The organism is Sporocytophaga sp., assembly GCF_017745095.1.
Taxonomy (GTDB): Bacteria; Bacteroidota; Bacteroidia; order Cytophagales; family Cytophagaceae; genus Sporocytophaga.
In genome coordinates, this window is record NZ_JAGHZZ010000009.1 from 115343 (window position 1) to 173013 (window position 57671).

At 36.6% G+C, this 57671-nt stretch carries 48 protein-coding genes and 1 tRNA gene (2 of these 49 running past the window's edge); 17 read left to right on the forward strand and 32 right to left on the reverse strand.

What is annotated here, in order from left to right; translation table 11 throughout:
- On the reverse strand, positions 1-1360 hold the 5' portion of the coding sequence (locus tag J7604_RS15310; protein ID WP_293897215.1) for a hypothetical protein. It extends 1241 nt beyond the left edge of the window; only the first 1360 of its 2601 coding nucleotides appear in the window; the start codon lies at positions 1358-1360; the stop codon falls past the left edge of the window.
- A gap of 85 nt (positions 1361-1445) precedes the next feature.
- Between J7604_RS15310 and J7604_RS15315 the strand changes: the two genes are divergently transcribed.
- The 10 genes from J7604_RS15315 to J7604_RS15355 all read left to right on the forward strand — a co-directional run bounded on the left by J7604_RS15315 (position 1446) and on the right by J7604_RS15355 (position 9166).
- Positions 1446-2297, forward strand: coding sequence for a murein hydrolase activator EnvC (locus J7604_RS15315; RefSeq protein WP_293897217.1), 852 nt, complete (start codon positions 1446-1448; stop codon positions 2295-2297).
- Between the two features lie 10 nt (positions 2298-2307).
- Positions 2308-2733, forward strand: a complete 426-nt coding sequence (locus J7604_RS15320) for a polymer-forming cytoskeletal protein (RefSeq protein WP_293897219.1) — start codon at positions 2308-2310, stop codon at positions 2731-2733.
- Positions 2684-2914: an AtpZ/AtpI family protein gene (locus J7604_RS27060; RefSeq protein ID WP_367113571.1), complete on the forward strand. Its 231-nt coding sequence runs from the start codon at positions 2684-2686 to the stop codon at positions 2912-2914. Before J7604_RS15320 ends, J7604_RS27060 begins: the two co-directional genes overlap by 50 nt.
- A 377-nt stretch (positions 2915-3291) precedes the next feature.
- Complete coding sequence (gene atpB / locus J7604_RS15325; protein ID WP_293897221.1) at positions 3292-4317, forward strand: F0F1 ATP synthase subunit A; 1026 nt, start codon at positions 3292-3294, stop codon at positions 4315-4317.
- Between the two features lie 67 nt (positions 4318-4384).
- Positions 4385-4636 (forward strand): ATP synthase F0 subunit C, encoded by a 252-nt coding sequence (gene atpE, locus J7604_RS15330; protein WP_028981168.1) that lies wholly within the window; start codon positions 4385-4387, stop codon positions 4634-4636.
- 92 nt (positions 4637-4728) lie between these two features.
- Complete coding sequence (locus J7604_RS15335) at positions 4729-5220, forward strand: F0F1 ATP synthase subunit B (RefSeq protein ID WP_293897224.1); 492 nt, start codon at positions 4729-4731, stop codon at positions 5218-5220.
- A gap of 1 nt (position 5221) precedes the next feature.
- A complete protein-coding gene (gene atpH / locus J7604_RS15340; RefSeq protein WP_293897226.1) occupies positions 5222-5782 on the forward strand; it encodes an ATP synthase F1 subunit delta in 561 nt (186 codons plus the stop codon).
- The gene (atpA, locus tag J7604_RS15345) at positions 5782-7362 is read left to right on the forward strand and encodes a F0F1 ATP synthase subunit alpha (protein ID WP_293897494.1); all 1581 of its coding nucleotides are present in this window, start codon (positions 5782-5784) and stop codon (positions 7360-7362) included. The genes atpH and atpA overlap by 1 nt, the downstream gene beginning before the upstream one ends.
- A 2-nt stretch (positions 7363-7364) precedes the next feature.
- The gene (gene atpG, locus J7604_RS15350; RefSeq protein WP_293897228.1) at positions 7365-8255 is read left to right on the forward strand and encodes an ATP synthase F1 subunit gamma; all 891 of its coding nucleotides are present in this window, start codon (positions 7365-7367) and stop codon (positions 8253-8255) included.
- 35 nt (positions 8256-8290) lie between these two features.
- Entirely contained in the window at positions 8291-9166 is an 876-nt protein-coding gene (locus tag J7604_RS15355) for a UbiA family prenyltransferase (protein ID WP_293897230.1), read from the forward strand.
- Here J7604_RS15355 and J7604_RS15360 read toward each other — a convergent pair.
- The 5 genes from J7604_RS15360 to J7604_RS15380 all read right to left on the reverse strand — a co-directional run bounded on the left by J7604_RS15360 (position 9150) and on the right by J7604_RS15380 (position 15249).
- Positions 9150-10322, reverse strand: coding sequence for an AIR synthase related protein (locus J7604_RS15360; RefSeq protein ID WP_293897232.1), 1173 nt, complete (start codon positions 10320-10322; stop codon positions 9150-9152). The genes J7604_RS15355 and J7604_RS15360 overlap by 17 nt on opposite strands.
- Before the next feature lie 78 nt (positions 10323-10400).
- Positions 10401-12461, reverse strand: a complete 2061-nt coding sequence (locus J7604_RS15365) for an OmpA family protein (RefSeq protein ID WP_293897234.1) — start codon at positions 12459-12461, stop codon at positions 10401-10403.
- 141 nt (positions 12462-12602) lie between these two features.
- The gene (locus J7604_RS15370) at positions 12603-13106 is read right to left on the reverse strand and encodes a hypothetical protein (protein ID WP_293897236.1); all 504 of its coding nucleotides are present in this window, start codon (positions 13104-13106) and stop codon (positions 12603-12605) included.
- 1 nt (position 13107) lies between these two features.
- On the reverse strand, positions 13108-13905 hold the full coding sequence (locus J7604_RS15375; protein ID WP_293897238.1) for a (Fe-S)-binding protein: 798 nt from the start codon (positions 13903-13905) through the stop codon (positions 13108-13110).
- 21 nt (positions 13906-13926) lie between these two features.
- Positions 13927-15249: a (Fe-S)-binding protein gene (locus J7604_RS15380; protein ID WP_293897240.1), complete on the reverse strand. Its 1323-nt coding sequence runs from the start codon at positions 15247-15249 to the stop codon at positions 13927-13929.
- A gap of 77 nt (positions 15250-15326) precedes the next feature.
- On the opposite strand from J7604_RS15380, the gene J7604_RS15385 reads away from it, so the two are divergent.
- From J7604_RS15385 to J7604_RS15395, 3 genes are all read left to right on the forward strand, one after another.
- Positions 15327-15399, forward strand: a tRNA-Phe gene (locus tag J7604_RS15385).
- Between the two features lie 279 nt (positions 15400-15678).
- A complete protein-coding gene (locus tag J7604_RS15390; protein ID WP_293897242.1) occupies positions 15679-16584 on the forward strand; it encodes a UbiA prenyltransferase family protein in 906 nt (301 codons plus the stop codon).
- A 13-nt stretch (positions 16585-16597) separates the two neighbouring features.
- Complete coding sequence (locus tag J7604_RS15395; protein WP_293897244.1) at positions 16598-17194, forward strand: HAD-IB family hydrolase; 597 nt, start codon at positions 16598-16600, stop codon at positions 17192-17194.
- On the opposite strand, the gene J7604_RS15400 is transcribed toward J7604_RS15395, so the two are convergent.
- The 6 genes from J7604_RS15400 to J7604_RS15425 all read right to left on the reverse strand — a co-directional run bounded on the left by J7604_RS15400 (position 17184) and on the right by J7604_RS15425 (position 24492).
- Positions 17184-18698: a hypothetical protein gene (locus J7604_RS15400; RefSeq protein ID WP_293897246.1), complete on the reverse strand. Its 1515-nt coding sequence runs from the start codon at positions 18696-18698 to the stop codon at positions 17184-17186. The genes J7604_RS15395 and J7604_RS15400 overlap by 11 nt on opposite strands.
- 3 nt (positions 18699-18701) lie before the next feature.
- Positions 18702-20318, reverse strand: a complete 1617-nt coding sequence (locus J7604_RS15405; RefSeq protein WP_293897248.1) for a pseudouridine synthase — start codon at positions 20316-20318, stop codon at positions 18702-18704.
- 100 nt (positions 20319-20418) lie between these two features.
- Positions 20419-21168, reverse strand: a complete 750-nt coding sequence (gene scpB / locus J7604_RS15410; protein WP_367113573.1) for an SMC-Scp complex subunit ScpB — start codon at positions 21166-21168, stop codon at positions 20419-20421.
- A gap of 1 nt (position 21169) precedes the next feature.
- Positions 21170-21553 carry a TraR/DksA C4-type zinc finger protein gene (locus J7604_RS15415; protein WP_028981181.1) on the reverse strand — a complete coding sequence of 128 codons (384 nt, stop codon included), beginning with the start codon at positions 21551-21553 and terminating at the stop codon, positions 21170-21172.
- Between the two features lie 205 nt (positions 21554-21758).
- Positions 21759-21920 carry a hypothetical protein gene (locus tag J7604_RS15420; RefSeq protein ID WP_293897254.1) on the reverse strand — a complete coding sequence of 54 codons (162 nt, stop codon included), beginning with the start codon at positions 21918-21920 and terminating at the stop codon, positions 21759-21761.
- A 31-nt stretch (positions 21921-21951) separates the two neighbouring features.
- Entirely contained in the window at positions 21952-24492 is a 2541-nt protein-coding gene (locus J7604_RS15425) for a lamin tail domain-containing protein (RefSeq protein ID WP_293897256.1), read from the reverse strand.
- A 69-nt stretch (positions 24493-24561) separates the two neighbouring features.
- Between J7604_RS15425 and J7604_RS15430 the strand changes: the two genes are divergently transcribed.
- Positions 24562-25557 (forward strand): aspartate-semialdehyde dehydrogenase, encoded by a 996-nt coding sequence (locus J7604_RS15430; RefSeq protein ID WP_293897258.1) that lies wholly within the window; start codon positions 24562-24564, stop codon positions 25555-25557.
- Between the two features lie 325 nt (positions 25558-25882).
- Entirely contained in the window at positions 25883-26761 is an 879-nt protein-coding gene (locus J7604_RS15435; RefSeq protein WP_293897260.1) for a YicC/YloC family endoribonuclease, read from the forward strand.
- Positions 26762-26768: 7 nt separating this feature from the next.
- On the opposite strand, the gene J7604_RS15440 is transcribed toward J7604_RS15435, so the two are convergent.
- From J7604_RS15440 to mutL, 20 genes are all read right to left on the reverse strand, one after another.
- Positions 26769-27137 carry a hypothetical protein gene (locus J7604_RS15440; RefSeq protein ID WP_293897262.1) on the reverse strand — a complete coding sequence of 123 codons (369 nt, stop codon included), beginning with the start codon at positions 27135-27137 and terminating at the stop codon, positions 26769-26771.
- On the reverse strand, positions 27138-28403 hold the full coding sequence (locus tag J7604_RS15445) for a M20/M25/M40 family metallo-hydrolase (RefSeq protein ID WP_293897264.1): 1266 nt from the start codon (positions 28401-28403) through the stop codon (positions 27138-27140). It abuts the gene before it with no gap.
- A gap of 61 nt (positions 28404-28464) precedes the next feature.
- Complete coding sequence (locus tag J7604_RS15450; protein ID WP_293897266.1) at positions 28465-28848, reverse strand: VanZ family protein; 384 nt, start codon at positions 28846-28848, stop codon at positions 28465-28467.
- A 6-nt stretch (positions 28849-28854) separates the two neighbouring features.
- Positions 28855-29235 (reverse strand): glycine cleavage system protein GcvH, encoded by a 381-nt coding sequence (gene gcvH / locus J7604_RS15455; protein ID WP_028981187.1) that lies wholly within the window; start codon positions 29233-29235, stop codon positions 28855-28857.
- Positions 29236-29292: 57 nt separating this feature from the next.
- Positions 29293-36420, reverse strand: coding sequence for a cell surface protein SprA (gene sprA, locus J7604_RS15460; RefSeq protein ID WP_293897269.1), 7128 nt, complete (start codon positions 36418-36420; stop codon positions 29293-29295).
- Positions 36421-36431: 11 nt separating this feature from the next.
- Positions 36432-37028 (reverse strand): Holliday junction branch migration protein RuvA, encoded by a 597-nt coding sequence (ruvA, locus tag J7604_RS15465; RefSeq protein ID WP_293897271.1) that lies wholly within the window; start codon positions 37026-37028, stop codon positions 36432-36434.
- Positions 37025-39304 carry an NADP-dependent malic enzyme gene (locus tag J7604_RS15470; protein ID WP_293897272.1) on the reverse strand — a complete coding sequence of 760 codons (2280 nt, stop codon included), beginning with the start codon at positions 39302-39304 and terminating at the stop codon, positions 37025-37027. Before J7604_RS15470 ends, ruvA begins: the two co-directional genes overlap by 4 nt.
- A 351-nt stretch (positions 39305-39655) precedes the next feature.
- Entirely contained in the window at positions 39656-41110 is a 1455-nt protein-coding gene (locus J7604_RS15475) for a lytic transglycosylase domain-containing protein (RefSeq protein ID WP_293897273.1), read from the reverse strand.
- Position 41111: 1 nt separating this feature from the next.
- Positions 41112-42536, reverse strand: coding sequence for an Asp-tRNA(Asn)/Glu-tRNA(Gln) amidotransferase subunit GatA (gatA, locus tag J7604_RS15480; RefSeq protein ID WP_293897274.1), 1425 nt, complete (start codon positions 42534-42536; stop codon positions 41112-41114).
- A 19-nt stretch (positions 42537-42555) separates the two neighbouring features.
- Positions 42556-42759 carry a twin-arginine translocase TatA/TatE family subunit gene (locus J7604_RS15485; protein WP_293897276.1) on the reverse strand — a complete coding sequence of 68 codons (204 nt, stop codon included), beginning with the start codon at positions 42757-42759 and terminating at the stop codon, positions 42556-42558.
- Positions 42760-42953: 194 nt separating this feature from the next.
- Positions 42954-44219 (reverse strand): peptidoglycan DD-metalloendopeptidase family protein, encoded by a 1266-nt coding sequence (locus J7604_RS15490; protein WP_293897278.1) that lies wholly within the window; start codon positions 44217-44219, stop codon positions 42954-42956.
- Positions 44206-44973: a DUF4292 domain-containing protein gene (locus J7604_RS15495; RefSeq protein ID WP_293897280.1), complete on the reverse strand. Its 768-nt coding sequence runs from the start codon at positions 44971-44973 to the stop codon at positions 44206-44208. The genes J7604_RS15490 and J7604_RS15495 overlap by 14 nt, the downstream gene beginning before the upstream one ends.
- Positions 44966-46681, reverse strand: coding sequence for a tetratricopeptide repeat protein (locus J7604_RS15500; RefSeq protein ID WP_293897282.1), 1716 nt, complete (start codon positions 46679-46681; stop codon positions 44966-44968). Before J7604_RS15500 ends, J7604_RS15495 begins: the two co-directional genes overlap by 8 nt.
- Before the next feature lie 8 nt (positions 46682-46689).
- Complete coding sequence (locus J7604_RS15505) at positions 46690-47694, reverse strand: sugar nucleotidyltransferase (RefSeq protein WP_293897284.1); 1005 nt, start codon at positions 47692-47694, stop codon at positions 46690-46692.
- A 59-nt stretch (positions 47695-47753) separates the two neighbouring features.
- Complete coding sequence (gene dut / locus J7604_RS15510; RefSeq protein WP_293897286.1) at positions 47754-48188, reverse strand: dUTP diphosphatase; 435 nt, start codon at positions 48186-48188, stop codon at positions 47754-47756.
- Between the two features lie 35 nt (positions 48189-48223).
- Positions 48224-49726, reverse strand: coding sequence for an oligosaccharide flippase family protein (locus tag J7604_RS15515; protein WP_293897288.1), 1503 nt, complete (start codon positions 49724-49726; stop codon positions 48224-48226).
- A 76-nt stretch (positions 49727-49802) separates the two neighbouring features.
- On the reverse strand, positions 49803-50585 hold the full coding sequence (locus J7604_RS15520; protein ID WP_293897290.1) for an enoyl-CoA hydratase-related protein: 783 nt from the start codon (positions 50583-50585) through the stop codon (positions 49803-49805).
- 41 nt (positions 50586-50626) lie between these two features.
- A complete protein-coding gene (locus J7604_RS15525; protein ID WP_293897292.1) occupies positions 50627-51514 on the reverse strand; it encodes a rhomboid family intramembrane serine protease in 888 nt (295 codons plus the stop codon).
- Position 51515: 1 nt separating this feature from the next.
- On the reverse strand, positions 51516-52313 hold the full coding sequence (locus tag J7604_RS15530; protein ID WP_293897294.1) for a rhomboid family intramembrane serine protease: 798 nt from the start codon (positions 52311-52313) through the stop codon (positions 51516-51518).
- Between the two features lie 2 nt (positions 52314-52315).
- On the reverse strand, positions 52316-54199 hold the full coding sequence (gene mutL, locus J7604_RS15535; RefSeq protein ID WP_293897296.1) for a DNA mismatch repair endonuclease MutL: 1884 nt from the start codon (positions 54197-54199) through the stop codon (positions 52316-52318).
- A 262-nt stretch (positions 54200-54461) separates the two neighbouring features.
- Here mutL and J7604_RS15540 point away from each other — a divergent pair, with 262 nt between their 5' ends.
- Together J7604_RS15540 and bshA are read left to right on the forward strand one after the other, a co-directional pair.
- Positions 54462-57464, forward strand: a complete 3003-nt coding sequence (locus J7604_RS15540) for a glycoside hydrolase family 3 N-terminal domain-containing protein (RefSeq protein WP_293897298.1) — start codon at positions 54462-54464, stop codon at positions 57462-57464.
- 70 nt (positions 57465-57534) lie between these two features.
- Positions 57535-57671: the 5' end (the start) of an N-acetyl-alpha-D-glucosaminyl L-malate synthase BshA gene (gene bshA / locus J7604_RS15545; protein ID WP_293897300.1), read on the forward strand. 1006 nt of this gene lie beyond the right edge of the window; only the first 137 of its 1143 coding nucleotides appear in the window; its start codon is at positions 57535-57537; its stop codon lies beyond the right edge, outside the window.

Here is a 57671-nt window from a genome sequence, read left to right on the forward strand (position 1 = left end):
CGCCTCCAGTGGTTGAGCCAGCTCCATTGTTATTATTGTTGGATGCATTTTTTGCCGCAAGAGCCTTTTCTCTTGCCTCTGCTTTCTTCAAATCTTCTTTCTCTTTATCGATTACTTTATCTATATGCTTGGCAAGGGTAATGCTGTCCATTGAAGCAAGTCTAAGGAGACTGTCTTCTTTTTGGATAATTCTTAATTGGGTAACAAACTCCTGAAGAACTTCCTGACGAGCAGCAATAAGTCTATAGCGTTTGTCCTTTTTATCCATTAAAGCTATAGTGCTGTCATAATATAATTTGGATGTCTCAAAATCTTGTAATTTTTCGTAGTGAATTTCGGCAAGCATCAGATAGGAAGAAGCCTTTTGATAATTATTCCCAGTACTTGCAGCTACTGATTTTTGCAGGTATTCGATGGTGCCAGGAAGATGCCCCTGTTTAAACTCAAACTTGGCCATCTCATAATAGATTTTGTCTTTATATTCCTGATTTTTTAGATCCTTAAGTAGCTTTTTGAAATATTTTTCAATTCTTTTTTTGTCACTGGATTTTGAAAGATTTGTTACCTGTGCCATATAAAGCCTTGTATAGAAGGAAAGCTCATATGGAGGGTTGTGTTTTAGAACTGCCTTATAGTTTTTATAAGACTCTTTATCGTTATTCTGTAATTGATGTATTTGTCCTATTATAAAATGTACTCTGGATTTAACATCTTTTTTCTTTATGAGGGGTCTGGCAGTTTCAAGGTCTTTAAGGGCTTCTTTATACCTTTCCTGCATTATAAAATACTGAGCTCTTGTGAGGAGATATTCCCTTTGATTTGAAGAGTTCATTTTTTCCTTTTTAAGGAAGTAATTTACACTATTTACATAATCAAAATTTGGAGCAGTCAGAAACAGTCTCATAAGGTGAATAATGGCCTCATGTCTTGCATCGATATCTTTACTCTTTGAATTGACATATTTGTAAGTCTCTATTGCCTGTGGCCATTCTCCTTTATAAAATTTTACCTTTCCTACCAGAATATAGCTGTCATCAACCCATTTGCTGTTTTTGTGTTTTTGAATAGGCAAAGAAGCCTTTTTAAAAATATCTTCAAGAAGTTGATGTTGAGCTTTCAGTTTGTTGGTATCCGGCAATGCAAGAACATGAATAACTTTGTTATAGTCATCAAGCCTTGCCTCTTCGATTTTTTTATCTACCTGCTTCATCCGCTCTCTGGCAAGAAAATAAGCATTGTCGCGAGCAGTAAGGTTATGATAGCCTTTGCTCACAAAGGAATTACTTTCAGGAGAGCAAGAAAAGGCTATAAAACCGGCAAGCAGGCAAAATATTTTGATATGAATTGAATTCGTTTCCAAAAAAATCAAATTGTTTAATTTATATAAATTCGAATAAAATAATTATAATGTAAGCTCGTAATAATAATAATTCTGTATTATAATTTTGAAACATAGAAAAACACTTTCTCACTGGTTAACGAACAGATTTCTGCTAATTATCAGAAATGAAGAAAATTTTGCAGAAAAACGAACAATTAGTTTCACTTATGCGAAATTAATTGTTTTCTGCTCAATTTTTTTAATTCTGGTTTTTTCCCTGTGCTTTTATTTAAGTACAACATTATTAGCTGCTTTTTTTGACCCTACCCATAAGCAAATTGTATTAAATAAAAAGATAATTGCACTTTCTGCTAAAGTTGATAGCCTGACAACTGAGATGGAGCAAAAAGCTGCTTTTACCGCCCTTGTTCAAAGGGTAATTTCAGGAAAGGATGAAGAATTAAAATCCGAATCATCCACGCAAGTAAAAGCTGTCAAAGTCAATGAAGTTACCCAGCTGTCAACGGTAGATTCACTTTTCAGGAAAGAATTTGAGAAAAAAGAATCGAATGTTTTTTCTGTAAAAAATGTTTCTTTGGGAAAATTATCCAACTTAATTCTTTTTAATCCCGTTTCGGGATTAGTAAAGTCTAAGTATAATGCTGGAAAACAGTCGTATGAAGTCGGCTTACTTGTTAAGCAAGGGGAATCTGTCAAGGCTGTGGCAGACGGAACAGTCATTTTTGCCGGGTGGACGGATAAGAATGAAAATGTGGTGATCTTGCAACATGAAGATAATCTCATGACTGTTTATAAAAAAAATTCAGTAGTTTTAAAGAAAGACGGAGATACGGTAAAAGCTGGAGAGGTTTTGGGGGTAGTGAGTGATCCTCAGGATGGTGGAAATCCTAATTTCTATTTTGAGCTTTGGTATAAGGGAAAGCCGGTAAATCCGGAAAATTTCATAATATTTTAACTAATTTGCTATGTTTCAGAATAAAAAAGAAAAAAAAGAATTGGAAGAGCTGACCAATTCAAGCACGATTGTCGCAAAAGGGACAGTTCTTGAGGGAAATATTGAAACCTTCGGGAACATAAGGATAGAAGGTAAGGTAATTGGAAATATCAAGAGTAAATCCAAGGTAGTATTGAGCGAATCTTGTGTTGTGGAAGGAAATATACTTGCACATACAGCGGAAGTTTCAGGAGAGGTGAAAGGTACGATTGAAATTTCGGATGTGGTTGTGATGAAAGCTACAGCACTGATTAATGGTGATCTTATTACTAATAAAATGGTAATGGAATCCGGAGCTACTTTTAACGGACAGTGTAAAATGGGTGCTACTATAAAAGAAATTCAAATTGGAGAAGGAGAACGAATCAAACCAATCAAACAAGAAAAAACCGCTTGAGGGTTATGCTAAATATTCCAGCCTGGTGATCCAGATGATTGCAACAATGTGTCTTGGAGCCTGGGCCGGAATAAAACTAGATGAGCATTTTCATGTTAAAAGTCAGTTATTTACGATTTTTTTAACTATATTTTCAGTAATTGCAGCAATTTACTTGGTAATACGGGGGCTTATGAAATAACTTTGCCCCTGTGAAAAAATTCCTAATTTGTTTTATTACCATTTCTTTAATAATAGTTTGCTTAACTAAAATTAAAGACCCTTTATTGGTGCATCCATTTATCTGGTATAACCAGGTATTTTTCTTTTCTATTTTTTTTATATCCAATAGGATTTTTTCAATAGGAGCGTTAAACGGCGATAATAAAATTCATATTTTCTATCTTGTTTCCCTTACCGTAAGATTCCTTTTATCAGTGGCTTATGTGGCCGTTGGTCTACTCAATACCGATTTTCATCCAGTCGTTTTCGCTTTAAACTTTTTTGTTTTGTATTTGTGTTATACGTGGTTTGAAATTTATTCCTTATTAAGTAACTTGCGGGCCGATTTTAAAAACAATGAAAAATCTGAGTAAAATATTCCTTATTGCATTTCTCTTCATCACTTTGATAAAGGGTGCTGCATATGCTAACGGACACGCAGAATCCGGTGAAGAAAAGAAATTTAGCCCTGGCGACCTGATTATGCACCATATCCTAGATGCGCATGAATGGGAATTTGCTCATGGGCTTGTTCTACCCCTTCCCGTTATTATTTATTCTGAAAAAGGTTTAGACGTATTTTCATCTTCTCATTTATACCATAGTCCTGACAGAACTTATAACGGATATCGCCTAAATGAGAATGATAAAATTGAGGCAGTAGATAAAAGCAGAACAATCTATGATATTTCTATTACGAAGAATGTTGCTTCAATGTTTATTAGTGTTGCAATACTTGTATTAATTTTCATAGGAATAGCGAAGTCTTATGGTAAAACGAAAGGTAAGGCCCCTAAAGGTATTCAGTCTTTCTTTGAGCCAATAATAATGTATATCAGAGATGATATAGGTAAAGGAACTATCGGTCCAAAATACGAGCGCTTTATGCCATATCTTTTAACTGTATTTTTCTTTATATGGTTCAACAACCTTTTGGGTCTGTTTCCTGGAGGAGCTAACCTTACAGGTAATATAGCAGTTACATTTATTCTTGCATTGCTTACCTTTTTGGTAACTACATTAAGTGCAAATGGCAATTATTGGAAACACATATTGTGGACTCCAGGCGTGCCACTTCCATTAAGAATTATTATTCTTCCTATAGAGATCGTTGGTATGTTTACAAAGCCATTCTCTCTTATGGTCCGACTTTTCGCAAACATCACAGCAGGTCACATCATTATATTGAGCTTTTTAAGCTTGATCTTTATGTTTGAGAGCTTTGCTGTTGGATTTGCAAGTACAGCATTTGCAGTATTCATGTCTTTGCTTGAGTTATTTGTAGCTTTGCTACAAGCATATGTATTTACTCTTCTTTCAGCTATGTACTTTGCTTCTGCTGTAGAAGAGCACCATGATCACGATTATGATCACGGTCATTAAGATTCAAGCCTAGTCTTTAATAGAGGAGTTTTTTAGAGAGTATTTGTTTAACTATAATTATATAATCATGCTTAACACTATTTTAATGGAAGTTAGCCTTTCTCTTTTCGGTGCTGGTATCGGTGCTGGTCTTGCTGCAATAGGTGCTGCATACGGTATCGGTCGTATCGGTGGTAGCGCTGTTGAGTCTATCGCTAGACAACCACAAGAGGCTGGTAAAATTCAAACTGCTATGCTTATCGCAGCTGCTCTTATCGAGGGTGTTGCTCTTTTCGCAGTGGTAGTTTGTCTATTGATCTATCTAAAAGGTCTTGCTTAAAAACTAAACTCCTGAATACAGACATTAGGTCTGATTCAGGAGTTTGAATTTTATAGTTAAACAAAAGAGGGAAATTTCTTAAAACAACATATATGTTAGTCCAACCTGATTTCGGTTTGTTATTTTGGCAAACAGTAACATTCCTAATATTATTATTTATCCTGGGAAAATTTGCGTGGAAGCCAATTCTTGGTGCCCTTAAAGAGCGTGAGGCAGATATTGAAGAAGCTTTATCAGCTGCTGAAAACGCTAAGGAGGAAATGAAAAGATTGCATGCTGCAAATGAGAAATTGCTTCAGGATGCAAGAATTGAAAGAGAAAAAATATTAAAAGAGGCAAGTGCTGTAGCTAATTCAATTATCACAGAGGCGAAAGATAAAGCGACTGCAGAAAGTAACAGAATTGTTGAGAATGCAAGAATCGCTATCAATAATGAGAAGCTTTCGGCATTAACAGAAGTTAAAAACCAAGCAGCTACACTTGCTATTGACATTGCAGAGAAACTTCTTAGAAAAGAGCTTTCTGATTCTAAAGCACAAAAGGAACTAGTTTCAGAATATTTGAAAGAAGCTAAATTTAACTAAGATGCACGAGTCAAGAATAGCGGCGCCATATGCAAAATCTCTTCTTGAGCTCGCTCAGGAAAAGGGAGTGCTGGAAGAGGTGCAAAAAGATATGGCAGGTTTTGCAAAAATCTGTAATGAGAATAAGCAACTGGTAAGGGTTTTAAAAAATCCGGTTTTAAAACATGAAAAGAAATTGTCAATTCTGACAACGCTTTTCAAAGGAAAAGTTAATCCTGTTACTTTTTCTATATTTCAAATATTGACAAGAAAGAATAGAGAGGCATATTTATATGATATCGCTGTTGAATTCGGAAATCAATACAGAAGATTCAAAGGGATAGAAAAGGCCGTTCTTACTACTGCAGCACCAATTACAGAAGAGCAAAGAGCTGCTTTTGTTAAGATGGTAGAAACTGCCAAAACTAAAAAAGTTGAGCTTGAAGAGCATATTGACGAATCAATTATGGGAGGATTTGTGCTGAATATAGGAGGAGATAAACAAGTTGATCAGTCTATCAAAACCAAGCTAATACAGTTAAAAAGTAAATTCAAAGATAATCCATTTATTTCTAAATATTAATCATGGAAGTAAGACCAGACGAGGTTTCTGCGATATTAAGAGAGCAGTTATCAAACTTCAGAACTGAAGCTGAGTTAGAAGAAGTAGGCACCGTTCTTCAGGTAGGTGACGGGGTAGCACGTATATACGGGCTGTCAAAAGCTCAATCCGGAGAGCTTCTTGAGTTTCAAAACGGATTAAGAGCATTGGTATTGAACCTTGAAGAAGACAATGTAGGAGCTGTATTATTAGGTGACTATAGTGATATTAAAGAAGGTGATACTGTAAAACGTACAAAGCAGATTGCTTACGTTAAAGTAGGTAATGGTCTTGTTGGCCGTGTTATTGATACACTTGGAAATCCAATAGATGGTAAAGGACCTGTAACTGGCGATTTGTATGATATGCCATTGGAAAGAAAAGCTCCAGGGGTTATTTTCAGACAGCCTGTAAATGAGCCTTTACAAACTGGTATCAAAGCGATCGACTCTATGATACCTATTGGTAGAGGGCAAAGAGAACTTATCATTGGTGACAGACAAACTGGAAAAACAGCTGTTGCAATCGATACTATCCTAAACCAAAAAGAATACTATGACAAAGGTCAGCCTGTATTCTGTATATATGTTGCAGTTGGTCAAAAAGCAAGTACTGTTGCCCAGGTTGTTGCTGCTCTTGAAAAAGGCGGAGCTATGGCTTACACAGTAGTTGTATCGGCATCTGCTGCTGATCCTGCTCCAATGCAATTCTTTGCCCCATTTACTGGCGCTGCAGTTGGTGAATTCTTCAGAGATACAGGAAGACCTGCTCTTGTTGTTTATGATGATCTTTCTAAGCAAGCAGTTGCTTATAGAGAAGTATCTCTACTTCTAAGAAGACCTCCAGGACGTGAAGCTTATCCAGGTGACGTATTCTATCTACATAGCCGTTTGTTGGAAAGAGCTGCTAAAATCATTGCATCGGATGATATAGCTAAAAATATGAACGACCTTCCAGATTCACTTAAAGGAATCGTTAAAGGAGGAGGATCATTGACTGCATTGCCTATCATCGAAACTCAAGCTGGCGACGTTTCTGCTTATATCCCTACAAACGTAATTTCTATTACAGATGGTCAGATATTCCTTGAAACTAACTTGTTCAACTCAGGTGTGCGTCCTGCGATCAACGTTGGTATTTCTGTATCAAGGGTAGGAGGTTCTGCTCAGATTAAATCAATGAAAAAAGTAGCTGGTACTTTAAAACTTGACCAGGCGCAATTCAGAGAACTTGAAGCATTTGCTAAATTCGGTTCTGATCTTGATGCAGCTACTAAATTGATTATCGAGAGAGGTAGAAGAAACCTTGAAATTTTAAAGCAAGCTCAATATTCTCCTGTGGCTGTTGAATTGCAGGTTGCGATTATCTATGTTTCTTCTAACGGTTACATTGATAACGTTCCTGTAAAAGAAGTTAAGGCTTTTGAAAATGAGTTTTCTAAATTCCTGAAAGTTTCTCATAAAGATACTCTTGACGCTATCCGCTCAGGTAAAATTGATGATTCAGTAACTGAAGTTTTAAAGAAGGTCGCAAAAGATCTTGCGAAGCAATATAATAATTAATTATGCCAAGTCTTAAAGAGGTCAGAGGAAGGATCGTTTCCATTAATTCTACCCAGCAGATTACCAAAGCCATGAAAATGGTTGCTGCTGCTAAGCTTAGAAGAGCTCAGGACAATATTATCAAAATTCGTCCTTATGCTGAAAAGTTAAATGGAATACTTAATAATATTACTGCAAGTCTTGAAGGATCTGTAGAAAATCCATACTCTGAGGTAAGAGAAGTAAAAAATGTATTGATTGTTGTCGTGACTTCTGACAGAGGGCTAGCGGGAGCTTTTAATACTAACTCAATAAAAGCTGCTTCTGCTCTTGTTAATGGAAGATATAAAGCTCAGTACGAGCAGGGGAATGTTAAATTCCTTTGTATTGGAAAAAAAGGATTAGATGCTTTTGTAAAAAAAGACGCTAATGTAATTTCTGATTATGCTGGAATGTTTCATGAGCTAAATTTTGGTTCTGCAAGAAAGGCAGCCGAGTTTGCAATGGAAGGATTTCTTAATAAGGAATACGATGAAGTTGTTATAGTTTATAACGAGTTCAAAAACGTTGCAACTCAGGTTGTGAAAGCGGAGCAGTTTCTTCCTTTAGTTCAAGAAAGTACTGAAGAGCAAAAGTCTTCTAAAGATCAGGAAATTGATTATATCTTTGAACCTTCCAAAGAGGAGATTGTAAAAGGCTTAATTCCCAAATCTTTGAAAATTCAATTTTACAAAGCTTTATTAGAGTCTTTTGCATCTGAACATGGCGCTCGTATGACAGCGATGGATAAAGCTACTGAAAATGCAAAGGAGCTATTGAAGGAGCTCCGTCTGATGTACAACAGAACAAGACAGGCTGCTATTACTAAAGAGATCCTGGAGATTGTTGCCGGAGCTGAGGCACTCTCTAAATAAGTTATAATTTACATTAAAAAAGCTCATCAATTTAGATGAGCTTTTTTGTTTTACCGGAAAATTATTTGATACAGAGATTTTTCCATTTTATCCTTTTTTCAAATTTATTTATTAGTGTAAGTTCAATTACACTTACGCTATCTACTTTTCTTATTCTCAATACTAAACTTGAATCGTATGATATTCCTTTCTTACTTTTTATTTTTGCATCAACTTTCCTGACCTATAATGTGCATATCTGGTATGAAAAAGAAGGTGATGATCCGCAATTACTAAGAAACATATGGAGACAGCGAAATTCTTATCTTACTAAGAGTATGTTTGTCTTCTTTCTTCTTGTTCTTTTTACTTCTTTATTTTTCATTTCGGGGAAAGTAATCTGGTTTACTTTGCACCTCGCAGTATTTAGCCTTTTTTATTCTGCACCATTAATAAATTTTAAAAGAATACCTTTTCTGAAGATTTTTCTCATTTCTTATGTCTGGTCTGTAAGCACTGTAATTCTTCCTTCGCTCAATAAAGGTTATAGTGCGCTTGACAAAGAAGTGATTGAAATTTTTGTGCAGAGAATCATTTTTATCCTGGCCCTGGCCATCCCTTTTGATATTAGAGATATAGAGTTGGATAGAAAGAATAACATAGATACATTACCTATATTGATGGGCTTTGGAAGAGCAAAGTTACTTTCTGTAATATTGCTTATTCTATTTATAGTGTTGGGTTGTTTTTTTTATGGTTTGGATTACACCTTTTTCTCCCGTTTGGCGATTGGTATTTTGGCAATTATTTTAATAATAAAAATAAAGAGATCCAGGTCGGATCTCTATTATATGGTGGGGATAGATGGAATAATGATTCTATCTTATATTTTTTTATCTGTTTTTAAGATGCTTTTTACCCCTGGTAATTAAAGGTTCCTTTATCGGATTTAATTGTTAGGGTCTTGCCTTCTCCTTTTTCAACTCGACCGACTACCTGTGCTTCAATATTGAATGATTTGGCTATTTTAATTATGTCGTGGGCATATTTTTCTTCAAGGTATAGCTCCATTCTATGGCCCATATTGAATACTTTATACATCTCTTTCCAGTCCGTCCCACTTTCGCTTTGTATTACCTCAAACAGGGGAGGAACAGGAAACAGATTATCTTTTACAATGTGTAAATTTTCGATGAAGTGAAGAATCTTAGTCTGGCCCCCTCCGCTGCAGTGAACAGCACCATGAATATTTGATCTGTGTTGATTCAAAATTTCCTTCATAACCGGGGCGTAAGTTCTTGTAGGCGATAATACTAACTTGCCAAGATCAACAGGAACATCTTTTATTTTCTCAGTTAGATTTCTTGAACCGGAATATACAAGATCAGAAGAAATGGCCTGATCAAAGCTTTCTGGGTATTTTGCACCTAATACTTTTGAAAAGACATCATGTCTTGCCGAGGTTAAGCCATTGCTGCCCATTCCCCCATTGTAAAATTTTTCATAGGAAGCCTGTCCGTATGAAGCCATACCCACAATGACATCACCATCTTTTATTCTGTCATTACTGATCACTTCACTTCTTTTCATCCTTGAAATAACAGTGCTGTCTACAATCACTGTCCTTACAAGATCACCAACATCAGCAGTTTCTCCCCCTGTACTGTATATTTCAATACCGTTATCTCTTAGCATTTGAAGAACTTCTTCGGTACCATTGATAATTTCGGCTATTACTTCTCCTGGAATCAAGTTTTTGTTTCTTCCTATTGTAGATGAAAGCAAGATTGTATCCAAGGCTCCAACGCACAAGAGGTCGTCTATATTCATGATAATGGCATCTTGAGCAATTCCTTTCCAGACAGATATATCTCCAGTTTCTTTCCAGTAAATATATGCTAGAGACGATTTTGTACCGGCACCATCGGCATGCATAACATTACAATAGTCCTTGTCTCCTCCTAAAAAATCGGGTACAATTTTGCAGAATGCCTTTGGAAACAACCCTTTATCAAGTGTTTTGATAGCATTATGTACGTCTTCTTTGGAAGAGGAAACCCCTCTCTGCATGTATCTGTCGTTACTCATTTCATTGAATTTTGGAATTACAAAAATAAAAAAAGTCCCGGTTTCTGACCGGGACTTTGTAGGATTTATCTTTGGCGATTATTCTGGCTTAATTTCTTCGCTAGTTCCTGAACTATCTTCACCTTCACCTTTCATCTTTATCTTTATTGTTTGATCTCCTTCAGCCTCGTCCTTTTTCTTAATCGTTATGTTAGGATTGGTAACATTGGTAATTGTAAACTCTGTACGGCGGTTTCTCTGATGATCTTCTTCTGTCTGAGCGTTTTTCACAAGAGGTTTGTCCTCTCCATAACCTTTTGGAGTAATTCTGTCTTTTGCTATGCCCTTAGAAATAATATAATCAACTGCTGATTGAGCACGTTTTTGAGATAGTTTTCTGTTGTAATCAGCAGAACCCCTTTCATCTGTATGTGAGCTTAGTTCGATTTTGATTTCGGGATTGTCCACAAGTAATTGTACGATTTTCAGCAATTCCAGGGCTGCATCCGGCCTGATATCCCACTTATTGAAGTCATAGTAAATATTATCAATTACGATAGTTACACCAACTTCGATTTTAGGTAATACCATTTTGTAAGGAATTTTAATAAAGGATTCTCCCGGACCTAGTTTTTCAAATGGCACTTTTGTACCAATTGTTGAAAGCTCTCCATTGCTTTCTTTTAAATATCCAAATCTTGCACCTATAATTTTATACCTGGTTTCAGGCTCAATTTCGTAGGTATATTTTCCTGAAGCATCAGAGGTAAGGGCTGTAATGGTATCTCCTTTTTCACTAACCAGCTGAATTCGTGCAGAATCCAAAGGCACTTCAGCAGGATTGTCTTTGGTAATCCCAACTATTAGACCATCAAGAATGTAATGAGCGATTTTGATTTTAGATTTGTCAAGGAACTCGTATATATCATCATCTCCTTTGCCATTTGGTCTATTGGAAGAGAAGTAACCCGTCAATGTATCTTTGAATGTAATGGCAAAGTCATCATAACTTGTATTGATAGGACGACCTAGGTTTTCAATTTTAAGTTTGTGTTTAGCAGAATCTTTTCTTACAGCAAACAAATCCATGCCTCCAAGAGAAGGGTGGCCATCGGAAGAGAAGTAGAAAATTCCTCTTGAATCTTCGTATGGGAAAAGCTCATTACCTCTAGTATTTATTGGTGTGCCGAGGTTAGTTATATTTCCCCATTCTCCTTTTTCGTCTTTTGTTGACTTATAAATATCTACACCTCCGTTAGCATCGCTGCTTTCCCTGTTTGATGCGAAATAAAGTGTTTTACCATCAGCAGAAAGTGCAGGAGAGGAGTCCCATGCGTCCGGGTCATTTATTGGAAGTAATTTAGGCTCAGACCATACTCCCGCTTGTAGAATGGATTCATAAAGATCTACATCTTTTGCGCCTTTTTTGCTACCAGTATTTCCACGGGAAAAAATCATTGTTTTGCCATCTTTCGAAAAAGTAGCAGAAGCTTCATGCGCATCTTCACTATTGATAACTTCTGGAAGTTTTCTCGCCTGGCCACTGAAATAGTCTGCACCATCAAAAATGAATTCATATAAATCCGTAAATCCTGTCCCTGTGGCAGTATGCATCTTTTGTGCATCTCTGTTAGAGGTAAAGTATAGTTTGTCATTTTTGAAGGTAGGAGAATATTCTGTGAATGGAGTATTCAGTTTGTCAAGGTTTTTAACCTCGAAATATGATTTCTTTTCAACTATGTCATTAAGAACTTTGAGATTTTCCAGTTCATTCTTTGCTCGGTTTACCAGATCAAAGTTCTGTCCTATTTTAACATAATTTGAAAGTTGTTTAGCAGCGCCAACATAATTGCCAACCGCTTTTAGGGCAAATCCGTAATAGTAATATGCTTCTTCCTGATTGGTATTGTTTTCTACGGCTTTCGCATAAAAGGGCTCAGCCTCCTGCATCCTATTGGAGCGTCTGAACGATTCTGCGATATAATAATTCGCATCTGATGGCCCTCCTTTACTTACAGATTGCTGAAAGTTTTCAATTGCAGGTTGGTATTCAGCCTGATTATAATGTTGCAACCCTTTTTTGTAGGATTTCATGGCTGAAGGAGTACAGCCAGCAAGAATTACCAGTAAACAAAAGAATTTAGAAAGATTGAGCTTCATCTTGAGTTTTTAAAATAATAGTATAAACTATGGTTTGCACAAATATGCAGATCTTAAGAGAATATACTGAATATATTTCGGCATACTCCCTTTAAAATATCAAATTTAAAAAACTTTTTGAGAAATATAATTATTTGCCTGTCAGTTATTAAAAAAACGGGATACCCAAGAGCTTTTAGCGGGTAATTCCCAGTTCTTTATTAATTCCTGAAGGCAGGTAATTGTATTATTATAGATTAGAGTTTCCTGGGTAATTAAACCTTGCTTTACGGCAGCAGAAACTTCATTAAATTTTATAATGTGGATCGGGGATGAGGCATTTTTATATGCCACTAAAGACCTGTCAAGAAGATTTGTGCCAGTGTGTGTGGCTATTTCTCTTATTATTACGACAGATTTATCAATTGAACAACCACTGGCATCTGAAATACTTTCGTCAACTGCTATAATGATGAATCTGTTGAATCGGATTTCAAAAGTGCCTGTCAGTTTTCTTCCATGACTTTCCCAACCTGAAATGAATGAATGCAATTTTTCAGAAATATAGTCTTGTTCTTCTAACGAAAATTCTCTGTCTGACTGATATACCCAGACTTTTGAATTTTCTGGAAAACTGGCAATTTTTGGTTGTTCTGGAATAATCATTTTATAATCCTTCGTACTTTGCAATTAGTTCTGCAATATCGTAAACTTTTATTTCAGATTCTTTTTCTTTGTTTTTAACTCCGTCGGATAACATAGTCATACAAAATGGGCATGCTGCTGCTATCACTTTTGCTCCGGTTCCAATTGCCTCTTCTGTTCTTTCAATATTTATATCTTTGAATCCAGGTTCAGGTTCCTTGAACATTTGCGCTCCACCAGCTCCGCAGCACAGACCTTTGGTTCTGGACCTTTTCATTTCAACTAGCTCCGCGTCCAGTATTTCTAATACCTTTCTTGGTGCTTCATATATATTGTTAGAGCGCCCAAGGTAACAAGAGTCATGGTAAGTTATCTTTTTACCTTTAAATTCGCCACCACCTTGCAACTTTATTTTTCCTTCGTTTATAAGTTGTTGAAGAAATTCAGAGTGATGAAGTACTTCATAGTTACCTCCAAGCTCCGGATATTCATTTTTAATCGTATTAAAGCAATGAGGACAGGCAGTTACTATTTTTTTTATGCCGTAGGCATTCATTACCTCAATATTGCTTACTGCCTGAACTTGGAAAAGAAATTCATTTCCAGCTCTTTTTGCAGGTTCTCCTGTGCACGATTCTTCCGTCCCTAAAACTGCAAAGTTAACAGATAGTTTATTTAAAATTTTAACAAATGCTGCAGTAATTGATTTTGCGCGTTCATCAAAGGACCCTGCACATCCTACCCAGAAAAGAATTTCAGGAGTTACTCCCTTTGCTGCCAGCTCGGCCATGGTTGGAACATTTATCATATTTTCGCTCATAACTTTATCAACTTCAATAATTTACTGATTTAATTTTTGAACCCAGTTTAATCTGTCAGAAGGGGAAAATTTCCATGGTGCAAAGTTGTTCTCAATATTGGAAAACATGCCATTCCATGAAGCCGGAGCTTGTGATTCCTCCATAATTTTGAATCTTCTGAGCTGAACAATAATGCTAACCGGGTCAATATTAACAGGGCATGCTTCGACACAGGCATTGCAGGTAGTGCAGGCCATAATTTCTTCAACAGTTATATAGTCCCCTAGCAAAGATTTCCCATCCTGATGGTCTTTTCCGTTCGCTTCAATATTCCTTCCCACTTCTTCTAGTCTGTCTCTTGTGTCCATCATAATTTTTCTAGGACTGAGTTTTTTACCTGTCAAATTAGCTGGGCATTGGGATGTGCATCTGCCGCATTCTGTGCAGCTATATGCTTCCATTAAATTTTTCCAGGTCAGATCCTGAACGTCTTTTGCTCCAAATCTACCGGGAGCAGCATTGTCATTACCTGTTTCGACAGGAAGATTAAGCATTAATTTAACTTCTTTAGTTACTTCAGGCATATTTGATAGTCTACCGGCTGGATCCAGTTTGCTAAAATATGTATTTGGGAAAGCAATAAATATGTGCAAGTGCTTAGAATCTGTGAATACGTACATGGCAAAGGCAAGAATTCCAATAATATGTGCCCACCAGCCAAACCTTTCAATAAATATCAATTCTGAATTGTCCAGGCCATTAAATAAAGGCTTGAGAAAACTTGTAAAGAAAAAGTCACCCGTAGCAATATAGTGTTCCGACCCTCTGGTTTGTAATATACCATCTGAAGTATTCATGCTAAGGAAGCAGATCATCAGGAAAATTTCAATGGATAGAATGATATTGGCATCAAGCTTTGGCCAACGCTTCATTTCTTCGCCGTCAAATCTTTTCACTTTGATGATGTTTCTTCGTACTAGGAAAATTGCACAAGAGACTAACACTGAAATAGCCAGGAACTCAAATATATTGATCAATGAAGGGTATAACCCTCTGAAGATTGGAGCGAATATTCTGTGGGTGCCAAAGAGCCCATCGATAATAATTTCGAGTACTTCAATATTTATGATTATAAAGCCAACATAAACAAAGAGGTGAAGTATCGCAGGCAGAGGTCTTTTAAACATCTTTTTTTGACCCAATGCAACCAATACCATCATTTTAAGCCTTTCTCCAGGCTTGTCGTACCGATTGAGGTCTCTACCCAATAAAATATTTCTTCTTATTCTCAGGATGCTTTTGGTAATGAAAAAGCCTGATGCAGAAAGCAGAAGCAAGAAAATGACTTGGGGTAAAAATTCCATAAATGAAAATATTTTAAAATTTATGTAAATATTGTTTGTTTAGTTATCAAAACCTAATATCTTTGCGCCACTTAATCGGGAACGTAGCTCAGTTGGTAGAGCAAAGGACTGAAAATCCTTGTGTCGGTGGTTCGATTCCACTCGTTCCCACAGGGGCCTCAAAAGGGCCCTTTTTTATTTTTACTAAAGTAGAATAACTATTTAAGCTAATAGGCAAGTTCCATAAAACATTAATCGGAAAGCTTTTATCTAAGGTAGATCTCATGATGCCATTTTTTACATTTACCTGCTTATAATAAGCGTAAATTAGCTTATATTTATTATAAAAAGTTATAACGATAATTTATCGGTATATGTTGAACATATCTTAATCTTTCTTATCGTTAGTATTTTTGGTTTTAAAACTTGATTGGAATAATTAAAATATTAGTGGAAACGAATTACTATACTAGTGCTAGCAGAACATCCTTAGAAGTTATTAAGCTAATGAGAGTGTATCAATGGCCCAAAAATTTCTTTGTGTTTTTACCCCTTTTTTTTTCAGGTAAAATCCTGGCTTTAGAAAACTGCCAAAAGGTATTGTGGGTGTTTCTTGCTTATTGCCTTGTAGCAAGTTCTGTATATATTATTAATGACCTTTTTGATATTAAATCTGATAAAAAGCATCCAGAGAAGAGGTTCAGGCCTATAGCAAGTGGGGCCATAAGTATTCCATATGCGATTATATTGTGCGTAGCTTTATTGTCATTTTCAATAACAATAGCACTGTCTCAATTTAATATTTTGATTTTAAGTTTTCTTTTGGGGTACTTTCTTTTAAATATTTTATATAGTTTAAAACTGAAGAAGATAGCGATAGTTGATGTAATGATTATTGCGATCGGATTTATTTTAAGAGTTTTTGTAGGAGGTGTTTCAATTGATACGGTGTTGTCAAAGTGGCTCGTTTTAATGACATTCTTGCTGGCTTTATTTTTAGGTTTTGCGAAAAGAAGAGATGATTTGCTGATACTGGAAGAAAAAGGGAAAGTAATGAGAGCGTCATTAAACGGGTATAGTCTTTCATTTGTAAATCATTCAATGGTTTTCATTTCTAGCATAATTGTCGTATGCTATTTTATGTATTCCATCTCTGAAGAAGTCATGCAAAGACTGGGAAATGAATATTTTTATATTACGAGTTTCTTTGTGGTAGCAGGTATGTTAAGGTATTTTCAAATAACTTATGTTGAAAATAACTCAGGTTCTCCAAGTAAGATTTTGCTCACAGATGAATTTACTATTATCAATTTAATGTTGTGGGGACTGGTAGTGTCTTATTTTATTTATTTTTAGAATTCAAGGAGAAATGGAAAATAAAGTCGCGCTTTTTGACTTTGATGGCACCTTAACTAGAAAAGACACATTGGCTGAGTTCATAAGATATTGCCACGGAACACCCAAGTTTCTTTTTGGATTAACATTGCTTTCACCGCTTATCTTAATCTACAAAGCTGGTCTTTTATCTAATAGTGCGGCAAAGAAAGCCATGTTATCTTATTTTTTTAAAGGCTGGGACATTGATGTTTTTCAAAGAAAAGGAGAGGAGTTTGCGAATAAAATAATTCCAGGACTGTTAAAAAAAGATGGTATTGAAAGATTGAACTGGCATTTGAGTCAAGGACATAGGGTTATAATTGTAACAGCCTCAGTTGAAAACTGGATCAATTCGTGGACTAATGAATTGAAGATTGAACTTGTGGGAACTAGGTTAGAGGTAAAAGACGGAAAATTGACAGGAAATTATCTTGATGAAAATTGCCATGGCATTGAAAAAGTAAACAGATTGGAGACCTATCAAATTTTTAATAGGTCCCATTATATTTATGGTTATGGTGATACCAAAGGAGACTTGCCGTTTTTAAAGCTGTCCAATGAATCTTTTTATAAATATTTTAAAAATTGATATAACCCCATCCATTTACAAAATGGATATTTACCATCTTTTTGTTATTATTTTTTAATGTATCATTCAACTCATTCACTTTTGAAAAGTGAACGGAGATTTTCCTTACCTGATTTTTATCGTCATAATATATAACAGGGCTGTTATCCGCACTATAGCCTCCTCCCACTGTTCTATGTAAGAAGATATCAGGATCAGGATTGTAATAATCAGGGTAGTTATTCATCACAAATTTAGATAAAGGATTATGTTTCCCTATCATATAACCTTTACAGTTAAATTCACCAGCCTGCAAAAAACCCAAAATATTGTAGACAAATAAAATTTGAAAAATCAACACAGTGGAGATGATGGTTTTTCCAAATTTTGTCTCATAATTAAAATGGTATAATGCAAATACTAAGAATGGTATTGAACTCCAGGATGCATACCTATGCACATTTGCTCCCCCATTCCATATGTGCATATTAATAAAAGTGAAAACCATCAACATACTTATGGGTAAAAATAATAAGTCAAAATCCCAACTTTTGGGCCCCTTTTTAATTTTCTTTATATAGGTAAATACCCAAATAAGAAACAGTATTGGAATAGCTAGGAATAGTCCCTGGTTTAAATCAAAAAAGAAACCTAAAAAGCGGGTGAAAGATAAATGATTATTGGCTAGATAACCCTTATGTATAATAATATTGGGAATTCCGAAATTATAATAGTAAAAAGCAGATGGAGCAAGGCAAAGAACTCCAATGAAGCCCATAGACAAAATGTTTTTTAAAGTAAATCCATTTTCCCTAAGCAATTTTAAGCAAATGACAGGTGCAAAGAATATTATTGGAGGGTTTTGGGTGCTACCTAAAACCAAGAAAAGCAATGCTCCATAATATTTCTTTTCATAATATAATATTAATGCCAAGAAGAAGAAACTAATTGAAAATACCTCTGGGCCTGGGAACGGAATGTACCATAAGGTTGCAGAAAAGAAGAAGAAGGCGGTTAGGAATATTCGCTTCGATTCTTCAAGCCTGCTAAAGAAGAGAGTGTATATGCAGGAGAAAAATGCTATCAGAAAATTAGTTATCTGAAATGATTTAAGTCCGTCCATATTTAAGAAGCCCAGTAAAATACTTACTGGAACGTTTATCAAAGAGTACAGCCAAAAGTGGTATGAATATTTGTCCCCATTTAAATCGGTAAAATAACCCCAAGAATCTTGCATAAATTCTTTATTCCGTTCAAGGAAGCCTGGAAATTCATTTTTTACAATTTCCAGAAATCCATTACCCGGATAAAAAGTGCGAGCCATTAAATCGAATGATTCAATATCTTCAATTCTCAAATCAACACTAAAATGATTCTTAAACCCTTCTGTCATTAGATAATATTCAAACATATCTCCTCCAAACATCGGCTCAACAAAAAGCAAAAGTCTGGTAAACAGGAAAAAGCTTATTAAAGAAAAAATTATTATTTTATGCTTATTATATGGTGAAATATTGTTCAACATTTTTTAATGACTTAAATGCTTCAATTTTATTACTTCTTTCTCGGTCAAATGTCTCCAGTGGCCACGTGGCAAATCTCTTTTAGTTAATCCGGCATACATAACTCTATCAAGGCGGGTTACTTCATATCCCAAATGTTCGAACATCCTTCTGACAAGCCTGTTTCTGCCTTCATGCACTTGTATTCCTACGACCCATCCATCTGGAGTCACAAACTCAAGTTGGTCTGGTTTGATTGGGCCATCCTCAAGAGTAATTCCATTTTTTAACCTTGCAAAATCTTCATGACTCATAGGTTTGCTCAACTCTGCCTGATAAAGTTTTTTCGTTCTGTTAGATGGGTGCATCAATTTTTCTGCAAGTTCTCCATCATTAGTGAAAAGTAATAAGCCAGTAGTGTTCCTGTCAAGTCTTCCCACGGGATAGATTCTTTCAGGGCCAACGTTTTTAACAAGGTCCATCACTGTCTTGCGCTCATTTTCATCATCAGTAGTAGTGATGAAATCTTTAGGTTTGTTGATGAGCACATATACAAGCTTTTCAGGTGAAAGTATTTTGCTGCCATACTTTACAGTATCGCCCTTTTTTACCTTATAGCCCATTTCAGTTACGACTTTGCCGTTGACTTTGATAAGTCCATCGGAAATAAGAACATCGGCCTCTCTTCTGGAGCATACACCTGCATTAGAGATGTATCGGTTTAGTCTTATTTCATCAGAAGATGTTTTATTTCTCGTACCAGAAGATTTCTTTCCTTCTGATTTTTTGAAATTTTTTGAGCTAGTTTCTTCAGACAGGTTTTCAAAATCACTGAATTCGTCAAAGCCTTCGACTTCTTCGTCTTTAGGTTTTGAGAATGTCTTTTTGAATGATGGTTTTTCTGAAGAGTTTTTTAATCCGGCCTTTTTAAAAGGTTTCTCATTGCGATCTCCAAAGCTTTTTCTTTTATCAGGACTTGATTTTGAAAAAGAACTTTTAGATTCTGAATCGTCAAATTTTTTAAATCCTGTCTTCTTGAAAGGTCTTTCTTCCTGTTTTTCAGATCCTTTTTTCCAATCCTGTTTAGGTTTTGAAAAAGACCTTCCAGATCTTGTATCTTCACTTTTGCCTCTAGGTTTACCACGAAATGATTTTTCGTCTGAGGTCGATCTTTTTTTGCTATCAAAAGTTGAATCTGATTTTCTTCCTCTTTTTTGGTCCCCTTCCCTCCCTTTATATTCTGGAGTTTTTGCTTTAGGATCTTCACCAAATTTCTTTCTTACAAACTTATTTTTTGGGCCTTCAGAATCTCGTGATGATGAATCTGCTTTAAAATCTCTTCCTCTTCCTGATCCGGAAAAAGAGTTTGGTTTTCTGCCATCCGAGGGTTTTTTACCTCTAAATTCGGAAGATCTTTCAGATTTACCCGAATCTCCCTGAGAATCAAATTTCCTTCTTGGCTTTCCTGCCTGTACACGGCCTGCCGGTGTTTTCTTCGCTCCAAAAGAAGATTTTCTGGCAGGGCGAGATTCGCCTGATGCCCCATCTTTCTTTGGGGTAGAAGATTTTTTTGAAGAAAATTTAGAAGCCTTGTCTCTTTCCGAAGCCCCTCTGCCTTTCCTCTGAGGTTGGTCCTTTTTCATAATTCTTTTATGTTATTATCAAAGTTCATAAAAAAATAATCAGGAAATGGTTTCCTGATTATTTTTTTACAAATAAATATTTTAATTAATGTGGGGAATTTTATTCCTCTGGTTCTACCGGATTTTGACTTTCTGAGGAAAAATCTTCTTCTGTTTGGGAATTGCTTTGAGAAGAATGGTCTCCGAAAGTATCCTTGGTATCGTTTTCCTGATTTTGAGGTTCAGTATTGGTGTTGTCCTGAGTATTAAATTCCATTTCTTCTAACTCAGCGGCAATTATTTCATGCTCTTTTTCTACTTCATCCCCGATCTCATTTTCATCTTTGGAGAAATCTTTTGGCATAGGGAGGTCTTTAAGACTGTTAATACCAAAATATTCCATAAACTTTGCAGTAGTGCCGTAGAGAATTGGTCTGCCTACTCCATCAGATTTGCCTTGAATTTCAACAAGCTCCTTTTCCAGCAACTTTTGAATAGCGTAGTCGCAGTTCACACCTCTTATCTGCTCTATCTGATGTTTCGTAATTGGCTGCTTGTAAGCTATAATGGCGCAGGTTTCAAGGGCAGATGTAGATAATCTTTTTTTAGATTTTTGCTTAAGCAAAATACTAATGCTGGATTGATAGGCAGGCTTGGTAAGAAACTGATAACCTCCTCCCATAGAAAAAACTTTAAACGGGTAATTATCATCTTCATACTTTTGGAGAAGCTTCTCCAATGAAGCCTGAATATCTTCAATCGGAACCTCTGCCTCAAACATTTCAGAAAGGCAGGTTCTTATATCTTCCGGTTTTATAGGATCCGGAGAGCAAAAGATTAAACTCTCAATGTGATGCTGAAGGAAATCCAAATTAGTCTTTTCTGTTAAGTTTTGCCTCTATCGAATGCTGTGTGTGAGGAACTGCACGAAGACGTTCTTTGGGAATAAGTTTTCCTGAATCAACACAAATACCATAAGTCCCGTTTTTAATTCTGGCCATGGCATTTTCAAGCTGCTGAATAAATTTTTGTTGCCTAGCAGCGAGCTGTGTAAAGCTTTCTTTTTCGGCTGTATCAGCGCCATCTTCTAGCAGTTTTAAAGTACCTGCCGTATTGTCGGTTCCGGAATCATTTCTTCTGCTCAGAGTTTCCTTAATGTAATTTAATTCTTTTCTGGCTCTATCCAGCTTGTCAGCTATAAGCTGCTCAAACTCCTTTAATTCTTCGTCGGAGTATCTGAGTTTTTCTTCTGCCATAACGCGGATTTATTTTAAATTAAAAAACGGGATGAAAAGTTGACCTCTTTTTTGTTGAGTAACGGAAATCCCTGATTTTTGGTGCAAATTTAGTATAAAAAATGGTTCCACTGGGAAAGATCCAACAATTAATTGTTAAAACTTTTGCCTTCAAGCAGTTAAAAAAATGATCCTTTTTTAAAAGGATTCTCCTAATACAGGCAATTTATTTGAAGTTGTAATTGTGTTTTACTGCTTTTATGCGTGAAATAATTGACTGTCTGTCCATTTCTATGTGATGTTTCATGCGCAAGTAGCGATCTATTACATCCACTTCTTTATTTTTTTCCATACAGGAAGAAATTATGTCATTTACCAAGCATCTCATAGGGCGATATTTAGCATTAATACTCTGAACTTCAATATGATAATATAACCGCCTTCTTAAACTTTTGTTTTTCTCCGTTCAGACGAAAAATTTCAAACATGATCATGTAAATTCCAATATCTGCTTTTCGATCATCATCAGCAATGCCATCCCATTGAAAAAAACCTTCGTTCCCTAATAATTGATTGGAAGCAATCTTTTTTACAGCTCTTCCTTGTCCATCGAAGACTGTAATGGTCGCGATTTCACCTGGATTATCAAGTTGGTATGTTAATAAAGCAAAGTCATTTTTACCGTCTCCATTAGGAGAAAACTTCAATGGTAGCACTGAAAAAGAATTTTCAATAGTTTCTAATTCAAAATGCTGGCTATTGCCATATCCTGGCGTTGCGCCAATGTTTGATGCAGCTGAATGCCAGTTGGAAACATCTGAAGCCGGATTGGTAAACGAAATCCTTTCCAGGCTTATGCCTTCAGGGTCTTTTATAATCTGATGATGCAGTTTTTCGGTATAACTAAAACTATCAAATACATCACTGGAAGGATTAAACAAACTGATATTCCCAGAGTCATCATTCAGAGCAGGCATTGAACTCATTTTTATGAAATTTTTAAATTCTCCCTTTGGATATTGATTTATCAAAGTCTGAGGATCGGAAGTCAATACCAGATACTGCTTTGGTTCCAGAACTAGTGGGCTTGTTGAAATTGAATAAGTAGTGGAGCTCGTACTTTCTGTATTGGATATTCTCCAGTTCTTAAGATCAATGAAATGGGATGAATTGTTATAAAGCTCAACGAAATCAACTCCTCCGGGATGTGGGTTGAAAAGGATTTCATTGATCAAAAGTTCTCCTATCCCAGGAATTTCAGGTAATGCGAACGATTTTTGATTTTGCTGAATGAAGTTGCCATTACAATCTTTTACACCACTTATTGAAATTTTATATAAGGTGCTTCTCTTAATAGCATTTGTGAAAGAAATCAGAATATTTTTATTCCCTTTGTACACTACATTTTCAATCTCAGTTTTTGGTAAAATAGTTATGTTTTCCTCTCTGATCTCTGCAGATATATCTAACTTTTCATCTAATTCTATTAGTATATTTAGTGTATCCAGTAGCCGTAATTCTTTGATTTGGGGTGCTTGCAAATCTGGTTTAATTGAATTTACTGAATTTTCAGCGCCTGGTGTACCACCTATTAAAGCAATAGCTCCGTCCCAATTATCACTCTCTCCACATGGGTTTGAAAGATCTATCAATTCTAAAGCAATCCCGCCGTCGGCATTTAATCTGTTTGTAAACCAGTTCGAAGAATAATTGACAGAATGAATAATTTTACCTGATGGATCTTTAAGAATGAGAGAGTCGGACGAATTGTTCAATGAGGGCCAGGGCGCTATACCAAGAACTTTGCCAAAAGACTTGAATTCATTAATTGATGCTGAAGGACATATAATGAGATATGATTTAGGAGATATTTCAAAAGATGGCAATACTGCTGAAACAGTAGGATCAGAAAAACGCCAATTGGCAAGATTGATGGTATCTTCAGAAGTGTTGTACAATTCAATATATTCTTCTTCCGGAAGACCATGGCTAGGAGTGGGGTCGGAATAAATTTCCGTAATTAAAACTGATCCTGGCTCTATTGCTGGCCGGTAATTAAATTCAATTGATTCATTCAGGGTTTCTTTCAAGTAAAAATCCTGGATTCCATCCATAATAAGTTTATTCTTTCCTTTCCTCAACGGGCCTTCCGAAGTCAGAATCAAAATGGAATCGTTGACATAAGAAAAATCCTTAATGTAAGAATCGTTAATTGTTATGTTATGAGCTTTAAGTTCAGGGGAAATCCTTTTGTTGAATTGAATAACAATGTTGATAGCACTAGAAGCTTTTATATCAATTATTGAAAGTGGTGCATTCTGAATTGAAAAGTCATCGAGATAAAAATCTTTATTTCTGGTTGAGCTGTGAACACAAACTATTCCAAAATAAGCCCCAGTTTTGTAGGTTGAATCTACGTAATAGAGTTCTGGTGAAAAATCGTATCCACCAAGCGTGTCAGATGAAACTTTCCAATTATAGCTTAGATCTCTGGTGACTTTAATTCGTAATGTATTGTTGTTTTTGCCAGCTCGTCCAGGAATGCCGCCACTAAGCTTTACTGAAACCGATCCATCCTGTCTGTATAAATCGATTGCGTCAGAGTTTCCACTTGATCCACCGATTTTCAGAAAATATCCATGTAACGGTTTTATCAGATCAGGGGAGGAACTTGTCAAATAAATCTTGGTAAAATTACTGCTACTGGGATTAAACGGCATTTTTATCAAAAACTGCCATTCAACATTGGTCGTCAGATTATTTGCAGTCGAAAGATAGATTTCCTCGTTTTGAGGTTTGCCAGAGCTTTGAAGCTGAAGGTCTGCATTTATGAAAAATAAAGCAGTATCCCCAGACCATTTGGGCGTTGAGTGGAAATTATTATCAGAGAAAGAGTCATTAAACTGCGCAAAACTCTGAATATAAGAAAATAAAAAAAGTAAGAAATAGCTGGTTTTCACATGGTAAAAATAATAATAAATTGATTAATTTTGTCCCCCGAATAAAAATTCAATAAAAACAATACAAAAATGAAAATTGCAGTAGTAGGCGCTACCGGCTTGGTTGGTGGACAAATTTTAAAAGTGCTGGAGGAGAGAAATCTTCCTGTAACAGAACTATTACCTGTTGCTTCTGAAAAATCTGTTGGAAAAGAAATCATTTTCAAGGGTAAACCATATAAGGTGGTTGATGCAGCCACTGCAATCAGTAAGAAACCTCACTTTGCTATATTTTCCGCAGGTGGAAGTACTTCTCTGGAGCTTGCTCCTAAATTTGCCGAAGCTGGTATCACTGTAATTGATAACTCTTCTGCCTGGAGAATGGACCCTACAAAGAAACTTGTAGTTCCGGAAATCAACGCAAATACACTAACAAAGGATGATAAAATCATTGCAAATCCAAACTGCTCAACTATTCAGATGGTAGTTGCATTGAATCCTTTGCACAAAAAATATAAAATCAAGAGAATTGTAGTTTCTACATACCAGTCTGTAACAGGAACGGGTAAAAAAGCAGTTGACCAATTAATGAATGAAAGAAAAGGCGTTGATGGTCCAATGGCTTATGCGTATCCTATTGACCTTAACGTAATACCTCATATTGATGTGTTTACAGACAACGGTTATACAAAAGAGGAGATGAAAATGATCAATGAGACTAAGAAGATCATGGGAGACGATTCGATAAAAGTAACTGCGACTACAGTTAGAATTCCTGTAATGGGAGGACACTCAGAGTCTGTGAATATTGAATTTGAAAATGAATTTGATATGGAAGAGGTTAAGAAAATTCTTGGAAGTGCAGAGGGCGTTATTTTGGAAGATGATGTTAAAAATCTGAAATATCCAATGCCAATGAATGCTCATAATCGTGATGAAGTATTTGTGGGAAGACTTAGAAGAGATGAGACTCAGCCTAAAACTCTTAATATGTGGATCGTAGCCGACAACCTTAGAAAGGGTGCAGCAACGAATGCTATTCAAATTGCAGAGTACTTGCTTAAAAATAAAGTTGTAGTTGCTTAATGCAATAATTAGGACCACCATTAAAAATAAAAGGGGGCTGACTTAAATATGTCGGTCCCCTTTATTTTTTAAATAGAAAGTCTAGCGTCATGTCTAAACATTTGGTCTTATTGGTAATAGCAATGTTAGATCTCGGAAATTCTAATTATCAAACTTCATGATTTATTAAGGTGAAAGGTGTAGGGAACTAAATTTAAGACATTTAGTGCCCTTTTAGTAAAGAATTTATGAAGAAAAAAATTACTTTTACCTTTCGTAATTAAAAAAATTGCCTGATGGAATTTACAGATTGTTTCAGGGTTTTCTTTATTAAAATACTTATAGAATGATGACACTTAGGTCAATGACCGGCTTTGGGATGGTAAAGTCGGATGCTGAAAATCTTGAAATTAAAGTGGAAATTAAATCTTTAAATTCAAAGTTTTTGGATTTGGGACTTAGACTTCCAAAAGAATATCAGGATAAAGAAATGGAAATCCGAAATATGGTGAGCAATACACTTGAAAGGGGAAAAATCAGCATTTCTATGGATGTGCAGACAAAAGTTGACGCCAAACCTAGAGTTTCCATAAATAAAGAGCTTGTTAAAAAATATTATGAAGATCTTGTAGAGACTGCAGCTTTTGTGGGTACAAAAGAAAGTGATCTTTTCAAAATTGCTTTAACAATGCCTAAAGCGGTAAATCAGGATCTGGATAATGAAGATAATTCCAAGGAATGGGAAATAATAGCATCCGTAATAGGCAAAGCCATTGATCAATGCGATAAATTCCGTCTTGCGGAAGGGGCGGCATTAGGTGAAAAATTGAAGAGCTATATCTTGCGAATTAAAGATTTGTTGGAGCGGGTATCGGAATTTGATCCTCAAAGGATTCAAATGATACGCGAAAGGATTAAAGCACATTTTGTGGAGTTTGGTAATGAGCAAATGGACAAAAGCAGATTTGAACAAGAGCTTATTTACTACATTGAGAAACTTGACATCACTGAAGAGAAAGTCAGGCTGAATAATCACTTAGACTTTTTCCTGGAAAATATGAAAGTGGATAAAAGCGGGAAGAAACTTGGCTTTATAAGTCAGGAAATAGGTAGAGAAATAAACACTATTGGCTCCAAAGCAAATGATGCAAATATTCAGAAGTTAGTGGTGGAAATGAAAGAAGAACTTGAGAAGATTAAAGAACAATCCCTCAATATCCTTTAATGTCGATTTACTTTTTACCGTCCCAGAATACAGAGGTAAAAATTAGAATCATTCCTATATTGGTGTTTAACAGCTTGTTCCCCATAGTGTATTTGAAATAATCGGCGGGAAACAGAGTAAACCATGTAGCTGCAACAAGACAGATGAGGGCAAGGCCAAAAAGGTAATTAAACACCCTCATCAGTTTTATATTATTAGTAAAAAGTACAATACAAGCGATCAAGCCCGCATCAATATAAAACATATTTGACACTAGAGATTTGCTCAATAGGTCTGCATTTAATGGATAATATTGAACTGCCAGACCAATTAAAACGAAAGTAGGACCCAGAACTTTAAGCAGAAGTGCGTTCATCCTTAATTCTATTGCTGTCATTTAAATTTTCTTTACAAAGTTTGTAATTAGACTGAAGACCTCTTTAAATCTTGTAAGAGGTAAAGTTTCCGGTCTGTCCATTACATCATGGTACGCACTTATGCCACCAAGGGTATAAAAGAAGAAAGCTGGTACTCCTTTTTCTGAGAAATAGAAATGATCGGAGTTTGCTGCCGGACCTCTTCTTTTTATCGCAGGAAGTAGCTTCAAGGTTTCGTTTATTTCCAGTAATTTATTGTATTCTTCCGGGTGAAGTGTGGCGTTTACCACTGTCATGCCGTCATCCCCAGTTCCAAGCAAGTCTAAATTGATCATAAATTTTATCTTATTCAATGGAAACAAAGGGTTTTCGGTGAAAAATCTTGACCCGATCAGACCAATTTCCTCTGCACCAAAAGCCATAAATACTATTGTAAATTTGGGAGTATTCTCTTTTTGAGAATAGTATTTTACCAATTCCAGTAGCATTGAGACTCCACTTGCATTGTCATTCGCTCCGGGGAAGTAAACTTTTTTACCCATTGTACCTAAATGATCGTAATGAGCAGAAATAATAATAACAGAATCGGATTTACTTGTACCTTCTACAAATCCGATTACGTTTTGTGAACTATAATTTTTCTTCAGAATAGCGTCTAGCTGAAATTTGACTTTTTTTACACTATCAGGGAAAGAATTTTTAGCTACCTGAAAAAAAGGATTAGTGAATTGTGTTTGGGATAATGAAGCTGTAAGTTTTTTATCATGAAGTTCTATAATACATTTTCCTTCATGAATTTTGTCCAGAATTTCAGATTTTTCTATCAGTTTATTGTAAAATTTAACATCGTAGATAACCGCTCTGTTTTTGGTTTTCTCTGATAAAAAGGAATTTAGCACTTTATCATTGTAAAAGACCATAGTGTCAAGATATAAAGCCTTCACATTTCCATGTCCACCTCTTGAAATGCAATTGGCTATGTAATCTATACCAGTAACAAGTTTTTTCTTATCTGCCTGCAGTGAAATTCGTCCTTCAAAGCAATTGACATCATATTGGAAATTTTGAAAATAATTCTCTCGAATTGCCTTTAGGCCGGATTTCTGAAATTCTGTTTTGATAAAATTGGCTGCTGTTCTGGCGCCATCGAAATTTGCTCCCCGGCCATGCATTGATGGACTGCATAATGTATCAAGATAAAATCTGACTCTGGGGATATCCTGAGAAAAACACTTATTTGCAGTAAGAACAGCAATAGCTAGAAAGAATGCCAAATTCTTTGTCATATACAACTTATTATTTGTTGGAATATAATAAATGAAGGGTGAAGATAAAATGTTATTTCACCTAAACTTTTTCAGTAGAAGCTTTTTTCTTAATAAAAATAAGAGGAAAAAAAGTACCTGCTGTGTTCGCTACAATATCAAGAAGATCAAAATTTCTATCAGGCACAAAATATTGAAGGCATTCGAGAGTAAAACCATAAAGGAAACTAATTAAGAATGCCTTTCTTATTGTATTAATTTTTAAGGCTGGATAGGAGGTCTGTATGTTAAAGCTTTTCACTAACAGCCAGCTCAAAACAAAAAATAAGGTAAAATGAACCAGCTTGTCAATTTGGAAGAGGCTGGAAAACGAAAACTGAGGAATTGCTTTACCTGACATGAGGTAGAGTACTAAAATTATAAGCACCCATGTCCAGGTAAAGACAATTGTAAACTTTTTATTCATACTCTATTAAACTCCAATCAACTTTTTGTATGCTGCGGCATCCAATAATCCGCTTAGTTGATCTGGGTTTTTAATGTTGATTTTAATAACCCATCCTTTTCCGTAAGGGTCGCTATTTACAAGCTCAGGGCTGGACTCAAGATTTTTGTTAAACTCAACAATTTCAGATGTAACTGGCATGAAAAGATCTGAGACGGTTTTTACAGCTTCCACTGTTCCGAAAACTTCACCTGCATTTACTGTTTCTCCTACAGAATCAATATCGAAATATACGATATCTCCCAATTCATTCTGAGCAAAGTCTGTGATACCAACTATAGCAGTATTGCCTTCTATTTTGATCCACTCGTGTTCTTGTGTATACTTTAATTCTTCCGGAAAATTCATTTTGTCTAAATTTTTAATTTCTGTCCAAAAATACACTTTTTTTTAAATTGAAGAACATTATGACAGGGTGAACCTTAATTGAATGCCAAAAGATGTCGTCGCTCTTCTGTATGAACTTGAAATTCTTGGGGTATTGATCGTCCTCTCAAAGTAGAAAAGTAGGTTAACTCTTGTATTTACCACATAACTGATAGTAGGTCTTAACTGGAAATTAAGGTTACCGTTTGTTACAACAGCTGGATCTCCGATTTTTCTCTGAACGGTTTTCATATCACTGACCGTGACATCTATTTTTACATTCAGCTCATTCTTCAAAGGAGGAATTTCCCTACCCTGCCATCTGAAAGGAAACTTAAATCCTGTTTTAGCCACTCCGATTCCCAGTACAAGATCATTTTTATTGTTTTCCTGTATCTGAGCATTTGACATACTCAGTGCAAGTCTTCTATCTTTTCTGTATTCTACCTTATAGGTCATCTTCCCCTTGGTCCGAACGTTAATACCAACCAAAGGAGCAAATGTTTCCTGAATAACCACTTGATCTACTACATAAACTGGCACAAGTTTGCCATCTATTACAGAAGAAGGTGGTGCATTTTCAATGTCTGAATTCGGGTTTATTTCTTTAGAACCATAAGCGAGCGAAGAGGTAAAACTTGACACGCTGTATTTGCTTGTATATCCATGTGAAATAATTATACTCGGGAACAACTTTTTAATTGCGTCAATTCTTGTTAATCCAGAGAAGTCCACTCTCCAGTTTGGTAGCGGAATTTTGGGGAATGATGACAAGCTTACTTTAGATGCATCTTTGCCAGAATAAGCAGCTATAAATGCCGGAATGAGCACCTCCTGAGAGTTTAAGCTGTAAGCTGTATCCTTTGGATCGGAATATTGATGTCTGGCAAAAATAACTCTTCTGTTTTCAACAAACTGATCAAAGGTTTTTGAAGAATATTTCCCTCCACTTCCTCTTCCTTGAAAGGCAGTCGCAATGCTTATGAAAGTTACTTCATAACGACCGTTTCTGTAAGGGTTATCGGAAACGAAATTGGTACTATTAGGAAGAGAATCCACTCTAAAGAATTCCTTATAATCGCTGGCTTTGGTCCTTGATGCCTCAATCTGAATCCTCAGATCTTTTACAGGCTCCAATGCAGTTCTTAAATTGATAGTCTCAGTTTTTACCTGCGTGAGGGGGGTTGTAACATTTCTAAAAGCAGCGTTTTTGGTAATGTATCCTTTCTCTGAAAACTCCCTCTTAAACTTTTGGAGATCCTGATCTCCCAGGATAAAAGGAAGCATTGTACCAGCATTAACACCGTCCCCCATACCGAAATATTTTGCAATTGGCATGTAGCCCGGCATCAATATTCCCTGTGTTAGATTGTAGGTAAAATTAATAGTCTTAATGCTAATGATTGCTTTAGTCACAGCCTTGAGCCCCTTCATCTCCGGTTTGGGGAGTGTTTGGGTTGTATCTTTTTTGAGTTCTGGTTTAGGCAGCTTTTTGGGTGGTGGGCTGTTTAACTCTCTCAGGAATTTAACTCTGTTATATATTTTCTCAAGATTTATTTTTCCGTTCACTCCTATAGTACGCTCATTTCTTATAGAGTTTCCAAGCGTATCTCTTTGATATAAGGCTCCTGAGTTCCATGTATAGCCAGCCGTATAGCGCAGGTCTGTGCCAATCCAGTCTGTAATAGGAAGTTTATCAAATGGTACTTTATAATTTGCTCCGATAGATTGATTATAATCTTTCATACGACCGAAATTTTTCAGATTCCTCCAGATCGTATCTCTGTTTTCTCTAGAATCAGGAGCGTAATTCGCTGTTTCATCAATTATAGCATATGCATTAGCTGAATAGTCTACAGATAAGCTTTTTGTAAAATTCCATACAAGACCGTACACTCGGTTGAAGTTGAACATCTTTTCATAGTATGGAGCTGATAGGATTCCATAAATTGGACTTGCTTCATAGAACACCGTAGTCTTCGTCCTTCTGTCAAGATCTCCTCTGAAAGAGATAGTAGATGGTATAAAATTGAAATTTATATCCTTGATAAGTTTCAGATATTTTTTATCAAAAGCCTTTACATTTTTAAAAGGCTCAAAAGGTTTTGCCTGGCTGGTGAAGTTATATCCAAGCCCTACCTTATACATTTTTATGGTAGAGTCTTGCACTGTAGAGCTCGTTCTCTTGATATCACTATAGCCTAATGTAAGAGCAAGATTTTCGACATCCCAGAGATGGCTTTTGGCATCTTTTTTGGTCTTTACTTTTTGTATGTTGGTTAAGTTAATAGCCCTTCTTGTTGTCTGGGTAAGTATTAGATTTTTATATGCATCTCGTTCAGAGTTTGTAGCAAAGCGGGTTAGAGAGGTCTTCATAAGTACGTCCGGATCAAGCGGATCGTATTTAGGGGAGATAACCTCTCTGTCATAACCTAGAAACAAAGGAAGACGAATGCCGAGTTTTTGAGGTAAAAACTTGTCAAGGCTGATATTACTCTGGATACCCCATTGCAATGTATTGTTACGTTCTCTTTGAGAAACCTTTTGTTCAAGGGTTCCAAATCCTGCTGATGTATATCTTAACGATCCCGAAACTGTGGCAAGATCGGCAAGTTTAACATTTGCTCTTGCTGTAGCGGCCCAACCGGGACTTTCCTGAAAATTCGTTGCCCTTAACTCATCGACCCAGATACAGGCAGATTTCGGTCGTCCGTCACTAGTATAAGGATTTCGCATACCGATCATGATAGTTTGGACGGAGCTGATATCCGGTCTTCCAACAACAGTAATCTTTCTTCCATTGACAATTTGAGAGAATGGGCTGCTCAGAATCCTTCCTGATTTATCTCCCAAAACTTTAACATCTATAAGGTCTGCGATACGTAAGTCGAGTTCGTTTTCTGGTCTCCATATCTGATTGACATCTCTACTGCCTTGTGGCGTTAAGTAAAGAGGTATGGAAACTTCATAGTAGTTTTCTTTAAAGTCTGTTCCTATACGAATAAAAGCTTCAAGATCTTTATCTTTTGTATTGATGTCCTCACTTTCTGCGTGAACAAACATTCTTAGGTTTTTGTAATTCAAAAGATCTAGGTTAATGATCTTATATGCCGCACCTGCTTTTTTATCAGGAATATCTTCTGCACAAATTCTCAGAGATTGTTCATTCAACCTTCTGTTGTTCTGAGCTGTAGCATCCTGATCTCTTGAGAACCCAGGAGGTAAGACATAAGGAATTTTATTTCCTTCAACCTTACCGTTTTCTTCAATACTTACTGTGGAAATATTAACAGGAGTTACTGAAGGTTCAAGAAACTCTCCTGTATTTTCAAAAAGAGGTTCATTGAATGCTCTCCACTGACTTGCTACTAGTTGAAGTTTTACAAATCTCATTACCACAGGATCTTCGAATCCGGTAACATACATTCTCATGAATTTAATGGTTTTAAAACCATTAATATTTCCGACGATTGAATCAGGCTCTCTAATAGGAATTCTGAACTGATACCAGGTAACACCGCTATCTCCTGTTACTTTATCTACTACGTGGTTTTTGCCTATTACAAAATCATTTTCATTAACGTTGATTTTATATTCATAATATTCATCAAGGTCGTTGATGGTGTTGTCTGCATTTAAATCTTCATTATCAGGAAGAGTAGAGTTGGATTGGGTGAAATTATTGTCACCCGCTGCAATAGGAGAGTTGTTCTCCATACCATTATAGTTTTTATAACGTTGCAGAACGCTTAGGGCTTCTGCATCATTCTCTTTACCCAGGTAGTGTCTGAAATTGTCACCTGATGGGTCAGCAAGAATTTTATTTTTTGCATCCTGAGTGATGCCAGGTATGGTAGTGACTTTTGTAAGGAAGTCATTGAAATAACTTTCTTCAGAAGCATTGTCAAGTCCATCCAGACCTATATCTTGTCGGCTTCTTGTAGAGGGCTCAGTATCAAATGCGTTAGTAAGGAATGTTCTGGTTGTTACTTTTCCCCATTGGTTTTTCTTAACTCCATCAGCAGTATCAGCATCTGTCGTAGGAAGTCCGTTTTCGAAAGCATGCTGCCCATCTTTCATAATATCCTCAGTGATGCTACCCAGGTTAAAGAACAATTGCCCACCTTTTGTCACCATCTTGTTTTTACTGTCATCGAGATAAACAGGAACTTTTGTCTTAGGTGAGTTAGGGTTTGCTCCTTTCATAAAAGGATCCATCATCCAGAATTCTATGTATTGGATGTTTGCGTTGTCAAAGTCAATTTCATTACGGATGTCTCTTGTTATTGCTCCCCAGTTCCTTGAAGGATTATCAAATTCTCCGTCAACATTCAGTTTCGGGTTAAAATTGTAAGGTCCTCTTTCTCTTGGAAAATATGCAAGGTCAAAGGTAACCTGGTTAAGAGTATAAACCTGTCTATCCTGATTTGGAAAAATCTCCTGTGGTCTTACAATTCTGATAAAGTGGTTTTGGATATGTTCCTCAAGGCCTTTAGGTACGCCTGTTCCACTGTTACGGTAAAATACGTTGTCGATATTATACCATGCAAGTTTCGCTCTGCTATAAGTATATTCGGTAGTTGTGCTGTTGCTTTGAGGAAAGCGTTTTGGAGTACCTCCGAGTTTCCATCTTGACCATGAAGTGGTCATGTCTATTGAAGTTTTTGCTCCTTCAAAATCATCAATAAAAGCAGTACCGCCATTTTTGGAAACGGCCTTTGAATGGCCTGGAATAAGTTGAGCAACTTCACCGGCAGCAGTGATCGAAGAAGGAGCTTTCGTCTGAATTCCTGGTAAAAGGTCAACCGCTTTAGTAAGGATTCTGGAATCTTTCTTAAAGTTAGCATCGAAACCAAGCATGGTGTTCCTGCTAGGCTCATCACCTATACTAACCCTGGTAATATTTGGAGTTTCGTTCTGGTGAAGGACTGTAGCTCCTAAAAGTATATCGTCGTTAATTTTATAGTCAAAGCGGGTTCCGAAGAACGATTTTCTTCGAAAGTTAAAGATGTCCTGTTTTTCGTATCTTATTTTAATCTCTTTGTTAGAGGCAAGAATACCCTCATTAAGAATTGTTACCTTGCCTGATTGATCAACGGTATAATCTACTTCCGGAACAAGTGGGACGCTTCCAGCGGTAACAATCACTGATCCTTGGTTTACGTTTATGCCAGGCAACTGCACTGAGCTTGTTGCTGTAGATTGATAGCGGCCTTTCAGATAGTATTTATTCTTAGAGGCAACAAGCATCGCATCTCTTTGGGTAGAATCATAAAGCTCAGTAAAGACGTATTTATTGATCAGATTTTGTTCAGTTGCTGGATCAAAGAACCTGTTCATATTATTTCCAAAAGGCTCAAGTACAGGGAAAATAATCCTTCCGTATTTTGAATCTATGGTTACATCTTCCACATAGTCAAAGTTACCGTCTGCGATAGGGTCATTGTTCATGTTTAACCTGTCTAGTCCGGTCATTTTAAGGATGGTTTTTCCAGAAGCAATTGTACCTTCCTGGAGCACAGGTAAATCAAGACCACTATAGTCATTTTTATAAATAACCCTAAGCTGGAAGTTATCTCTTGTGAGCTGAGTTCCTCCTATCTGATAAATGTTTTTCATCATCAGATCCCATGTAGGAAGTCGAGTTTTAGTTGCAGAAGGTTTGATTAATTTCAGGATAATTAAAGAGTCACCTGTTATATTGGTGATGTCTTCATTCATTTCACCGACTTTATAAGTCTTTCCTTGGTAAGTATATTCAAATGCAACCGCAATACCAGCATCTTCTTGTATCTGTGTATTCAGTGTAATATATCCTAGGTCTGGCTGAAATTTAAAGTCTGTTGGTAATAATTTTCGAGCACTTTTAATGACTTCATAATCGGTTCCTTTGGTAAGGCCCTGACTGTTCAGATTAAATTCTAAATTATCAGAAGTTCTGTAAGTTCTTACCTTATCATATAAATTATTACTCCCATTGGATGCAGCCTTATTAGTGTTCCCCTGCAGGTTTTTGTTGTATGGGTTTGATTCTCCGAGATCAAGATAACCAACAATACTTCTCAGGTTTTGGGTGGTATTGGCTCTGTTAGTTACGTAAACGTCAACCCTGGTAATTTTCACCCCTGAGTTTAGTACGGGCAAGCTGGCAAGAGAGCTTTCATAGTTATTTCTGAAGAACTGTCCCAGGAAGAAGTGTCGTCTGTCTTCATAGTTGTCAGCTTTAATATTTATTTCACGGGCCTGGGAGCCTCCTTGTAATTTAATTTCTTCACTTTTGCCTCGTTGGCTTGAGAATACTGAGGTAACAGATAGTCGTCCGAACTGTAATTTTGTTTTAATACCAAAAAGATTCTGAGGCCCCTGCAGAAGGGTACTATTTAATGGAAAGCTTACAGTACCTGCTTCTATCTTTTGTATGATATCTTCTTCAAATCCCGTGTATTCAAGTTTAAGGTTGTTCTGAAAGTCAAATGTAGCCTTAGTATCCCAGTTGGCAGTAAGCTTAAGTTTTTCTCCGATCTTACCGACCACGTTCATACTGATTTGCTGGTCAAAGTCAAAACCACCTGTTCTCTGTTGTCTTACAGGAATGTTGGGGTTATTAACGCGTTGCCATTTCCCGCCGAAATCCAGCATTACCAGACCATTAGGTCTTATATCCACGAAATTGCTTCCAAAAGGTCCTTCAAGTCCGCGCACATATATTTTGGGAATAAGGTTTCCTCTGGAAGAAACAGGAGTTTCGCCGTCAAGCCCTTGAGACTTGGATTTCCAGTAAGACTTCATCATTTCTTTCTGACGATACTTTGAGTATTCGTCAAAAGTCATAGAAGAAGGAGGCCTATAATCAAAGTCACCTACCTTTTCATAGATATTATAATTATTCATGCTGGAATCAAGCTCCACTTCTGTTTGCACATTGGTGGGGTTTTTCAGCAGGAAAGGAGATTTGGAGGACCTGTTAGAAAATGGGTCACCCTCTCTGTCACTCGGATTATAGTTAGGTCTTTTTTTTCTGTCTTTATTCTCTTCGGTTGAGTCACCTGGAGGTTCAGATCTTCTTAGTGTATAAGTGCTATTGCTGGGCTTTCCGAAGGAAACCCAGGTATAAAAAGTTACACAACTAAGTGTTGCTACGAGTATATATTTATTCAGATTCAGCACTTGAAAAAAAATTATGCTGTTTTAAGCGCTTGTTTAATTAAATTTTCCAAAGAGATATTATCTCCCTCTTTTTTTATAATGCTATCAATACTCTTTTCAGCAACATTTTTAGCGATGCCTAATGTAATGAGTGCGGATAACGCTTCACCTCGGATTAAATTGTGTGAAGATTTTGTTAAGTTCAATAAAGCATCGTTTCCAACTGGTTCTTTTTTGATTTTATCTTTTAATTCCAGTACTATTCGCTGGGCAGTTTTAAGACCTATTCCTTTTATTGACTGTATTGTCCGAACATCTTCCTGCACTATGGCTCTGCTTAATTCTTCTGCATTTAATGAAGAGATAATCATCATGGCAGTTCCAGGTCCTACACCAGAAATAGATATCAGGTCAAGAAAAATCTTTTTCTCTGCAATGTGAAAAAAACCAAAAAGTGTATGAGCATCTTCTTTAATATGTAAATAAGTATGAAGTTTAACCTTTTCTTCATCTTTAATTAAAGAATAAGTTTGCAGAGAAATTCTGATCTGGTAACCAATACCGTTAGTTTCAATTATTACAAAGAATGGGTCTTTGAACGCTAATTTTCCCTCTATATATGCGATCATATTTGCTGATTAATTGTATGGTTCTGAGTATCTACCACAGCTATAGCTGCCATATTTACTATTTCTCTGATAGAGCTGCCAAGCTGAAGTATGTGAACAGGTTTTCTCATTCCCATTAATATTGGCCCGATAGTCTCAGCTTCTCCAATTTCCTGGAGAAGTTTATAGCAAATATTTCCAGCAGCCAGGTCGGGGAATATAAAAGTATTTGCACCTTCCTGAGCAAGAGCACTAAACGGATAATTTTCCTGTTGAAGTTTCGTGTTCAATGCGATATTTGCCTGAATGTCTCCCTCTATAACGAGCTCCGGGAACTTTTCTTTTGCAATTCTTGTTGCGGTCGCAGATTTTTCTGGTACTATTCCTTTTGAAGATCCAAAATTCGAATAAGATAGCACAGCAATACGTGGCGTGAAATCAAAAAAACGGACAGCATTGGCTGTTAATCCTATCAATTCAGCTAATTCTTCTGCATTCGGATTTTCATTAACTGTAGTATCAGCAAAAAAGTATGGTCCTTTTTTATTAAGAATGATATACATCCCAGCTACTTTTTTGGTACCTGGAGCTACGCCAATCACTTGCAGAGCAGGTTTAATAGAAGTAGCATAATCTTTGGTTAATCCTGTGATGAAACAATCTGCCTCACCCTCGTCCACCAACATAGCTCCGAAATAATTTCTATCCCGCATCATCTTTTTGGCTTCTTCCGGAGTGATCCCCTTTCTTTGACGCTTTTTATAGAATTTTTCTCCAAAGCTATAGCGCTTCTCTCTTTCTTCAATCGGACTAATAATTTCACACCCAGTTAGATCAATCATATATTCATGACTCATCTTCTTGATCTTCTCCTTATTGCCCAGTAATACAGGTATTCCGATACCTTCATCAACTATAGTTTGTGCAGCTTTAAGTATTTTGAAATGTTCGCCTTCTGCAAGTACAATCCTTTTAGGGTTTTGTCTGGCTCTGCTGAAGATACGGTTCATTAGTTTTTCATCCTTACCTATTTTCTGTAGTAGCTGATCGTGATATAAATCCCAATCAGTGATCTGACTCTGTGCTACTCCGGATTCCATAGCGGCTTTGGCCACAGCGGGGGATATAGTAGTGATAAGTCTTGGATCGAGCGGCTTAGGTATAAGATAAGTTTTGCCAAAAGAAATCTTTTCATCGCCATAGGCTTTGTTCACAATTTCCGGAACAGGTTCTTTGGCTAGATCTGCAATAGCTTTGACAGCTGCCAACTTCATGGCTTCATTGATGTCTGTTGCTCTAACGTCCATGGCTCCTCTGAAAATATAGGGAAACCCAAGAACATTATTTACCTGATTAGGAAAATCGGATCTACCTGTGGCTATAATGGCATCAGGTCTTGCCTCAAGCGCAGAAGCATAGTCTATTTCAGGTACTGGATTGGCTAATGCGAAGATAATAGGCTGCTTAGCCATTTTTTTCACCATCTCTTTGGTGAGAATATTACCAGCTGAAAGACCAATAAAAATATCAGCTCCTTCTATTGCCTGGTCAAGCGTGTATACATTTCTGTCTGTAGCAAACTGTGTTGTTACTGGATTCAGGTCGGTTCGGTCTTTTCTTAGAACACCGTTGACATCAAGCATGGTAATGTTTTCCAACTTTGCCCCGAGGTCCAGATAGATTTTTGTGCATGCAATGGCTGCAGCGCCAGCGCCACTAATGGTAAAGCGTACAGATTCTATTTTTTTATGAACAAGCTCAAGAGCATTAAGCAATGCAGCTCCAGAAATAATTGCCGTACCATGCTGATCGTCATGCATGATAGGTATATTCATTTGTTCACGAAGCTTTTTCTCTATCACAAAACATTCTGGAGCTTTGATATCTTCCAGATTGATACCTCCAAATGTAGGCTCAAGAGATTTTACTATTCTTACAAATTCATCTGGGTCTGTACTGTCTATTTCTATATCGAATACGTCAATGCCGGCGAATTTTTTAAACAAAACGCCTTTGCCTTCCATTACTGGCTTTGATGCGTCTGGTCCGATATTGCCTAGTCCAAGTACCGCGGTACCATTGGAAATTACCCCTACAAGATTTCCTTTTGCAGTGTATTTGTAAACCTCTTCTTTGTTCTGATGAATTTCTTTACAAGGCTCGGCCACACCAGGGGAGTAGGCCAGTGCAAGGTCGAGTTGAGAAGAGAGCATTTTGGTAGGTACTACTTCAATCTTTCCAGGCTGCCCTTGACTGTGATAGTTAAGAGCATCTTCTCTTCTTATATGAATAGCCATAATCTTAGTAAATAATTCGGGTTAATTTTTTTAGAGAAGAATTAATTCATTAAAAAAATATAGGAAGTGCTTTGAACTGTATGCAAAAGAATTTTTGAATCTACTCGCGACAATCTGAATCTTCTGAATTTCTTAATTAGTAATCCCCTTTTAAAAATTTGTTTTATAAAGAGTAAAAATAACTAATAAATCTTAAAAAATTGTAAGTTTTATCTGTCGAGTTTCTCAGGAATAGGCTTAAAAATCAAAGTTTAAAGGAATAATAATATTGGATTGATAGAAATAAAAAAATGCTAAGTTTTAATTGTATTCTATTAAAACTTAGCATTCGACAATTTGTGTCTGAGCTCGTTAGCTCATTATTAATTTTTGTCCGACTTTGATTTCGTTAGACTTAAGATTATTCAATTTTTTTAGTTTTTCAACAGGTATGTTGTTGGATTTAGAAATAGTCCAAAGAGTGTCACCCGGCTGTACATAATATATCTTCTTTTGAGGAACATATTTCTTTTTACTTTCAGTATGCTTTGCCAATGTTGGCTTTTCCATTACCAACCCACCTTTATAGATAGTAAGCTTTTGTCCGGACTTAATGCTTGAGCCTTTCAGCTTATTCCATTTTTTGAGGTCAGAAAGACTTACTTCATATTTATCCGCAATTTTAGAAAGTACATCACCTTTCTTTACTGTATAATAAACCTTTTTCTTTTGTGGTGTCGCAGATCCATGAGATTTATTTTCTGCGGGCTTTGTGCTCGCAAGCTGCACAGGTTGTTGTGCTAAATCATCATCAATTTCATCGCCAGCTCTTTTTGAGCTTTCATCCAGAATTGTCAGTTTATTCATCGCAAAATATTCAGATTTATCTGAAGGTATTCTGACATGAAAAGGATAATTATCTGGAATATAATTTCTTTTTATAGCAGGATTCATTTTAATGAACTCGTCTTTGCAGATATTCAGCTGCTCACAGAACATATCAAGATTTACATATTGATTAATGTGTACTGTATCGAAGCGAATCGGATATTCCAGAGAGTCTGCGAAGATATTATGATCCTGCATGTGATTCATTGTGTAGGTTAGGGCTACGAACTGAGGAACATACCCTCTGGTTTCCTGAGGGAGGAAGTTATAAATTTCCCAGAAAGTATCCTTATATCCTGATTTTCTTATAGCTTTTCTGACATTACCAGGGCCACAGTTATAAGACGCAAGGGCTAATTCCCAGTCATCAAAAATATTGTAAAGGTCTTTAAGATATTTGCAGGCAGCTTCTGTTGATTTGTAGGGATCAAGTCTTTCATCTACATACTGATCCTGTTTCAGTTTATAGATTTTACCAGTGCTTGGCATAAACTGCCATAGACCTGCTGCTCCTGCTCTTGATATTGCTTTAGGATTAAGCCCAGATTCTACAATCGCCAGGTATTTTAGTTCCTGAGGCATATTGTGTCTTTTTAGAGCTTCTTCAAAAATTTCGAAATATAGACGTTTTCTGCGTTCCATTACGACAGAATAGTGTCTGTTACGAACAGTGAAATAATCAATGAAACCTCTAATTTTTTTATTAAAGGTTAGTTTTACATTTTTTTCAAGACATTTTAATCTGTCTGCAATCAACTCATCCGGAACTTCAGGAATACTGTCGGCAACTGCCACTGTTGTTTCCTCAGGTTGAGGTGCAACATTGGTAGTTGTATCTTGTTCAGCTGAAAACTGTCCATAAGAAACAGTTGACAGTAACGTGCAAACAACAAGGATTAACCCCTTTAACTTTCCAGACTTGTTGAATAATTTTTCCATATTAATTTTTGCTAGTTAAGTATTTGGAGAAAGCTAGTAAGCTGCTTTCTTCAAATGCTTTTGTCATGATCTGAATACCGATCGGCAAGCCTTGACTGTCGTTTCCGGCAGGCACGGAGATTGCAGGAATTCCTGAGAGGTTCGCCTGAACGGTAAAGACATCGGCGAGGTACATTGAGATGGGATCTTCTGTTTTCTCTCCTATCTTAAACGCTGTAGTAGGAGTAGTTGGTATAACCAGAAAGTCAACATCTGAAAGTATTTTTTCAGTTTGTTCCTTGATCAGTCTTCTGACCTTTTGCGCTTTGGTATAGTACGCATCATAATAACCCGCACTCAGCACAAAAGTTCCAAGCATGATTCTTCTCTTTACTTCTGCTCCGAAGGCTTCTGACCTTGTCTTTTTGTACAAGCTTTGCAAATCAGTGGCTTCTGAACTTCTGTAACCGTATTTTACGCCATCATATCTGGAAAGGTTGGAACTAGCTTCAGCAGTTGTAAGGATGTAATAGGTAGGAAGAATGTATTCCAGCAACGAAAATTCAACGGGTTTTACAGTATGTCCCTCTTTTTCAAGGGTTGTTAAAATGTCCTGGGTTTTTTTACGGATCTCTTCGTTTACTCCTGGGCTTTCGACGGATTCCTTCAAATATCCGATCTTTACTTTTTTACCAAAGTCAAGCGACTTGGAATAAGCCGGAACTTCTTTATGTGAAACCGTACTATCAAAATTATCAGGACCTGCCATGATTTCCAGTAAAAGAGCTGCGTCTTCTACTGATCTTGAGATGATACCTATAGTGTCGAAAGACGAAGAATAAGCAATTAGACCGTATCTAGAGATACGTGAATAGGTAGGTTTTAACCCATATATACCACAGAAAGCTGCAGGTTGTCTAACTGAACCACCTGTATCAGATCCAAGAGAAGCAAGACAAAGGTCTGCTTGTACTGCTACTGCAGATCCCCCGGAAGATCCTCCTGGCACTCTGGTGGTATCCGCTTCATTTAAGGAAGGGCCGAATGCAGAATTTTCATTGGAAGACCCCATTGCAAACTCGTCGCAGTTTTGCCTTCCAATGATAATTGCATCCTCATCAATAATTCTTTGAACTGCAGTTCCGCTAAACTGAGAAATAAAACCAGACAAAATTTTACCGGAAGCCTGAAGTCCATGATTTTTATGACATAGAACATCTTTTATTCCGATAACCATTCCTGCAAGTTTCCCTGCTTTGCCTTCTTTTATTTTCTGATCAACTTCGCTTGCTTTGGCTAATGCTTCTGTTTCATAAACTTCCAGATAAGCATTTAGGTGAGCTTTTTTCTTGATATTATCTAAGTAATATTCTGTAAGCGATCTGCATGAAATCAGTCCTTTGCTAAGGTCTGAACGCACTTCTTCTAAAGAATTATATCTTTTCAAGTCCCCTCTAATTATTGGTTTATTTTTTATCCTCTTTTGCGCCTTCTTCGATTTCGTTTTTGATTTCTTTGGTGGCGTCTTTAAATTCTCTGATACCTCTTCCTACTCCTCTTGCAAGTTCAGGGATTTTCTTGGCACCAAACAATAATATTACTACGGTAAGGATAAGAAATACTTCCCAGCCTCCCATATTTGGAAGAAATAAGAACATTGAATAAGCCATTTTCTTAGATATTTATATAAAATATTAAATAATTTAAACAAAGATAGGTAATAAACTGCAGGCCGCAAAACCCAAATCCGGAAGGTTGGTGTTGAAATGTGGAAAACTTTCCTTGTAAGCTACTTTTAGTGAGTTAATTATAAATTTGCCTGACTTTCTTCCCGAGATTTTTAATTACAATTTAATTGGCTGATTTATTTAATGTATAGCCATTTTTCAGGATCTAATTTTTCATTGTTTTTCCAGATCTGGAATTGCAGTTCGGAAACGTCATTTTTGTCTGTATAAATATATCCCAGTGGAGATTTAGCGTCTATTTCCTGCCCTGTTTTAACAAGTACTGTTTTTAGCTTTGCGTAGACAGAAAAATAGTCTCCATGCTGCACCATTACCACATAATTCATTCCTGGTACTTCAGCCACTGCAATTACTTTTCCTCTGAATACACTTCTAACCTGTTCATCTTTCAAAGTTTGAATGTCTACACCCAGATTTTCTACATAAACTCCTTTTAAAACTGGATGAGGTTGTTTTCCAAAATGATGGGAAACACTGCCATGAACTACAGGCCAAGGCAGCTTAGCCATATTGCCAGCAAAGGAATTGGATAAATTATTTGCTTCAGGGGTCAGATTCGGTGATACATGGGCACTTTTGCTATTTGACCTTCCTGAATGCTTATCTTTTTCTTCACGCTCTTTAGCTTCCTTAGCTGCTTTGGCAGCCTCTCGTTCTGCTTTTTCTCTTTCTTCTTTAATTAAGTCGGTAATGAGTTTTTCAAGTTTTCTGATAGATTTTTTTCTATTCTCAAGTTCTTTAATCAGCTCTTTTTCCTTGTTGCTTAATTCTTTTACAACTTCATTTTGCTGAACTTTTAACTCTTCAAGATTTCTAGTCTCTGTAGTCTTATTGTCAATAAGTGCCTGCTTTTCTCTCTTCTTTTGCTCCAATCTCCTTTTTTGTTTTGCCAAAGAAGCTTTTACTTTTTCTATTACTTCAACCTGACTTTTTCTCGCTTCGGAATACTGTCTGAAATATTTTATTCTTTGAAGCATTTGGTTGAATGATTCAGAAGCAAAAATAAATGTCAGTTTATCATAATAGTTATTGACTTTTGAAGCGGTGTAAATCATTTCCGCATATTCATCTTTCAATACTTCGATATCACTTTCCAAGGCAGCAATAAAGTCTTCGGTCTCAAGGATGTCCTGGTCAAGTAATTCAATTTCTTTTGTTATTGAATTGATCAGAGCGTTTCTTGCACTGATTTGCTGATTGAGTGCAGAAAGTTGTCCGAGTGTAGCTTCTTTTTTTGATTTTGTTTCCTGTAAAATCCTGTGAGCTTCTTGAATTTTTCTCAGATTTTCTTCTTTTTCTTTTTCAAGTTGCGATTTGCTTTTTTGTGCGAAAGCAACAAGTGAGGTAAGTAAAAGAAGTAAAAAAATACTAACGGTTTTCAAATCTTTTGGGGACGTTAAACGGGAAACCGAGCTCTTTTTCAGGGAATTCCACTTTGGTGTAATCAGCGTCGATTGTAGTTTGAAGAACAGTCCCACCTTGCTTGTAATTTAAATTGACCGAAATCTTATTGGGAAAATTATAATTATTTATCGGTGCAAAGTTATCATAATTTATGATGAGATGGTTATGATTTACCTTTTCAGTTAATTCAAGTTTTTTTAGAACCATGGAAACCAGTGAAATAAAGTTGGTTGCAATGAGGTCAGTTTTGTGTTGCTCTACGGTGCAAATACTTGTTTCTGTGGTTTTTATGATTTTATCGTGATGATCTCTTTTAAAAGGCATATTTCCCACTAAAAGCGCTTGTATAGTAGGAAGATTCATTGGCACATTGAATTTTTGACTTAAAAAAGATAAATCATAAGAGGAATACTTATTATTAATTCTGTCTATCATATGGACAGAATCTTTAAGTATAAGGCAACGGGCAGCTTCAATACCAAGAGCAGGAGAAATGGAAAGCCAGACAATACTGTCTTTCTTCATTCTGATATTTACAGTAAAATGAAGATCCTGTTCATTGTCTTTAAAATCTACCTTTGCTTTAGCGGAAAAATAGTTGAAGTCGATTTCTTGAACAGTAAGGTTAATTATTTCTTCCTGAGTCGCAGCCGTCGGCGTCAGATTTTTTTTGCAGGAAGAGAATATTAAAGTCAGGCCAAATAAGAAAAAGAGACTTTTAATATTATTCATAAATTTTTTTGTCTCTAATTTTCTTGTCAATAAACTCGCTTGTTTCACCTGCGACTTTGGCTTTTTGCCAATATTCTAATGCTTTTTCTTTGTCTCCAAGCTGATAAAGTACATCTCCATAATGCTCGAAAATGGTACCGTTAGTTGAGCTTAGTGCAGCCTTTTCAAGGTATATTTTAGCATTTGGATAATCTTTCAGGATATATAATACCCACCCGAATGTATCCAGGAAAGTAGGTTCAGAAGGATATTCTTTTATTAACCTTTCACACAATGTTTTTGCATGGTCCAGCTTATCTTTTCTTAAAGAAAGAAAATAACTGTAGTTGTTCAGTACATGTGCGTTTTTACTGTCAAACTTCAGAACTTCTTCATATGCATCGTCGGACTTTTGAAATTCTTTTGCTCCATTATAGGCATCACCTAGTTGCATGAGAAATTGAAGTTTCAGCTCATTGTTTGATGATGAAAGTTTTTTACCCTCTTCTAGCGCTTCAATTGCTCTGTTATAATTGCTTTTCATCAAATAGGCACCTCCATTGTATAGCCAAAGTATAGCCTGATTTGGGAATATCTCCAATGCCTGTTCAGAATGTTTGATCAAGCTGTCACGATGATTAAGGTCAGAGTCTAACATCAGGATCTGATTCCAAAGATTAAAATTATTTGGATTCAGATTTTTAGACTGGGTGTAATTCAGAAGGGCTTTTTCTTTATTACCAGCAATAAAATAAACATCGCCACTTGCACCATATGCTGCAGCATCAGTAGGATGTACTTTCTTCAAATCTTCACAAAGAGATATTAACTGGTCTTGAGGTAATTTATCTGATGGAAGTTTTTTAAGATCTTCAAGCAATGTGATTTTGGAGGTAATGTCCACTTCAGGGTTTTGAAATGCCTTGGACACAGCTTTGAGAGACTTGTCATATTCACCCTGATTTTTATAATAATCTGCTAAGGCAATCCAGGCATATCCGTTATCTGGTTCTTCTTTCACCAGAGTCTCTAATATAGCGAGACCTTCTTTTTCCTTATTGTTAGAGTAGAGAATTTCAGCCTGTCTTATTTTAAACTCGCTTTCCTCGGGATATGCATTAATAAGACTTTCTCCCTCGGCTATAGCTTCTTTAAGTTTATTGCCCTGAAGGAAGATAAGTTGTTTTTGTTTACTTACTTCAGGAGTTTTTCCAAAGTAAGATTCAATTTTGTCGTATATCTTTATTGCTTCCTCTACATTATTTGTATAGAGATAAAGAGCTGCAAGGTCAAAAAGATAATCCTCTGTGTCCGGAACTTCAGCCAGAAGTTTTTTTATTACTTTAAGAGCTTCCGGATAGTCCTGTTTTTTCTCATAGATCTCGCCCAAAAGAAGATAGTAGTACTTGTTCTTTGGGTCTTGTTTTAAAGATTTTTGAGCATAGTTGATTGCTTGGTCGTACTTGTCTTGCTGAAGTGCAAGCTTACCTAGCATGTAATTGATACCGGAGTTTTCCGGATTTATTTCATAGGCTTTCTGAAAATTGCTGAGGGCATCAGCGTAGTTATTTAAAACATACAGCTTCATGCCCTCAGTAAAATAGCCTTCTGCAATCAGATATTTCTCCTTTTTGTCTGCTTTGGATTTTTTTTGGCTAAAACCCTCTTGAACTGACAATAAGTAAAATAGAAAAAATGGTATTGCAAAAGTAACAAGTAATCTTTTCATAAATAATATTAAAGCACAATGGTATTGAAGTCTCCAACACTCAGGTCGGAAGGTTTTCCTTCAAAGGTAGCAGAATTTCCAAGCATCGAATTGCTGATGTTGGCGTTTTTGACCACAGCCTTTTCCTGGATTATAGACTTTTTAACCACAGAATCGATAATTTTTGTTCCATTTCCCACAGAAACGAATGGTCCTAATATAGTATTGCTGATTTCAGCATTTTCACCAACGTAACAAGGAGGGATAATCACAGAATTTGTAATTTTCGCAGATTTTGCAACAAGTTGCTGATCTTTAATGTAATCCAGGTACCTTTCGTTGGTCTGTACGGTAGAATCTTTGTTTCCGCAATCAAGCCATTCGGTAACTTTTCCGGGTTTAAATTTAGTCCCTTTGTTTTTCATATTATCAAGCGCATTGGTAAGCTGATACTCACCTTTGTCCTTGATATTGTTGTCGATAAGGTACTGAAGTTCTTTTGAAAGATATTCTCCGTCTTTGAAATAGTAAATACCGATAATTGCAAGATCAGATACGAATGTCTCCGGTTTTTCAACAAATTTAGTAATTTCTTCTTTCTCATTCAGAGTTACTACCCCAAATGGTTTTGGGTCTTCAACTTTTTGTACCCAGATAATGCCTTCTGAGGAAGTGTCAAGTTTAAAATCTGCTTTAAAAAGTGTATCAGCAAATGCAACCACAAGATTTCCTTTTAATGCTTCTTTTGCGCAAAGAATTGCATGAGCAGTTCCCAATGCTTCTTCCTGATAGTATATGCTTCCCTTTGCGCCAACTGATGCGGCAATTTCCATCAGTTTTTTTTCTACTTCTTTTCCAAAGTTACCAATGATGAATGCTACTTCGTCTACTTTTGTTCCGCAAACCTTGGCAATATCCTCTACAAGTCTCTGTACAATAGGCTTGCCAGCGATCGGGATAAGTGGTTTTGGAACAGTCAAGGTATGAGGGCGCATTCTCTTGCCCATTCCCGCCATTGGAATAATTATCTTCATACTTAAAAATTAGTTAAGGTTATTATAGTTAAGGATTATATCAAAATATCTGTGCAAAATTATCTGGTTCCGGTACTGCCGAATCCGCCTGCCGCCCTCTGGGAATTGGCTAGCTCCTTAACAGATAACCAGCTAATTTGTTCATATTTACTTATTATCATTTGAGCAATTCTTTCTCCATCGTTAATCAGAAATTCTTCTGTAGAAAGATTAACTAGTAGGACTTTAATTTCTCCTCTGTAATCAGAATCTATAGTACCTGGTGAATTGAGTACGGTAATTCCGTTTTTAAAAGCAAGACCGCTTCTTGGTCTTATCTGTGCTTCATAACCTAGTGGGAGTTCAATAAATAATTTTGTGGAAATCAATGCTCGTTCCATTGGTTTTAATAAAACCGGGTTCTCCAGATCAGCCCGCAAATCCATGCCAGCAGAACCTTCTGTTTGATAGGATGGAAGTCCGTGCTTAGAATTATTTATTATTCTTACCTGCATTTTTCAATTTTATAAGTCGGGTAAAAATACAAAAATTATGATGCTTTAAAATTCATTTGCTTTCTTTCAATCAAAAATACCACAAATAGATATGTCCCAAGCAAAATCACCTGGAAGCCGTAGCTCATAATACTACCTTTCCCGAAAGGATAACTGAGAGCTAGTATACTTAAAATAACAGCAAAGGTTAGATAAAATAGTGCGGAACCTATATTATAGGGTACAGGGAAATACTTTTTACCCCATAAATAGCTTATTGTGGACATCAGGAAATAACAGATTAACGTCGTGACCGCACTACCCATGTATCCGAAGAAGGGTATCAGAATAAAATTAGCGGTAATTGTAATTGCCGCGCCAAATATGCTTATCAGGGTTCCAAGCTGGGTTTTGTCTGTCAGTTTGTACCAGATAGATAAATTATAGTATATTCCAAGAAACAGATTGGCCATTAAAAGAACAGGCACTACAAGTATACCTTCTCTGAATATTTCTCCTCTCAATATTTTTTCAAAAAGGGAAAGATTACAACTAACAACAACATAAAGGAATGCGCATGCTATCACAAACCATTTCATTACAGTTGCAAAGAGTTCGGGAGCATTTTTGTCTTTAGCCTGAGAAAAAAAGAAAGGATCTGAGGCATATCTGAATGATTGCACTGCCAAGGTCATAAACATTGAAAGTCTGTAACAAGCTCCAAAAATACCCAAGGCTTCCAGGTTGGTTCTGTTGGGATAAAAACCGTCAGGCAAAACATATTTAAGGATGATCCTGCTCAGCATTTCATCCACCATTCCTGCTAGCCCGATGAATAACATTGGGATAGAATAGACAAGCATTGGTTTAAGTCTTTCCCAGTTAAAATCTATTTTGAAACCTTTAAATGTCTTTAGCAAAAAGAAGATTGTAAGAAAACTTGCTATTAGGTTTGCTATCAGGATGTATTCTACAAAATATTCTTCAGAATAGAACGATTGAATCAAAGGTTTTAAAGAAGGCAGTTGTTCTCCGGCAGCTATTTTCTTACAGAAAACAAGGAAAAAGATATTAAAGCCGACATTTACCAGTATGTTGAATAATTTGGCCGTTGCAAATACGCCTGCTTTGTTTTGAAGTCTTAGTCTGGCAAATGGAATTGCCAGCATTGAATCTATGGCGAGAATAGTTCCAAGAAGAACAAAATAAGATGAATGTCCATGATAATCCAAGCCATTGGCAATAACTGGTGAAAGCAGAAGTACTGAACCACTCATCAGGAGACTTGAGAAAATCAATGAAGTTTCGGATTGATTAAAAACAGACTCTTCTGAAAGATTGTCTTTAGTGGCAAATCGGAAATATGCAGTTTCCATACCGTATAAATAAAGTATGTTAAAGAAAGCTACATACGCATAGAGCTCAGTGATTGTACCGAATTGTACTGCAGTAAGAACAGCTGTATAAAAGGGGACAAGCAAAAAATTGATCGCTCTTCCAAGTATACTGCTTAATCCATAAAGGGCTGTCTGCCCTGCTAATTTTTTGAGAAGTGACATAAATTAAAAAAGGGTTCTAAAAACCCTTATTATATTGTATTTAAGAATTGTCGGAATAACGTAAATCTCCGGTTATTTATTTCCCTTTGAATTCTGGCTTCCTTTTATCAAGAAATGCAGAAGTGCCCTCGTGGAAATCTTCCGATTTGCAGCAGATTCCGAATGAATTGGCTTCTGTCTGGTATCCATCTTCTTCTTTTGAATAAGCAGCATTGATGCATTCAACGACCTGAGCAATGGCAATTGGAGCTTTAGTTGTGATTTTATTCAAAATTTCAAGACATTTTGGTATCAGATGATCTTTGTCGGTAACGTGGTTGACCAGTCCAATTGCATGTGCTTCTTGAGCAGGAATCATGTCTCCTGTCATAATTAATTCGAAAGCTTTGCCTTTTCCTACCAGTTGGGGAAGCCTTTGTGTACCGCCATATCCAGGAAGGATGCCGAGGCTAACTTCAGGAAGTCCGAACTTGGCATTGTCAGATGCAATTCTTATATGGCATGCCATTGCCAGTTCGCATCCTCCGCCTAGAGCGAATCCATTAACAGCAGCAATAACAGGTTTCGGGCACTTTTCAAATGCATCAAAAATTTCCTGGCCGTATTCGGAAAATTTTCTGGCATTGACTTCCGGTACTTCTGATATCTCTTTAATGTCAGCCCCAGCAACAAATGCTTTTTCACCAGCACCTGTAAGGATTACACCTTTAATACTATCTTCATCATAGGCCTTCTGAATTGCTTCTTTCAGCTCTTCCAGGGTTTTGTGATTCAGTGCATTCATTTTTTCCACCCGGCTGATGGTAATATGAAGTATTCCGTCTTTTTCTGTTACTGATAAGTTTTTAAAATCCACCATTTGCATAAAAAATTGGGCTGAAACTGTTAAGATGATTAATGTTATTTTTTACTGCTTGCTCTGAAAAGCCTTTCCTTTTCTCGTTTTGTAAGACTGGAATACCCGGATTTTGAAATTTTATCCAGAATGGCATCTATCTCTTTCTGATCCGGTTCTTTATCTTCATAATTAAAGTTTTTGTCACTGCTTCTATAGCTCACTTTAAATTTTCTTCTGGTAAATAATTTGTTGATGAACTCACTTACTGCGCTGATCGGCTTACCAAGATCCCGGCCGTTTTTAAGCTGCTTGATAAAAACGTAGCCAAGCAAAGCCCCTCCAAGATGGGCTAAATTCCCTCCAGCATTCATGCCGACGGAGCCAATAAATGAAATAAGAATAAAGAAAGCTGCAATGTATTTTATTTTGACAGGTCCTATAAACACAAGGTGAAAATAGTATTCTGGCAGAAGTGTTGCAGCTGCAACAGTAATAGCAAATACACTGGCAGAAGCTCCAACCATACCTATTGCAGGTCTGTGTTGAATAAAATAAGGGACGAAGTTGTAGAGCAAAAGATAAATGACAGCACCGGCAATTCCTCCTAAAATGTAAAGACTGATCAACCGGCGATTTCCAAGGTACTCTGTGATAAGCCTTCCAAACCAGTATAGGCCAAGCATATTACCAAGAATGTGAAATGGTCCGGGCACATCGTGACTAAAGAAATATGTAAAAAGCGTCCACGGTTTATGAAGAAAGTTTGTAAATATTGGTGGTATATGTTGATTGAAATAAATAAGGTTGAAAAGGGACATATTCTCAAATCCTCTTGAGAATACCCATAAAATGGTGTCTATTAAGTAGACAATAACATTGATCAGAATGATCTTTGTCAGACCATTTTCCTTTTGTCTAAACTGATATTTTAAGTCTTCTAAAAGATTCATTTTAATAAAAACGATTTCTTTCTCTTTCCCAGTATTTAACAATCAGGAATGCGAATAACATTCCTCCAATATGAGCAAAATGAGCTACATTGTCCCCCGGATTTCTTTGAATGCCCGCGTAAATCTCAAATAATCCATAAAACCCAACAATATACTTAGCTTTTATGGGAACCGGCACAAAAAGCAAAAACATTTCTGTATTCGGGAAAAGTAATCCGAAAGCCATAAGAACTCCAAAGATTGCTCCCGAAGCACCCACCATGGGCCTATTAATCGTGTAATTGTAAATATCGATAATTTGATCTTTAGCGTAATTAATGAAAGTTGGATTTCCTGGGTTTTTCTCATACCCGTCTAGAAATTGGAAACTTCCAAGAAATTGATCTCCAACAGATTCTCTGATAAACTTGATAAACAATTCAGGAGAGGGATTTGAAATAAAATTATTTTTTAAAACTTCTAAATGATGCATTTCAAAATATAACACTCCTGAATACAGCATTGCTGCTCCTAGCCCACAAATCATATAGAATGCCAGAAATCTCATAGGTCCCCAGACTCTTTCCAATAATGGTCCAAACATAAAAAGTCCAAACATATTGGAAAAGAGGTGTCCCCAGTCTGCATGAACAAACATGTGGGTGAAATAACGGTAAGCTTCTGTCTTCATTCCAGGAGCATTCAGGTACTTAAGCCCTAGAATACCGATTAGATCAACTTTGGTAAACGCCATAATGATAAATACCCCGATATTTAATATCAGAAGATTCTTCACCATGGGAGTAAGAGACATTTGCATGACTAACTAAAATTGGGTCTTGTAAAAAACTTTTCAATCCTGTTCATGTCCAGAATTACAATAGTATGATTGCCATTCGGAGCATAATTTGGACTTTTACAGGCAAATAACTGATCTATTAAGGTGTTCATTTCTAGCAAAGTCAGCCTTGTGCCTGGCTTCAGAGAAGCTCTTTTGGCAAGGGACCTTGCCAGGTTTTCTTTCCTATCAATACTAATTTCGTCCCTATTGTTTTTAAATTGCTCGATTAGCCCTTCAAAAAGATCTTTTTCATTTCCCCCGGTAATATCAGCAGGAATTCCATTTACAACAATGGTGGTATTCCCGAATACACTGAAAACAAATCCTAATGATTTGATCTCTTCTTCCATTTCCATGATCAGAGCAAAGTCTGAATGAGAAAGTTCTATTTTCAAAGGAAAAAGAAATTGCTGAGAGGCTCCGAATTTATTCTGAAGCATATTCAGGTATTTCTCATAAAGAATCCTTTCATGCGCTGCTTGTTGATCTACCACAAGCATGCCTGATTTTACCTGAGTGACTATATATTTCTGATGAAGCTGAAAAGTACTTTGGTTTTCGTTGTACAAAAGGTCTTTATTTAATGAAATATCCTTTTCCTCAGGTTTGGTATTTACCGCACTTCCTAGGCGGATTGTTTCAAAAGTCTTTGGTTTTTCTTCGTTTTCGAAAGATTTGTACAACTGCTCCCAGTTATCTTTATTTTTTTCTTCCAAAGGATTTGATGAGGAAGGGAACCGCAATCCCTGTTTAAATGACTCGTTTCCTCTTTCTATTTCATGTTCTCTATTCCTCGGAGGGAAGTTTGGAAAGCTTGAAGGATTTTGTCCGAGTGAAAAGTTAATATCCTGGTCAAAATCCAGAGATGGAGCAATATTGTGTGTCGCAAGTGCTTTTTTCACCGCAGCTCTGATGATGGCATAAATGGTTTTCTCATCATCAAATTTAATCTCGGTTTTCGTAGGGTGAACGTTGACATCGATGTGTTTAGGATCGATTTCTATGAAAAGCACATAAAAAGGAAAACTGTCATCCGGAAGAAGATTGTCAAACGCATGTACCACTGCATGATGCAGGTAGTTATTTTTGATAAATCTGTTATTAACGAAGAAATACTGGTCTCCTCTCGTTCTTTTTGCATTTTCAGGCTTTCCGATATAGCCATGAATTTTCAGCTGGTCAGTTTCTTCTTGGCAAGTAATAAGCTGTTCTTTATAGTTTTGACCAAAAAGGGAAATTATTCTTCTGCTCAGCTTTTCTGAAGGCATATTGAATATTTCCATATCGTTCTGGTAAAGAGTAAAACCTATTGCAGGGTAAGCTAATGCAACTCTGTGAAACTCATCCAGAATATGACGCATTTCTACCGGGTTAGATTTCAGGAAGTTTCTTCTGGCCGGAACGTTAAAAAACAGGTTTTTTATACTAAAACTGGTACCAACAGGTGTATTTACAGGTTCCTGGGTTTTTATTTCCGAGCCTTCGATTCTAATAAGTGTTCCTACTTCATCATCGGCTCTTCTAGTTTTCATTTCTACTTGTGCAACAGCGGCGATGGAAGCCAAAGCTTCTCCACGGAACCCGAAAGTTCTTATTGCAAAAAGGTCTTCAGTAGAGCTTATTTTGGAGGTTGCATGTCTTTCAAAGCTAAGTCTGGCATCTGTATCAGACATACCTTTCCCGTTGTCAACCACTTGAATAAGTGCTTTCCCTGCATCTTTTACTATTAATTGAATTTTATTGCTTCCCGCATCAATGGAATTTTCCAGAAGCTCTTTTACCACAGAAGCTGGTCTTTGAACAACTTCACCTGCAGCAATCTGATTGGCTAAAGCATCCGGAAGGAGACGAATTATATCTGGCATTTGGTTTTATTCTGGAGACAAAAATAACCCGTTTTTTCTTATAATAATTTTAATTTAAAAAAGTTATTCATTTATCCTTTCTTAAAAAAGTATAACAATTTCTTAAACATTGATTTGAAATTCATTTCCCGCAAACATTAATTAATTTATATTTGAAGAGAATATTACCCTTACAATAAATATTTTACTTAGTTATTTAAAACATAAAATACTGGTCCGTTTGTTGTATCTGTAAAGTTTCTCTTTTAATTCCGAGTAGTTGATGTATAGCAGGTATTTATTGGTTTCGTTTCTTATCCTTTCTGGGGCCCTTTTTCTTTCGTGGAATAATCCAAAAAAGACGCCCAAAAGGCTAATGAATCAGGATGCGTGGGTAGATAGCATCATGAACTCAATGACTCCTCAGCAGAGGATCGGTCACCTGTTTATGGTGGCTGCATACTCTAATAAAGGGGAAAAACATATTCAGGAAATTGAAGAGCTCATTACAAAATATGGCATTGGTGGCCTGATTTTTTTTCAGGGAGGTCCCGTTCGTCAGGCAATTCTTACTAATAAATATCAGAATCTTTCCAAAGTACCTCTATTTATTGCCATGGATGCAGAGTGGGGACTTGGGATGCGCCTTGATAGTGTCATAAGTTTTCCTAAACAGATGACTTTGGGTGCAATCGCAGATGATAAATACATCTACAAAATGGGTAAGGAGGTGGCCCGTCAATGCAGGAGACTGGGTGTTCATGTTAACTTTGCCCCTTGTGTGGATGTGAACAGCAATCCTAATAACCCAGTCATTGGAATGCGCTCCTTTGGGGAAGATAAAGTAAATGTTTCTAATAAAGGAATAGCTTACATGAAGGGTATGCAGGATCATTTTGTGCTGACAACTGCTAAGCATTTCCCCGGACATGGTGATACGGAGTCCGACTCTCACCATACTTTACCGGTTATCAATCACGATATTCAAAGATTGACGGATGTCGAAATGTATCCTTTCCGTCAGCTCATTAAAGATAGTGTAATGGGAGTTCTTGTTGGGCATATCCATGTACCGGCATTGGACAATACTCCAAACAGGGCTACAACACTTTCTCCTCATGTTGTAACCGACATACTGAAAAAAGATCTTGGTTTTAATGGACTTATTTTTACTGATGCTTTGAATATGAAAGGTGTTAGCAGTTTTTACAAACCAGGAGAAGTAGATGTACATGCTTTGCTTTCAGGTAATGATGTCTTGTTATTTCCTGAAAATGTCCCAGTCGCAATTGGCAAAATTGAAAAGGCAATTGAAAACAAAGAACTGACTCAAGAAGATGTAGATCAAAAGGTAAGAAAGATTTTAAGAGCGAAATACTGGGCTGGTTTAGACCACATTACTCCTGTGGAATTAAAAAACCTTTATGAAGATCTTAACAGCACCGCAGCAAAAGCTGTTCAACAGGAATTGTATGAAAAAGCAATGACAGTTGTTTTTAATGACGATCAGCTTGTTCCTTTGAAATTTCCTGATACAACTTCTATAGCTTCAATTTCTATCGGAAGAGAGAAGGGGAATACCTTTCAGGAAATGTTGAGCAAATATGCCAATGTAGCTCATTTTGCTGTTGCCAATAAAAATTCGGATGAAGCGGTTTATGATGCTGTTCTGAATGAATTGAAGAAATTTGAAGTGGTAATAATTGGAGTTCAGAATACCAATATCTTTAATAATAAGGATTATGGTATAAGTGAAAACTCCAGGAAGTTTATTAAAAAACTTCAGGCAACAACTAAGACTATTGTTTGTGTATTTGGCAATCCTTATAGTCTGAAATTTTTCTCTACAAGCGCCAATTTATTGTGTGCGTATGAAGACAACGAGGTGACTTATAAGGTAGTACCACAAGTGATTTTCGGAGGTGTACAAGCAACAGGACGTACCCCTGTTTCTATCGGTCAGGAGATTGCAATCAATTCAGGATATGATACTAATCCGTTTGTGAAAAGACTGCGTTACGCTTATCCTGAAAATGCCGGCATGGATGGGATGACATTGAGACAAATAGATTCAATAGCCTTAAGAGCTATTGCAGATAAGGCCACTCCAGGATGTCAGGTAGTTGCAGTAAAAAATGGAACAGTAGTGTTTGAAAAGGCTTATGGGCATCTTACCTATGATAAGAAAGAACCAGTAACTAATAACACTCTTTATGATATAGCCTCTGTTTCAAAAGTGGCCGGAACTCTTCAGGCTGTTATGTTTCTTCAGGAAAGAGAATTAATTGACCTTGATAAAAAAGCTTCATTTTATCTTCCTGAATTAAAAAATACCAATAAAGAAGATCTGGTTATCAGAGATATTCTTACACATCAGGCCGGTTTGATTCCGTTCCTCCCTCACTGGAAGCGCACACTTGATACGTCAGGTTTTAACAAATGCTATTACAGGCCAGAGAAAAATGATACTTTCTGTAGAATGGTTGTTCCGGGATTGTATTGTATCAATACTATTGAAGATTCCTTATGGAAATGGACTATCGAATCTGACCTGCTTCCTAAGCCTATACTTAAGAAAAATAAGAAAGGTAAGGTGGAAAAACGTGCTGATAAAAATGCCTACGTATATAGCGACCTTGGCTTTTATATCATGAAGCGCGTTGCTGAGAAGGTATTGGATCAATCCCTCGATGAATTCCTCAGACAAAATTTCTTTGATCCGCTCGGATTAAATACATTGACTTATTGTCCTTTAGGAAAATTTCCTTTAAATCAAATTGCTCCCACTGAAGATGATAAGTATTTCAGAAAAGCTCTGATACGAGGTACCGTACATGATCAGGGAGCGGCCTTACTTGGAGGAGTCGGAGGGCATGCGGGTATGTTCAGCGATGCGAATGATCTTGCAGTGCTTATGCAAATGAATCTTCAAAAAGGATTTTATGGAGGCAGCAGATATTTCCTGCCAAGGACGGTTCCTTTATTCTCAGAGAAACAGTTTGAAGACAACAGGAGAGGGCTGGGGTGGGATAAACCGGAGCCGGACGGAAACGGACCAACTTCAGATTATGCTTCTCCAAATACCTTTGGACATACAGGTTTTACAGGTACAGCAGTGTGGGCAGATCCAGATCAGGAATTAGTTTATGTTTTCCTTTCAAACAGGGTTTATCCTGATGCTGGAAATCAAAAGCTGATAAAAGGAGGGATAAGGACTAAGATTCAGGATGTATTGTATAAAGCAATATTAAATTATAATACAGATAAAAGAATAACGCTGAAGTAAGCTTATATTTGTCCGGTCGCATTGTTGTTTTAACTTTGAACCTGTACACAAGTCTAAATAGGACCGGATTATGAAGATTGGAATAGTTTGTTACCCTACCTTTGGAGGTAGCGGTGTCGTTGCGACAGAGCTTGGAATAGCTCTGGCAAAAGAAGGTCACCAGATTCATTTTATTACTTATACCCAGCCATTAAGGCTGGATTTTTT

Coding starts and splice junctions, on each gene's coding strand:
- J7604_RS15420 (WP_293897254.1), bottom strand. CDS start 21,920: ATGAGATGCTTGGTAAATGACATAATTTCTTCCTGTATGGAAAAAAAT.
- J7604_RS15520 (WP_293897290.1), bottom strand. CDS start 50,585: ATGGTGGATTTTAAAAACTTATCAGTAACAGAAAAAGACGGAATACTT.
- J7604_RS15395 (WP_293897244.1), top strand. CDS start 16,598: ATGGAAAATAAAGTCGCGCTTTTTGACTTTGATGGCACCTTAACTAGA.
- J7604_RS15495 (WP_293897280.1), bottom strand. CDS start 44,973: ATGAATAATATTAAAAGTCTCTTTTTCTTATTTGGCCTGACTTTAATA.
- J7604_RS15470 (WP_293897272.1), bottom strand. CDS start 39,304: ATGGCTATTCATATAAGAAGAGAAGATGCTCTTAACTATCACAGTCAA.
- atpE (WP_028981168.1), top strand. CDS start 4,385: ATGCTTAACACTATTTTAATGGAAGTTAGCCTTTCTCTTTTCGGTGCT.
- dut (WP_293897286.1), bottom strand. CDS start 48,188: ATGCAGGTAAGAATAATAAATAATTCTAAGCACGGACTTCCATCCTAT.
- J7604_RS15365 (WP_293897234.1), bottom strand. CDS start 12,461: ATGAAGCTCAATCTTTCTAAATTCTTTTGTTTACTGGTAATTCTTGCT.
- J7604_RS15370 (WP_293897236.1), bottom strand. CDS start 13,106: ATGATTATTCCAGAACAACCAAAAATTGCCAGTTTTCCAGAAAATTCA.
- J7604_RS15530 (WP_293897294.1), bottom strand. CDS start 52,313: ATGCAAATGTCTCTTACTCCCATGGTGAAGAATCTTCTGATATTAAAT.
- J7604_RS15440 (WP_293897262.1), bottom strand. CDS start 27,137: ATGACAGCAATAGAATTAAGGATGAACGCACTTCTGCTTAAAGTTCTG.
- J7604_RS15445 (WP_293897264.1), bottom strand. CDS start 28,403: ATGACAAAGAATTTGGCATTCTTTCTAGCTATTGCTGTTCTTACTGCA.
- J7604_RS15320 (WP_293897219.1), top strand. CDS start 2,308: ATGTTTCAGAATAAAAAAGAAAAAAAAGAATTGGAAGAGCTGACCAAT.
- atpH (WP_293897226.1), top strand. CDS start 5,222: ATGCACGAGTCAAGAATAGCGGCGCCATATGCAAAATCTCTTCTTGAG.
- J7604_RS15540 (WP_293897298.1), top strand. CDS start 54,462: ATGTATAGCAGGTATTTATTGGTTTCGTTTCTTATCCTTTCTGGGGCC.
- J7604_RS15360 (WP_293897232.1), bottom strand. CDS start 10,322: ATGAGTAACGACAGATACATGCAGAGAGGGGTTTCCTCTTCCAAAGAA.
- J7604_RS15435 (WP_293897260.1), top strand. CDS start 25,883: ATGATGACACTTAGGTCAATGACCGGCTTTGGGATGGTAAAGTCGGAT.
- J7604_RS15500 (WP_293897282.1), bottom strand. CDS start 46,681: ATGAAAAGATTACTTGTTACTTTTGCAATACCATTTTTTCTATTTTAC.
- J7604_RS15450 (WP_293897266.1), bottom strand. CDS start 28,848: ATGAATAAAAAGTTTACAATTGTCTTTACCTGGACATGGGTGCTTATA.
- J7604_RS15505 (WP_293897284.1), bottom strand. CDS start 47,694: ATGAAGATAATTATTCCAATGGCGGGAATGGGCAAGAGAATGCGCCCT.
- J7604_RS15485 (WP_293897276.1), bottom strand. CDS start 42,759: ATGGCTTATTCAATGTTCTTATTTCTTCCAAATATGGGAGGCTGGGAA.
- J7604_RS15475 (WP_293897273.1), bottom strand. CDS start 41,110: ATGGAAAAATTATTCAACAAGTCTGGAAAGTTAAAGGGGTTAATCCTT.
- J7604_RS15400 (WP_293897246.1), bottom strand. CDS start 18,698: ATGTTGAACAATATTTCACCATATAATAAGCATAAAATAATAATTTTT.
- gcvH (WP_028981187.1), bottom strand. CDS start 29,235: ATGAATTTTCCGGAAGAATTAAAGTATACACAAGAACACGAGTGGATC.
- J7604_RS15525 (WP_293897292.1), bottom strand. CDS start 51,514: ATGAATCTTTTAGAAGACTTAAAATATCAGTTTAGACAAAAGGAAAAT.
- J7604_RS15405 (WP_293897248.1), bottom strand. CDS start 20,318: ATGAAAAAGGACCAACCTCAGAGGAAAGGCAGAGGGGCTTCGGAAAGA.
- J7604_RS15355 (WP_293897230.1), top strand. CDS start 8,291: ATGAGCTTTTTTGTTTTACCGGAAAATTATTTGATACAGAGATTTTTC.
- atpB (WP_293897221.1), top strand. CDS start 3,292: ATGAAAAATCTGAGTAAAATATTCCTTATTGCATTTCTCTTCATCACT.
- J7604_RS15375 (WP_293897238.1), bottom strand. CDS start 13,905: ATGAGCGAAAATATGATAAATGTTCCAACCATGGCCGAGCTGGCAGCA.
- atpG (WP_293897228.1), top strand. CDS start 7,365: ATGCCAAGTCTTAAAGAGGTCAGAGGAAGGATCGTTTCCATTAATTCT.
- J7604_RS15430 (WP_293897258.1), top strand. CDS start 24,562: ATGAAAATTGCAGTAGTAGGCGCTACCGGCTTGGTTGGTGGACAAATT.
- J7604_RS15380 (WP_293897240.1), bottom strand. CDS start 15,249: ATGGAATTTTTACCCCAAGTCATTTTCTTGCTTCTGCTTTCTGCATCA.
- mutL (WP_293897296.1), bottom strand. CDS start 54,199: ATGCCAGATATAATTCGTCTCCTTCCGGATGCTTTAGCCAATCAGATT.
- J7604_RS15515 (WP_293897288.1), bottom strand. CDS start 49,726: ATGTCACTTCTCAAAAAATTAGCAGGGCAGACAGCCCTTTATGGATTA.
- J7604_RS15415 (WP_028981181.1), bottom strand. CDS start 21,553: ATGGCAGAAGAAAAACTCAGATACTCCGACGAAGAATTAAAGGAGTTT.
- J7604_RS15335 (WP_293897224.1), top strand. CDS start 4,729: ATGTTAGTCCAACCTGATTTCGGTTTGTTATTTTGGCAAACAGTAACA.
- ruvA (WP_293897271.1), bottom strand. CDS start 37,028: ATGATCGCATATATAGAGGGAAAATTAGCGTTCAAAGACCCATTCTTT.